General features: G+C 42.4%; 55 protein-coding genes and 1 riboswitch (2 of these 56 cut by a window edge). Of the genes, 29 read left to right on the top strand and 26 right to left on the bottom strand.

The features are described from left to right. The 3 genes from FTT92_RS10645 to mdtD all read right to left on the bottom strand — a co-directional run. Window positions 1–821, bottom strand: the 5' portion of a protein-coding gene (locus FTT92_RS10645) for an MBL fold metallo-hydrolase (RefSeq protein WP_180172091.1). The gene continues 205 nt to the left of window position 1, outside the view; the window shows 821 of its 1,026 coding nt (coding positions 1–821); the start codon lies at window positions 819–821; its stop codon lies off the left edge, out of view. A 59-nt stretch (window positions 822–880) separates the two neighbouring features. After that, window positions 881–1,666 carry a GH25 family lysozyme gene (locus FTT92_RS10640; RefSeq protein ID WP_180172090.1) on the bottom strand — a complete coding sequence of 262 codons (786 nt, stop codon included), beginning with the start codon at window positions 1,664–1,666 and terminating at the stop codon, window positions 881–883. Window positions 1,667–1,743: 77 nt separating this feature from the next. Further along, window positions 1,744–3,135, bottom strand: a complete 1,392-nt coding sequence (gene mdtD, locus FTT92_RS10635; protein WP_180084504.1) for a multidrug transporter subunit MdtD — start codon at window positions 3,133–3,135, stop codon at window positions 1,744–1,746. 200 nt (window positions 3,136–3,335) lie between these two features. On the opposite strand from mdtD, the gene FTT92_RS10630 reads away from it, so the two are divergent. Both FTT92_RS10630 and FTT92_RS10625 read left to right on the top strand, forming a co-directional pair. After that, window positions 3,336–3,473 (top strand): hypothetical protein, encoded by a 138-nt coding sequence (locus FTT92_RS10630; protein ID WP_180008096.1) that lies wholly within the window; start codon window positions 3,336–3,338, stop codon window positions 3,471–3,473. A gap of 155 nt (window positions 3,474–3,628) precedes the next feature. Further along, complete coding sequence (locus FTT92_RS10625) at window positions 3,629–4,594, top strand: hypothetical protein (RefSeq protein WP_078189479.1); 966 nt, start codon at window positions 3,629–3,631, stop codon at window positions 4,592–4,594. A gap of 86 nt (window positions 4,595–4,680) precedes the next feature. On the opposite strand, the gene FTT92_RS10620 is transcribed toward FTT92_RS10625, so the two are convergent. Next, a complete protein-coding gene (locus FTT92_RS10620) occupies window positions 4,681–5,301 on the bottom strand; it encodes a TIGR00730 family Rossman fold protein (protein ID WP_078192607.1) in 621 nt (206 codons plus the stop codon). A 320-nt stretch (window positions 5,302–5,621) separates the two neighbouring features. On the opposite strand from FTT92_RS10620, the gene FTT92_RS10615 reads away from it, so the two are divergent. The 6 genes from FTT92_RS10615 to FTT92_RS10590 all read left to right on the top strand — a co-directional run bounded on the left by FTT92_RS10615 (window position 5,622) and on the right by FTT92_RS10590 (window position 14,172). Further along, window positions 5,622–7,193 carry a TerC family protein gene (locus FTT92_RS10615; protein ID WP_180172089.1) on the top strand — a complete coding sequence of 524 codons (1,572 nt, stop codon included), beginning with the start codon at window positions 5,622–5,624 and terminating at the stop codon, window positions 7,191–7,193. 130 nt (window positions 7,194–7,323) lie between these two features. Next, window positions 7,324–7,791, top strand: a complete 468-nt coding sequence (locus tag FTT92_RS10610) for a YchJ family protein (RefSeq protein ID WP_180133271.1) — start codon at window positions 7,324–7,326, stop codon at window positions 7,789–7,791. A 59-nt stretch (window positions 7,792–7,850) separates the two neighbouring features. Next, the gene (locus FTT92_RS10605; RefSeq protein WP_078189475.1) at window positions 7,851–8,495 is read left to right on the top strand and encodes a trimeric intracellular cation channel family protein; all 645 of its coding nucleotides are present in this window, start codon (window positions 7,851–7,853) and stop codon (window positions 8,493–8,495) included. Window positions 8,496–8,640: 145 nt separating this feature from the next. Beyond that, the gene (locus FTT92_RS10600) at window positions 8,641–9,960 is read left to right on the top strand and encodes an MFS transporter (protein WP_180084507.1); all 1,320 of its coding nucleotides are present in this window, start codon (window positions 8,641–8,643) and stop codon (window positions 9,958–9,960) included. A 163-nt stretch (window positions 9,961–10,123) separates the two neighbouring features. Continuing rightward, window positions 10,124–12,343 carry a DNA topoisomerase IV subunit A gene (gene parC / locus FTT92_RS10595; protein WP_180105627.1) on the top strand — a complete coding sequence of 740 codons (2,220 nt, stop codon included), beginning with the start codon at window positions 10,124–10,126 and terminating at the stop codon, window positions 12,341–12,343. A 149-nt stretch (window positions 12,344–12,492) separates the two neighbouring features. Then, on the top strand, window positions 12,493–14,172 hold the full coding sequence (locus FTT92_RS10590; protein ID WP_180024224.1) for a long-chain-fatty-acid--CoA ligase: 1,680 nt from the start codon (window positions 12,493–12,495) through the stop codon (window positions 14,170–14,172). 57 nt (window positions 14,173–14,229) lie between these two features. Here the strand turns inward: FTT92_RS10590 and FTT92_RS10585 are convergent, their stop codons facing one another. Then, entirely contained in the window at window positions 14,230–14,619 is a 390-nt protein-coding gene (locus tag FTT92_RS10585) for a hypothetical protein (protein ID WP_078189471.1), read from the bottom strand. Between the two features lie 108 nt (window positions 14,620–14,727). Here FTT92_RS10585 and FTT92_RS10580 point away from each other — a divergent pair, with 108 nt between their 5' ends. Together FTT92_RS10580 and ppa are read left to right on the top strand one after the other, a co-directional pair. Then, window positions 14,728–15,126 (top strand): MAPEG family protein, encoded by a 399-nt coding sequence (locus tag FTT92_RS10580; protein ID WP_180116065.1) that lies wholly within the window; start codon window positions 14,728–14,730, stop codon window positions 15,124–15,126. 115 nt (window positions 15,127–15,241) lie between these two features. Next, window positions 15,242–15,778 carry an inorganic diphosphatase gene (gene ppa / locus FTT92_RS10575; protein ID WP_078189469.1) on the top strand — a complete coding sequence of 179 codons (537 nt, stop codon included), beginning with the start codon at window positions 15,242–15,244 and terminating at the stop codon, window positions 15,776–15,778. 103 nt (window positions 15,779–15,881) lie between these two features. On the opposite strand, the gene FTT92_RS10570 is transcribed toward ppa, so the two are convergent. Then, on the bottom strand, window positions 15,882–17,177 hold the full coding sequence (locus FTT92_RS10570) for an OprD family outer membrane porin (RefSeq protein ID WP_078189468.1): 1,296 nt from the start codon (window positions 17,175–17,177) through the stop codon (window positions 15,882–15,884). Between the two features lie 716 nt (window positions 17,178–17,893). Here FTT92_RS10570 and FTT92_RS10565 point away from each other — a divergent pair. Together FTT92_RS10565 and FTT92_RS10560 are read left to right on the top strand one after the other, a co-directional pair. Next, the gene (locus FTT92_RS10565; protein ID WP_180172088.1) at window positions 17,894–18,670 is read left to right on the top strand and encodes a TorF family putative porin; all 777 of its coding nucleotides are present in this window, start codon (window positions 17,894–17,896) and stop codon (window positions 18,668–18,670) included. 395 nt (window positions 18,671–19,065) lie between these two features. Next, a complete protein-coding gene (locus tag FTT92_RS10560; RefSeq protein ID WP_180172087.1) occupies window positions 19,066–19,797 on the top strand; it encodes a TorF family putative porin in 732 nt (243 codons plus the stop codon). Between the two features lie 43 nt (window positions 19,798–19,840). Here FTT92_RS10560 and FTT92_RS10555 read toward each other — a convergent pair whose 3' ends face one another. Together FTT92_RS10555 and FTT92_RS10550 are read right to left on the bottom strand one after the other, a co-directional pair. After that, window positions 19,841–21,331, bottom strand: coding sequence for a YifB family Mg chelatase-like AAA ATPase (locus tag FTT92_RS10555; RefSeq protein WP_180172086.1), 1,491 nt, complete (start codon window positions 21,329–21,331; stop codon window positions 19,841–19,843). A 66-nt stretch (window positions 21,332–21,397) separates the two neighbouring features. Next, window positions 21,398–21,625 carry an accessory factor UbiK family protein gene (locus FTT92_RS10550; RefSeq protein WP_168378234.1) on the bottom strand — a complete coding sequence of 76 codons (228 nt, stop codon included), beginning with the start codon at window positions 21,623–21,625 and terminating at the stop codon, window positions 21,398–21,400. A gap of 278 nt (window positions 21,626–21,903) precedes the next feature. Here FTT92_RS10550 and glnK point away from each other — a divergent pair, with 278 nt between their 5' ends. The 7 genes from glnK (at window position 21,904) to FTT92_RS10515 (ending at window position 28,072) form a co-directional block, all read left to right on the top strand. After that, window positions 21,904–22,242, top strand: a complete 339-nt coding sequence (glnK, locus tag FTT92_RS10545) for a P-II family nitrogen regulator (protein ID WP_067763174.1) — start codon at window positions 21,904–21,906, stop codon at window positions 22,240–22,242. A 61-nt stretch (window positions 22,243–22,303) separates the two neighbouring features. After that, window positions 22,304–23,695: an ammonium transporter gene (locus FTT92_RS10540; RefSeq protein ID WP_180172085.1), complete on the top strand. Its 1,392-nt coding sequence runs from the start codon at window positions 22,304–22,306 to the stop codon at window positions 23,693–23,695. A 138-nt stretch (window positions 23,696–23,833) separates the two neighbouring features. Continuing rightward, window positions 23,834–24,292, top strand: a complete 459-nt coding sequence (gene nrdR, locus FTT92_RS10535) for a transcriptional regulator NrdR (RefSeq protein ID WP_067763170.1) — start codon at window positions 23,834–23,836, stop codon at window positions 24,290–24,292. Window positions 24,293–24,328: 36 nt separating this feature from the next. Continuing rightward, window positions 24,329–25,432, top strand: a complete 1,104-nt coding sequence (gene ribD, locus FTT92_RS10530) for a bifunctional diaminohydroxyphosphoribosylaminopyrimidine deaminase/5-amino-6-(5-phosphoribosylamino)uracil reductase RibD (RefSeq protein WP_180172084.1) — start codon at window positions 24,329–24,331, stop codon at window positions 25,430–25,432. Next, window positions 25,429–26,721 (top strand): DNA adenine methylase, encoded by a 1,293-nt coding sequence (locus FTT92_RS10525; protein ID WP_078189462.1) that lies wholly within the window; start codon window positions 25,429–25,431, stop codon window positions 26,719–26,721. The genes ribD and FTT92_RS10525 overlap by 4 nt, the downstream gene beginning before the upstream one ends. 33 nt (window positions 26,722–26,754) lie before the next feature. Then, window positions 26,755–27,414, top strand: a complete 660-nt coding sequence (locus tag FTT92_RS10520; protein ID WP_180172083.1) for a riboflavin synthase — start codon at window positions 26,755–26,757, stop codon at window positions 27,412–27,414. Window positions 27,415–27,526: 112 nt separating this feature from the next. Further along, window positions 27,527–28,072, top strand: a complete 546-nt coding sequence (locus FTT92_RS10515) for a VTT domain-containing protein (RefSeq protein WP_111884846.1) — start codon at window positions 27,527–27,529, stop codon at window positions 28,070–28,072. Between the two features lie 62 nt (window positions 28,073–28,134). On the opposite strand, the gene FTT92_RS10510 is transcribed toward FTT92_RS10515, so the two are convergent. The 4 genes from FTT92_RS10510 to FTT92_RS10495 all read right to left on the bottom strand — a co-directional run bounded on the left by FTT92_RS10510 (window position 28,135) and on the right by FTT92_RS10495 (window position 31,022). Continuing rightward, entirely contained in the window at window positions 28,135–28,353 is a 219-nt protein-coding gene (locus FTT92_RS10510; protein WP_078192596.1) for a hypothetical protein, read from the bottom strand. 142 nt (window positions 28,354–28,495) lie between these two features. Beyond that, entirely contained in the window at window positions 28,496–29,134 is a 639-nt protein-coding gene (locus FTT92_RS10505; RefSeq protein ID WP_180172082.1) for a hypothetical protein, read from the bottom strand. Window positions 29,135–29,173: 39 nt separating this feature from the next. After that, complete coding sequence (locus FTT92_RS10500; protein WP_078192594.1) at window positions 29,174–29,581, bottom strand: DNA polymerase III subunit chi; 408 nt, start codon at window positions 29,579–29,581, stop codon at window positions 29,174–29,176. Next, window positions 29,574–31,022 carry a leucyl aminopeptidase gene (locus tag FTT92_RS10495; protein WP_180172081.1) on the bottom strand — a complete coding sequence of 483 codons (1,449 nt, stop codon included), beginning with the start codon at window positions 31,020–31,022 and terminating at the stop codon, window positions 29,574–29,576. The genes FTT92_RS10500 and FTT92_RS10495 overlap by 8 nt, the downstream gene beginning before the upstream one ends. 159 nt (window positions 31,023–31,181) lie before the next feature. On the opposite strand from FTT92_RS10495, the gene lptF reads away from it, so the two are divergent. The 4 genes from lptF to FTT92_RS10475 all read left to right on the top strand — a co-directional run bounded on the left by lptF (window position 31,182) and on the right by FTT92_RS10475 (window position 36,217). Further along, on the top strand, window positions 31,182–32,282 hold the full coding sequence (gene lptF, locus FTT92_RS10490; protein ID WP_180039927.1) for an LPS export ABC transporter permease LptF: 1,101 nt from the start codon (window positions 31,182–31,184) through the stop codon (window positions 32,280–32,282). 1 nt (window position 32,283) lies between these two features. Next, window positions 32,284–33,354 carry an LPS export ABC transporter permease LptG gene (gene lptG / locus FTT92_RS10485; protein ID WP_180039929.1) on the top strand — a complete coding sequence of 357 codons (1,071 nt, stop codon included), beginning with the start codon at window positions 32,284–32,286 and terminating at the stop codon, window positions 33,352–33,354. 122 nt (window positions 33,355–33,476) lie between these two features. Further along, window positions 33,477–35,024 (top strand): 2,3-bisphosphoglycerate-independent phosphoglycerate mutase, encoded by a 1,548-nt coding sequence (gene gpmI / locus FTT92_RS10480; protein WP_180172080.1) that lies wholly within the window; start codon window positions 33,477–33,479, stop codon window positions 35,022–35,024. 17 nt (window positions 35,025–35,041) lie between these two features. Beyond that, the gene (locus FTT92_RS10475) at window positions 35,042–36,217 is read left to right on the top strand and encodes a S41 family peptidase (protein ID WP_180172079.1); all 1,176 of its coding nucleotides are present in this window, start codon (window positions 35,042–35,044) and stop codon (window positions 36,215–36,217) included. Window positions 36,218–36,239: 22 nt separating this feature from the next. Here the strand turns inward: FTT92_RS10475 and FTT92_RS10470 are convergent, their stop codons facing one another. The 3 genes from FTT92_RS10470 to FTT92_RS10460 form a co-directional block, all read right to left on the bottom strand. Then, complete coding sequence (locus FTT92_RS10470; protein ID WP_218951576.1) at window positions 36,240–37,616, bottom strand: sigma-54 dependent transcriptional regulator; 1,377 nt, start codon at window positions 37,614–37,616, stop codon at window positions 36,240–36,242. Window positions 37,617–37,686: 70 nt separating this feature from the next. Beyond that, window positions 37,687–39,252, bottom strand: a complete 1,566-nt coding sequence (locus tag FTT92_RS10465; RefSeq protein ID WP_180172077.1) for a PAS domain-containing sensor histidine kinase — start codon at window positions 39,250–39,252, stop codon at window positions 37,687–37,689. Between the two features lie 22 nt (window positions 39,253–39,274). Next, window positions 39,275–39,910, bottom strand: coding sequence for a response regulator (locus tag FTT92_RS10460; protein WP_078189449.1), 636 nt, complete (start codon window positions 39,908–39,910; stop codon window positions 39,275–39,277). A 212-nt stretch (window positions 39,911–40,122) separates the two neighbouring features. Here FTT92_RS10460 and FTT92_RS10455 point away from each other — a divergent pair, with 212 nt between their 5' ends. Then, the gene (locus FTT92_RS10455) at window positions 40,123–41,172 is read left to right on the top strand and encodes a serine hydrolase (protein WP_143221671.1); all 1,050 of its coding nucleotides are present in this window, start codon (window positions 40,123–40,125) and stop codon (window positions 41,170–41,172) included. 123 nt (window positions 41,173–41,295) lie between these two features. Here the strand turns inward: FTT92_RS10455 and thrC are convergent, their stop codons facing one another. The 4 genes from thrC to xerD form a co-directional block, all read right to left on the bottom strand. Further along, window positions 41,296–42,435 (bottom strand): threonine synthase, encoded by a 1,140-nt coding sequence (gene thrC, locus FTT92_RS10450; RefSeq protein WP_078192584.1) that lies wholly within the window; start codon window positions 42,433–42,435, stop codon window positions 41,296–41,298. A gap of 62 nt (window positions 42,436–42,497) precedes the next feature. Next, complete coding sequence (locus FTT92_RS10445; protein WP_078192857.1) at window positions 42,498–43,802, bottom strand: homoserine dehydrogenase; 1,305 nt, start codon at window positions 43,800–43,802, stop codon at window positions 42,498–42,500. Window positions 43,803–43,932: 130 nt separating this feature from the next. Next, complete coding sequence (locus tag FTT92_RS10440) at window positions 43,933–44,745, bottom strand: DsbC family protein (protein WP_078189446.1); 813 nt, start codon at window positions 44,743–44,745, stop codon at window positions 43,933–43,935. Window positions 44,746–44,841: 96 nt separating this feature from the next. Then, window positions 44,842–45,759, bottom strand: a complete 918-nt coding sequence (gene xerD, locus FTT92_RS10435) for a site-specific tyrosine recombinase XerD (RefSeq protein ID WP_078192583.1) — start codon at window positions 45,757–45,759, stop codon at window positions 44,842–44,844. A gap of 172 nt (window positions 45,760–45,931) precedes the next feature. On the opposite strand from xerD, the gene FTT92_RS10430 reads away from it, so the two are divergent. The 5 genes from FTT92_RS10430 (at window position 45,932) to ftsW (ending at window position 51,069) form a co-directional block, all read left to right on the top strand. Then, entirely contained in the window at window positions 45,932–46,195 is a 264-nt protein-coding gene (locus FTT92_RS10430) for a FeoA family protein (RefSeq protein WP_078189444.1), read from the top strand. Further along, window positions 46,192–48,057, top strand: a complete 1,866-nt coding sequence (gene feoB, locus FTT92_RS10425) for a ferrous iron transport protein B (RefSeq protein WP_180049853.1) — start codon at window positions 46,192–46,194, stop codon at window positions 48,055–48,057. The genes FTT92_RS10430 and feoB overlap by 4 nt, the downstream gene beginning before the upstream one ends. A gap of 36 nt (window positions 48,058–48,093) precedes the next feature. Then, window positions 48,094–48,345: a DUF6587 family protein gene (locus FTT92_RS10420; protein ID WP_180172076.1), complete on the top strand. Its 252-nt coding sequence runs from the start codon at window positions 48,094–48,096 to the stop codon at window positions 48,343–48,345. Between the two features lie 159 nt (window positions 48,346–48,504). Next, window positions 48,505–49,851 (top strand): UDP-N-acetylmuramoyl-L-alanine--D-glutamate ligase, encoded by a 1,347-nt coding sequence (gene murD, locus FTT92_RS10415; protein ID WP_180172075.1) that lies wholly within the window; start codon window positions 48,505–48,507, stop codon window positions 49,849–49,851. Window positions 49,852–49,872: 21 nt separating this feature from the next. Continuing rightward, on the top strand, window positions 49,873–51,069 hold the full coding sequence (ftsW, locus tag FTT92_RS10410; protein WP_180062779.1) for a putative lipid II flippase FtsW: 1,197 nt from the start codon (window positions 49,873–49,875) through the stop codon (window positions 51,067–51,069). Here ftsW and FTT92_RS10405 read toward each other — a convergent pair. The 7 genes from FTT92_RS10405 to FTT92_RS10375 form a co-directional block, all read right to left on the bottom strand. Beyond that, window positions 51,058–51,318: a zinc-ribbon domain-containing protein gene (locus FTT92_RS10405; protein WP_078189439.1), complete on the bottom strand. Its 261-nt coding sequence runs from the start codon at window positions 51,316–51,318 to the stop codon at window positions 51,058–51,060. The two genes, ftsW and FTT92_RS10405, sit on opposite strands and share 12 nt — an antisense overlap. Window positions 51,319–51,403: 85 nt before the next feature. Further along, window positions 51,404–52,321: a tRNA glutamyl-Q(34) synthetase GluQRS gene (gene gluQRS / locus FTT92_RS10400; protein ID WP_373684114.1), complete on the bottom strand. Its 918-nt coding sequence runs from the start codon at window positions 52,319–52,321 to the stop codon at window positions 51,404–51,406. 4 nt (window positions 52,322–52,325) lie between these two features. Further along, window positions 52,326–52,853 carry an RNA polymerase-binding protein DksA gene (dksA, locus tag FTT92_RS10395; RefSeq protein ID WP_078189438.1) on the bottom strand — a complete coding sequence of 176 codons (528 nt, stop codon included), beginning with the start codon at window positions 52,851–52,853 and terminating at the stop codon, window positions 52,326–52,328. 209 nt (window positions 52,854–53,062) lie between these two features. Next, complete coding sequence (gene cpdA, locus FTT92_RS10390) at window positions 53,063–53,866, bottom strand: 3',5'-cyclic-AMP phosphodiesterase (protein ID WP_078192576.1); 804 nt, start codon at window positions 53,864–53,866, stop codon at window positions 53,063–53,065. Between the two features lie 10 nt (window positions 53,867–53,876). Next, on the bottom strand, window positions 53,877–54,497 hold the full coding sequence (locus FTT92_RS10385; RefSeq protein WP_180156699.1) for an NUDIX domain-containing protein: 621 nt from the start codon (window positions 54,495–54,497) through the stop codon (window positions 53,877–53,879). Between the two features lie 76 nt (window positions 54,498–54,573). Further along, entirely contained in the window at window positions 54,574–56,469 is a 1,896-nt protein-coding gene (gene thiC / locus FTT92_RS10380) for a phosphomethylpyrimidine synthase ThiC (protein ID WP_078189435.1), read from the bottom strand. Window positions 56,470–56,585: 116 nt separating this feature from the next. Beyond that, window positions 56,586–56,712: riboswitch (TPP riboswitch) on the bottom strand. A gap of 111 nt (window positions 56,713–56,823) precedes the next feature. Continuing rightward, window positions 56,824–57,671: the 3' portion of a hypothetical protein gene (locus FTT92_RS10375; RefSeq protein WP_180172098.1), read on the bottom strand. The gene runs 130 nt beyond the window's last position; only the last 848 of its 978 coding nucleotides appear in the window; its start codon lies beyond the right edge, outside the window — the gene reads right to left on this strand; its stop codon occupies window positions 56,824–56,826.

Raw genomic sequence — 57,671 nt, 5'->3', positions numbered from 1 at the left:
GTCGCTAAGGTTTCTTTGAAATATTGCTGTTGAAACGCTGTCGTTTGCTTGGAAAGCTGAGCGATGCCTAAAAATAAAGTATCGACTTTTAGTTCTTGCAACTGTTTGGGCACAGCACTCGTACTGGCTTTGACTAAACTGTAATGCGGCCCATGTTGGATGAGATAATCATATGATCCACCTTCTTTAAACTGGCTAAAATGTGCAGGGAGTTGTAGTGGCTGCGAAATTTCTTCCCCCAAATCATCATTAACGGCCGTTGGCGGAGTATGCTGTGAAGGGATCGCAGTAATGGTGAATTTACCGATTTGCATCGGCTGCCAAGCTTGAACTTCGTGCAATTGTGATTCAGCGATTGGCATTGCCTGTGCGATATTTAAGGTGCTTTTAGAGCCGACAATCATGGCCTTGGGGAGCTGGTGGGCCAACATTGGAATATCAAGCGCATGATCATAATGTGAATGAGTCACGAAAATAGCACGAGTGCGTTTTAAGTCGTATTGGTCGATATAGCTGTGTAATAAAGGCTGATCACTTTGGATTTGAGTGAATATGGTTCGACTGAGCGATGGCCGACTAAAGAAGCCATCGATGAGGATTTGCTCTTGGCCATCGTCAAACAGTAAAGTCGAAACACCAAAGAATTTTACGTGATAGGGTGCCGCTGAGTGAGCATCTGTAGTGCTTTGTGTGGGAAGTTGATAATGCCACGTTTTAAACGCTGCCAAGGTCCCTGAAGGTTGGATCAAATATGCCAATATCCCGATGGCGAGGATTATAAAGACTGAAAATATAATAAGAAAAATTTTTAAAATACGCATCCTGCGACTCAGTTTTCATGGATTATTTTGTTCGATGTTGTCCTGAGTCGGTGAATAAATCAACGGGGTTTGATCGGGGAAACGCCGTTTTTGTCTAAAAACTCAGTCCATGCCTTGGCATCACCTGAAAATACATTTAAATCGACGGTGGTCGAGATGCCTTGAATTTTTCCTTGATTAGTATGTTGCCAAATCAGCCATTTCGGATTGTTTTTTAGATCGGGTGGGCCTTTATATTCGCGGACCCACAGCGGCGTCTGTTTAAACTCGCCAGCTAAGACAATATTATAAAAAGACTTCGAGGTATAAAAAATCGGTTGTTTGCCATAATGGCGGTGCAAGCGATCATGCATATAAGTGATTTCTTTGAGTAACTGCTCTTTGCTGTAGGTGTTAATGCAGTTGGTGTCATATTCCAAATCAATCACGGGAGGAAGGGCATCGGCTTTTTTCGGCACGGAAGCAATAAAATTTTCCGCCTGAATCTTGCCATCACGGCACAGACGGTAAAAATGATAGGCCCCAACTAAAAAGCCGTTTTCCCGTGCTTGTAACCAGTTATCTTGAAATTTTCGATCTTTAAAATCACCACCCTCTGTGGCTTTAAGATAAACAAATTGGTATTTTTTAGGTGAAATTTTTGACCATTGAATATCTTTTTGATGATGGGAAACATCAAAGCCTTTGACGGGATATTCTTCTGCAGATGCAGGGCGATGCGGCATCACGGCTAAATAACCTAATCCAGCCACCACCATGACGCCGCTGATAGCGCTGAGTGCAATAATCGGGCTGTATTTTTTGAGTGAACTTTTAGAGGTACGTGATTTGGCTTTTTTAGGCATGAAAATGTATCCAAGTATCTATTTTATCATAACCCTTTAAGGGCTGATCTGTCATAGATTTGCCCGATGACACAGGTTTAGACATCCACATGTTTAGGAATCTGCCAAAAAATCGCTGCGGTAATCAGGTTAATACAGCCGAGTAAAATCAAGGTGCTATGGAATGCCGTTTCGATTTGTGCAGGACCATAATAGGCCGTAAACACGTTGACTAAAGTCCCTGCCAAAGCCACACCAATACTCATGGATACCATCATAATCATCGACAAGAAACTGTTGCCACTGCTGGCATCTTGTTGGGGTAAATCTTTGAGGGTTAAGGTATTCATCGAAACGAATTGCAGCGAGTTTAAAATACCAAAAATAAAAAAGTGTAAGGCACGTAACCAAGTGGGGGTTTCAGCCGTAGAGAGTGCAAAACTGCAAATACAGGCGCCGACCAAGAAAGTATTTACCAATAACACTTTGCGATAGCCAAAGCGTTGAATAATTTGACGAATAATCGGTTTTGATGCCAATGAACCGAGTACAGTCGGTATCATCAATAAACCTGTGATAAAGGGCTCAAAGCCAAAAGCCACTTGTAGCATTAAGGGAATCAAAAATGGCATGGCATTGCCGCCAAGGCGGGCAAAGAAGTTGCCGATAATGCCGATGGCATAGATCCGATTTTGAAATAATTTACTGCGAAACAGCGCATTGGCGTGGGTATGTGCATGAACGGCATAGATCAAACTGGCGATGATGCCTGCAGCGACCAAAAGCAGGCTCCACCATAGCGGAAGATGCGGGCTGGCAAAGTTTTCAATGCCTAACGATAAACCCACCATGGCGACGACCAATAAGAAAAAACCCATAAAGTCGAAGCGTTGTACGCTCGGTTCGGTCACATTGGGCATGGCTTTAAAGGTAATAAGAACCCCTAACAGCCCCATTGGAATGTTTATTAAAAAGATCCAATGCCATGTTGCGACTTCCACCATCCAACCGCCAAGGGTAGGGCCAATTAAGGGGCCCATCAAACCGGCAAGGCTCATCAGACTCATAGCCGATAAAAACTGTGTCCGAGGAATCACTTTGAGCATTGCCAAACGCCCAACAGGTAGCAGTAATGCGCCACCTATGCCTTGAATTACCCGATAAACCAGCAGCTCATTCAGGCTATTGGCCATGCCGCAGCCTAGCGATGCTAACGTAAAAATAATAATGGCTGTGAAATACGTATTTCGTACACCAAAGCGATCGGCCAACCAACCACTTAAGGGAATACACGCCGCAACGGACAAGACATAGGCCACGACCACACTATGCATTTGTAGCGGGTCTTCGCCCAAACTTCTTGCCATAGCAGGGATTGCTGTATTGACGATGGTCGTATCCAGGCCTTGCATAAAAAAGCCAATAGAGACCAATAGCACTAGAAGTCTAAATTCGGGTTGTAAAGCCTGATGCGTTGGCGTGCTATTCATAAGTCAATAAAGCTGAGATTTTTAAACAGTTTAAATGAATATTGCCATTCGGATGTAGTAAAAGCTTTGCATAATTGAGCCAAAAAATTGCAAGAAAAATGCAATGAAAGTTTAATCTCTATGCAATCTAATGTTTATAACTTGGTCATATTTTAATAAAAGACGAATGAAAACATGAAACTACAAATTTTGGCACTGATGTGGTTAAACAAGGCGATGTGGGACCTGAAGGTCTGATTTTTATTGCCGCCAAAGATTCGCCCAATGCTCAACCTTTGTTGGTGGTTGGAAATGAAGTGAACGGTAGCACTGCGGTTTATCAGATTAAATTGAAATAATTAAATTTTAAATTGTTGTTTTATCTAAATTTTTATTTTAATGTCGAGAAAAGCACGGCACAAAATTGTATGAACGCCAGATAAACTGTCATAATGCGCTCAAGTCCTTCATTTATTGGAGGGCTTTTTCTTTATGGCAAAGGTGTTTTGTTTTCATGACAATCGAAATTCTGATGGTCATAGGCTTCTGTCTCGCGGCCTATTCTATTGTCGGTAATGATGTGCCACAGACATTGGGAACCTTTATTTCATCCAATGCGCATCGCCCTTGGTGGCTGTTGTGGATCTATGTCAGCAGTATTTTAGCCATTGTATTGGTTTATGGTTGGTACAGTTCTGGTGTGGGGGATGCATCTTATGGTCGTTTAGAAACGATTCCATTTCCCGCAGAAGGGGTCACGTGGCTCTATATTGTGCCACCGATCTTACTGATCATTTTGACTCGCTACGGAATTCCGGTCAGCACCACATTCTTAGTGTTAACGATTTTCTCTCCGAGTAGTCTTGGGTCGATGTTAACTAAGTCGATGATGGGTTATGCGGTAGCTTTTGTTGTCGCGATTATTGTTTATCGTTTTGTGATTAAAGGCATCTCGGTTTATTTCAGTAAAACACGTGATGAAACCCCCTCGAATATTTGGGTGGGACTACAGTGGGTTTCGACTGCATTTCTATGGAGTCAGTGGCTGATTCAGGATTTGGCCAATATTTTTGTCTACGTCCCTCGTCAGGTGCCGCTGGAGTTCCTGATTTTTGCAATTGTGGTGTTTATCGTACTGCTTGGGATCATTTTGTACCAACGTGGCGGGGCGATTCAGGGCATTATCGACACCAAAACGGGTGTGGCTGATATCCGCTCGGCAACCATTATCGACTTTATGTATGCTTTGATTTTATTGGTGTTCAAAGAGTGGAGTAATATTCCAATGAGTACCACTTGGGTATTCTTGGGCTTACTTGCAGGACGTGAATTTGCTATGTCCATGCATTTACATGAAGTGAATAAATATCGAACTTCACGAAATGTCAGCAAAGATGCGATGAAGTTGATGCTTGGTTTACTGATGAGTATTTTCTTAGCGACAACCTTGCCATGGTTCTATCGTGTGGTGTCGGGTTAAGTCGGCACGATCTTGATTTGAAGTAGGACATCGAGTAATAAAAAAGGGGGAATGATTTATTCCCCTTTTTGACATCTAAAATACAGTTAGACCACGAAATTTTTCGGGCAATCTAAATTTTTCAGTGCACTAAAGATCTGCTTCGAAGAATTACATACGATCAGTTTGGCACGATGCTGCGGCGGCAAGAAACCTTCAGCGACCGCATGGTCTAATTGTGCAATTAGTGCATCATAGAAGCCATTGACGTTATAAAGCATCATCGGTTTTTGGTGTTGATTCAACTGTCCCCAAGTGGCGATTTCTAAAATTTCTTCGAATGTACCGAGACCACCGGGCAGAGCAACAAAGGCACTTGCACGTTCTGCCATCATGGCTTTACGCTCATGCATACTGCGCACGACGTGTAATTCAGTCAAATGATTATGTGCAATTTCATAATCCAACATAAACTCAGGAATCACACCCACAGCTTCGCCGCCATGATCGACCACAGCGTCAGCAACTTGACCCATCAGGCCAATACTCGCGCCACCATAGACCAGACCAAAACCATGTTCAGCCAAGCCTTGCGCTAATGCGATGGCTTTTTCTTGATAAATTGGATTGTTACCAGAGCGGGAGCCGCAATATAGTGCGATTAAAGGTTGTGTTGTAGCAGGAGAAGGATTACCACGTTTTTCTGTCATTTTTAATCCGCTATTCATTACGTTTTAATTTTACCTTAGCATGTTATTTTTTATGACACTACATTGGCAGCTAAATATGACAATTTAATGTCATCATTGGGTTTAAATTCTTCCATACTGAGATTGTACTTTGGTAAAAAAGGGTGAATTTTTACCTTAACTTGCTATACTTAAAACTTCATTTCAAGCTAAAGAACCGTCATGGGTAGTGGTTGTTGTCACTCAGCACACATTAAAATATTAGAAAGAACGCTATTAAAAGCGTTTGCGCATGTCCAATGCATTTCATCTTCAAATCAGCATGATCTACGTGTGAATAACATTCAGGAGATACAATTATGATCTTTGAATGGATGTCCGACCCATCTGCATGGGTGGGTTTATTGACACTGGTGGTGCTTGAGATTGTTTTAGGTATCGATAACCTGGTTTTTATTGCGATTCTTGCGGAAAAATTACCGCCAGAACAGCGTAATACTGCACGGATTGTCGGCTTATTGCTTGCACTGTGTATGCGATTGATCTTACTGGCCTCGATTGCATGGGTGGTGACTCTAACCAACCCACTGTTCCATATTTTCGACCATCCATTTTCCGGTCGAGATCTAATTTTACTGTTTGGTGGGGTGTTCTTGCTATTTAAAGGCACCATGGAACTGCGTGAACGTCTTGAAAACAAGCCTATGCTAAAGGAAGAAAATCCTGTGCATGCGACGTTTTGGATGGTGATTGTGCAGATTGTGGTGCTCGATGCCGTGTTCTCGCTCGATAGCGTGATTACCGCTGTCGGGATGGTGAAACACCTTTCTGTCATGATGATTGCGGTCATTATTGCTGTCGGCATTATGCTGTGGGCATCTAAACCACTGATGAACTTCGTGAACCGTCACCCAACGGTGGTGATTCTGTGCCTGTGCTTCTTAATGATGATCGGTTTCTCGCTCTTGGTCGAAGGCTTTGGTTTCCATATTCCAAAAGGTTACTTATACGCGGCCATTGGTTTCTCTGTCATGATTGAGTTCTTGAACCAAACCATGCGTCATAATCAGGAAAAAATGGTGACAACCACAGACTTACGTTATCGCACAGCCTCAGCAGTGATGCGTATGCTCGGTGGGAAAAATGTTGCAGACAATCAAAATGAAAATGAAGATGTGCTTGCAACACGTGCTTTTGCTGATGAAGTCTTTGATGAAGACAACGGGGTTTACCACAGTGTCATGGTACAAGGGGTACTGGGTTTATCTGAGCGTCCAGTAAAGTCCGTGATGACACCTCGTCCTGAACTGGAATGGATTGATTTAGATGAAGAACCTGAGGCGATTCGTGCTCAATTACTCAGTACCACGCATTCACGTTTAATTGTGGCCCATGGTGAGCTTGACAATATTGCGGGTGCGGTACTGACTCATAAAGTCATGAATGACTATATTGAAACGGGCGTACTCGATTTCGAAAAACATCTCCGTGAGCCAGTGGTGGTGCATGAAAATGCTCAAGTTTTGATGGTGATGGAACAGCTACGTCAAGCGCCGTTGCAAATGGCTTTGGTGTTGAACGAATACGGTTCAATTGAAGGGATTGCAACACCGATCGATGTCTTAGAAGCGATTGCAGGTGAGTTCCCCGATGAAGATGAACCAGAGACGGCAGCAGAAAGTCTCGATGATGGTTCATTGTTACTCGATGGCTCAACCGACATTCGTCATGTGTCTTTATTGTTGGGTCGTGATTTGGTGGATGATGCTGAACAGTATTCGACATTGTCCGGATATATCTTATTTCATTTGGGCCGTTTACCAGCCAATGGTGAAAAATTCAAAGCGGATGAACACATCTTTGAAGTGGTCACAATGGATGGTCATAAGATTGAAAAAGTGCATATCATTCCCATGCCAACTGAAGATTAAACTGATGCCAAGAGAACATTCAGCTTAATCTATATAGATCAGTATGGATTCGCATACTGCTGATGAAAATTGTGTGGAAAGATCCGTTAAAATAGCCTGCATTGTCAGGCTATTTTTTATGGAAACAAACATGTCACAAGTCCAGTGTCCATGTGGCAAAGGTGAGTATGCTAGCTGTTGTCAGCCCTTACATGCGGGGCGTGAAAATGCGCAAACTGCAGAGCAATTGATGCGTTCACGTTATAGTGCATTTGCACAACATGAGATTGATTATATTGTACAAACAACTGCAATTGGACAGCAGCAAGCCTTGGATGTGAGTGCCATTGCAGCGTGGAGTCAGGCCAATCAATGGTTAAAGCTCGAGGTAGTTCAAGCCCAAGAAAAGCTCGATAAAAACCATGCTCAAGTTGAATTTAAAGCGCATTATCACGATGGGCAGCAAGCGCAGGTACATCATGAAATTTCACACTTTGTGAAGTTCGAGCAGCGCTGGTATTTCCTTGATCCGACCACAGAGATGAAAATCACCATGAAGCAACCCTGTATTTGTGGTTCTGGACGAAAATTTAAACAATGTTGTGCGCAATTTTTATAACATTTGAGCAGATTTAGCTTAGAATAGCGCGCATCTCAACCCTCAGTGGAAGAAGGGCGATGTTACTTACCGTTATTTATATTATCGCAATTACGGCAGAAGCAATGACAGGTGCATTGTCTGCGGGTCGGCGGAGTATGGACTGGTTTGGGGTAACATTGATTGCCTGTGTCACGGCACTGGGGGGCGGTTCGGTTCGTGATGTGCTGCTTGGGCACTATCCACTGACATGGGTTAAGCATCCAGAATATCTCATGCTGACCTGCTTTGCTGCATTTGTCACTATCCTGATTGCAAAGTGGATGCGTCATCTTCGTAATATCTTCTTGGTTCTCGATGCCCTTGGTCTCATAGGTTTTACCATTATTGGCTGTCAAATTGCTTTAGAAATGGGCCATGGTTTTGTCGTCTCTGCAGTAGCAGGAGTGCTAACAGGTGTTTCTGGCGGTATTCTACGAGATATTCTATGTAACGATGTGCCGCTGGTGTTCCGTCGGGAACTTTATGCCAGTATTTCTTTTGTGTCCGTGATTTGTTATTGGCTCTGCATTGAGATTGGCTTATCGCTAGAATTGACCGTCATTGCGACGCTCATTTTCGGTTTCACCTTACGTCTGATCGCCATTTACTTTGGCTTAGAAATGCCTAAATTTATTTATAAAGATGATGATGATCAGTCAGTATCTTCAAAAGATTTGTCGTAACCGCGTTGCCATAACATCACATTAAAAATGCTAAAAAGACGGATCAATGGTCGGTCTTTTGCATGGATCTATACTAAAAAACGCAAAATCATACATCCTGTTGGGAAAGCAGTGTTCATCCTTCCACCAGTTCAGAGATCTTGTTATGGACTTAGTCTCACGTATACAACGCTTACCCATCGGTAAGTTTCACTACACTTTACTTTGGGTTATTGGCCTTGGCTGGATGTTTGATGCCATGGATACGGGACTCATTTCCTTCATCTTAGCGAAAATGGCTGAAGATTGGGCCATGACGCCAAATGATAAAAGTTGGGTGGTCTCGATTGGTTTTGTTGGGATGGCGATTGGCGCGGTGTTTTCTGGTGGACTAGCAGACCGCTTCGGTCGAAAAACAATCTTTGCATGGACATTGGTAATTTATAGCTTAGCTACCGCTGCATGTGCATTTGCACCTAATCTAACTTGGTTGTTGGTATTTCGTTTTATTGTCGGCCTAGGTTTAGGTGGACAACTCCCAGTCGCGGTGACTTTGGTCAGTGAATATATTCCGGCTCATGTACGTGGACGTTTTATTGTCTTACTAGAAAGTTTTTGGGGGCTGGGCTGGTTGGTTGCTGCATTGGTATCACGCTTTATTATTCCGGATTTTGGTTGGCATGCAGCGTTCCTGATTGGCGGTATTCCTGCGTTATATGCGATCGTGATTTGGAAAATGGTGCCTGAATCTGTACCTTATTTAATTAACCGTGGACGTTTTGATGAAGCACATGCATTGGTGAAAAAGATTGAAGCCAAATGTGGTGTAGAAGTTGTTGAAATCTTTGAAGTCAAACCAGTTGCAGAAAAGCACAATATCAGTTTTTCACAGTTGTGGTCAGGGATTTTTGCACGTCGTACTTTAATGCTGTGGCTCATTTGGTTCGGTATCGTCTTTTCTTATTACGGTATTTTTACATGGTTACCAAGCTTATTGGTCAAAGAAGGCTACACCATTGTTCAATCCTTTGAATATGTTTTGGTCATGATTTTGGCACAATTACCGGGTTATATTGCAGCTGCATGGTTGGTCGAAAAATTAGGTCGTAAAGCTACGTTGGCGGGCTTCATTGGGATGTGTGCCATTTCGGCATATTTCTTCGGTCAGTCTGGCAGTGTGACAGAGATCGTGATCTGGGGCTGTTTAATGTCCTTCTTTAATCTCGGTGCTTGGGGCGTACTTTATACCTATACACCAGAACAATATCCGGCCAATATTCGTGCCTTTGGTTCGGGCTGGGCCGGTGCCATTGGTCGGATCGGGGGCATTGCCGCGCCTTTTGCTGTGACACATATGATGGATATGGATCATGGTTTTAGCTATGTCTTTATGATGTTTACAGCAGTCTTAATTGCAGTTGCTGTGGTGATTTTGGTTTTAGGTGAGGAAACCAAAGGCAAAACTTTAGAATCCATCGGTCTATAAAGACTGTTGAATTTTTAGTTGATCATGGTGAATAAAATGGATATTTTTACGCCATAAGACACAATTTGTCGCAGAGTGTTAGATCATCCCCTTGTATAGGGGACACCTGCGACATAGCATAAGAACCCAATAAAGAACGAACAATTTAGGATTACAGGTTGTTATGACAAGCCTTGCGCATCATGCGACAGAAAACCGTTCCGTAGCAGAATTTACCGAACAAGCATATCTCAACTACGCCATGTACGTGATTATGGATCGTGCATTGCCACATATTAGTGATGGTCTAAAACCCGTTCAGCGTCGTATCGTCTATGCGATGAGCGAACTCGGGTTAAAGCCAACGGGTAAGCCAAAAAAATCTGCACGTACGGTTGGTGATGTACTGGGTAAATACCATCCTCATGGTGACTTAGCTTGTTATGAAGCCATGGTCCTCATGGCGCAGCCGTTTAGTTATCGCTATCCATTTATTGAAGGTCAGGGAAACTGGGGTTCACCAGATGATCCGAAATCCTTCGCAGCGATGCGTTATACCGAAGCAAAACTGTCTGCGTATAGTGATTTATTATTGTCTGAGTTAGGACAAGGGACCTGTGATTGGCAGGATAACTTTGATGGTTCGATGAAAGAGCCAGTGAATTTACCTGCACGTGTTCCGAATATTTTACTCAACGGCACAACGGGTATTGCTGTGGGTATGGCAACCGATATTCCACCGCATAACTTACGTGAAGTGGTGAAGGGTACCATCGCCTTAATTCGCAATCCAAACTTAACCGATGAGAAAGTCGCAGAATATATTCCTGCACCTGATTTGCCGACACGTGCGGAAATTATTACCTCTCCAGAAGAATTACTTAAAATTCAAACCACGGGTCGCGGTAGTTATCGAACTCGCGCGGTGTACAGCATTGAGAAAAATGAAATCGTGATTACGGAGTTACCGTATCAGGTTTCAGGTTCGAAAGTGATCACGCAGATTGCAGATCAAATGCAGGCGAAGAAGTTGCCATTGGTCACGGACTTACGTGATGAGTCAGATCATAAAAACCCAACACGTTTAGTGATCGTCCTGCGCTCGAATCGTATTGATGCTGAATCGGTGATGAGTCATCTATTTGCAACCACCGATCTAGAGTCGAGCTATCGTGTCAATATGAACATGATTGGCGCTGACGGTCGTCCGCAAGTGAAATCGATCCGCCGTATTTTGTTGGAATGGATCGAAATCCGTAAAAATACCGTAACACGTCGTTTGACTTATCATCTGAATAAAATTGAAAAACGATTACATATACTTGCAGGCTTGATCATTGCCTATCTGAATATTGATGAAGTGATTCGAATTATTCGTGAAGAAGATCAGCCTAAACCGGTGTTGATGACGCATTTTAATATCGATGAAATTCAAGCCGAAGCGATTTTAGAACTTAAGTTACGTCATTTGGCAAAACTTGAAGAAATGGAAATGCGCCGTGAACAAGAAGAATTGGAAGCCAAAGCAGCCATTATTCGTGAACAATTGGCGAACCCTGAATCATTAAAAGCATTGATCATTAATGAACTTAAAGAAGATGCGAAGAAATTTGGTGATGACCGCCGTTCTCCAATTGTGAAACGTGCAGAAGCCCATGCGATTAATGAACAGGATATGCTTCCTGCAGATCCTGTAACTGTCGTTTTGTCTGAAGCGGGTTGGATTCGCTCGGCGAAAGGTCATGAAGTCGATGCTGAGAACTTAAATTTCCGTGCAGGTGACCAATATCTCAGCCATGCGCAAGGTAAATCGAATCAACGTGTGTATGTATTAGATGATGCCGGTCGTAGCTATGCTTTGGGCATCAATACCTTGCCATCTGCGCGTGGTTTAGGTGAGCCTCTGAGTTCTAAACTTGCACCTGCAAGTGGTGTCGGCTTTAAACAAGTGTTTATTGCTGAAGATGAAACAGAAGTCTTGGCGATGAGTAGTAAAGGCTATGGCTTTAAAACCCAAGCCAAAAACCTCGATACCAATGCAAAAGCAGGTAAAGCCTTCCTTACCTTATCTGAAGGCGCGGCGGTCATGAATTTAACGGCGATTGAGAATGCAACACATCTTGCACTCCTCAGTTCTGCGGGGCGTTTGCTGTTGGTTGAACTTGATGAATTACCAGTATTGAATAAGGGTAAAGGTAATAAATTGATACAACTTGAGGCAAAAGATCAAATTGTATCCATGACAACTTTGAATTTAGATGAAATAATTCAAGTGCTTGCAGGAAATCAACAATTAAAGCTTAAAGGCGACGATCTGCAAAAATATGTGGGTAAACGTGCATCGAAAGGCGTGTTGTTACCACGTGGATATCAAAAAGCAAATAAACTGTTCATTCAAAGATAATACTAGCATCCATGGAACGAAATACGTTATATATGCTGTTATTCGTGAAATGGATGCAATATTAAGCACAAACAAGTTAAATAATGACCGCTTAATATTGAAAAAAAACAGTTGGATTATTAAGGATTACGACAGGAGAATTGGGCGTTATGGAAAAGATTTGGTTCGCTGAATACCAAAAGACAGGGATTCCAGAAACTGTAGAATTACCCGCAGAAAATACCTCATTGGTCGATATTTTTGAGCGTAATTTTCAGAAGTTTGGCTCAAGAGATGCCTTTATCTTCATGGATAAAGTCTTAACTTTTAAAGAACTTGATGAAGCAAGCCGTAAATTTGCAACTTATTTGCAAAGCTTAGGTTTGGCTAAAGGTTCACGCGTTGCAGTTATGATGCCGAACGTTCTTCAATATCCTGTTGTCGCATTGGGTGTATTCCGCGCTGGCCTGGTATTGGTCAACGTGAATCCACTGTATACCTCTCGTGAACTTGAGCATCAATTGAATGACTCTGGTTCAGAGGCATTGGTTATCATTGAAAACTTTGCATCTGTTTACCAAGCGATTATTGGTAAAACCCCAGTAAAACATGTGATCGTGGCATCTGTGGGTGACATGCTCGGTACACTGAAAGGCACATTGGTTAACTTTGTATTACGTTCAGTACGTAAACAAATTCCAGCTTGGAACATTCCAGGTCATATTCGCTTTAATGCAGCAATGTCTAAAGTGAGTGCAAACAATTACAAACGTCCAAACTTAACTCTAAGTGATACTGCAGTACTTCAATATACTGGTGGTACAACTGGCGTATCTAAAGGCGCAGAATTGACACATCGTAACCTTGTGTCAAACATGTTGCAGTGTGATGGTATTTTTCAAAGTAAATTTGGTCAGCAAGATGGTCAGCCAGATGATCGTATCTTCTGTGCATTACCGCTGTATCACATCTTTGCATTTATGGTGTGTGCACTTTACGGCATGTACAAAGGTCAGGCGAACGTATTGATTCCTAACCCGCGTGACCTACCTGCGGTAATGAAAGAATTACGTAAATACCAACCTTCATTCTTTCCAGCAGTGAACACTTTGTTTAATGCTTTGGTGAACAATGAAGAGTTCAAGCAACTTGACCACAGCAAGCTAAAAATGGCGATGGGTGGTGGTATGGCAGTACTTCCTTCGACTGCAGAAGCATGGAAGAAAGTTACCGGTACCAATATCATCGAAGGTTATGGTTTATCAGAAACTTCACCTGTTGCAACCGCAAACCCTCCAGCATCAATGGAATTTAGCGGTACGATTGGTATTCCATTGCCACTGACTGAAGTTGCTATTCTAGATGATGATGGCAATGAAGTTGCTCAAGGGGAGCAAGGTGAAATTTCGATTCGTGGTCCTCAAGTCATGAAAGGCTATTGGAACCGTCCAGATGAAACTGCCAAAGTAATGACGGCGGACGGTTTCTTCCGTACAGGTGACATTGGTGTCATGGATCCACGCGGTTATGTGAAGATTGTAGACCGTAAAAAAGACATGATTTTGGTGTCTGGCTTCAACGTTTATCCTTCTGAAATTGAAGAAGTTGTTGCAAAACATCCAAAAGTACTAGAAGTTGCTGCAATTGGTGTTCCTGATGAAAAATCAGGTGAAGTACCTAAATTATTCGTTGTGAAAAAAGATCCATCTTTAACGACTGAAGAAGTTTTGGCATTCGCAAAAGAAAACTTAACTGGCTATAAACGCCCACGTTATGTTGAATTTATGGATGAATTACCAAAATCGAATGTTGGTAAGATTCTACGTAAAGATTTGCGTAAAACAGCATAATATGATGCATAAAAAAAGCGCCTTCGGGCGCTTTTTTATCGCTTTTAATTTAGATCATTAAAGCTTGCCTTTATTCATCGACCAGCGATCAAAGTAGCGACGTCCTACACCAAAAACACCTAAGAAGATAAACATCGCGCCGAACTGACGACTAAAGCCAGATTGGTTATAGCTGCCATAAGTTAAAATATTGTCGACTAAACAATATAGTGCAATGACAATGACCCAATGCCAAAGGGGAAGTTGCTTGATGGAAACTGCATAGAATGCAATCCACATGATGACAAAGCTGAAAACAGTCGACCATACATTTAAGTTGGCGCAGATCACAGCAAGTAAAAATGCAGTCACAGGAATGACGATTTTTAGAACACGATCGACGCGAAGCTGATGGCGTTTTTGCTCTTCAAGAACTTCAAATAATTGATCTTGATCAGAAGTACTCATAGAGGATCCTTTCATCTGCCGATTATAAAAACACTATATTTAACAAAAATTATTCACGAAATGCCATGGTATTATAACAGCTATAAAAATCTTCCTGAGAAAAAACACATGCACAGCATCAGTGGGATCATCTATCTCATTTTGGCCGCTTGTTTACTGCCATATGTATTTACCTTTATTGCGAAGCGAGCTGCAGGTTTTAAGTCGAGTGATAATCAAAATCCACGTGAAGTTTTAGCGCGCTCTACAGGGGTGGCGAGCCGCGCACATGCAGTGCAGCAAAATAGTTTTGAAAGTTTACCATTATTTATTGCAGCTATTTTAATGGCTGAATACATGGTGATTCATCAGCAATACATCATGACCTTTGGGATTGCCTATCTCGTTTTACGCGTCATTTATGGGTTATGTTATTTAGCCAATTGGGCAACTTTACGTTCGATCATTTGGACCTTGTCGATGTTGTGCCCAATTTGCCTGATGTTATTGGTCATTAAATTAAGCTAAATGTTCTGCTTGATGATTAAATTATCAGCATGATCGCTAAAATCACAAAAAAAGCGATAAAACCGTTATAATTGTGCCGGATTAAAAGATTTAACTTTGTTTAAAGAGTGATGCTATGAGCTACAGCAATATCCCAGCGGGTAAAGATGCACCAAACGACATCTATGTCATTATTGAAATTCCTGCAAATGCAGCACCAATCAAATACGAAATCGATAAAGATTCTGATGCGTTATTTGTAGACCGTTTCATGGGTACTGCAATGTTCTACCCAGCGAACTATGGTTATGTTCCAAATACATTATCTTTGGATGGTGACCCACTAGACGTACTTGTGGTAACTCCACATCCAGTAGAGCCAGGTTCTGTAATTCGTTGCCGTCCTGTTGGTAAATTGAACATGGAAGATGACGGTGGTGTTGACGCAAAACTTGTTGCTGTTCCACACGACAAATTGACTCCGCTCTATAAAGATGTTCAAGAATATACAGATCTTCCTGCATTATTGATCAATCAAATTGAACATTTCTTCCAACACTACAAAGACTTAGAGCCTGGTAAGTGGGTTAAGTTAAGTGGTTGGGAAGGTGCTGATGTTGCGAAACAAGAAGTACTTAGCTCAATTGAAGCTTACAAAGCTGCGAACAAATAATATTGTTTTAAGCTGAGCATCGTTTTTATATAAAATCGATGCTCATAAAAAAAACCTGCACAGTGTGCAGGTTTTTTTTCGCTATCTTAGAGTAGCTGCAAAATTAAAATAATTTCACAGGGATGTCTAAGAATACGCGTAATTCATTGGTGTCAGCCATATATACGTCATTGTATGCTTGGTCTGCACGGTAGTGTGAATAACGTAAACGAAGGCTGGCATCTTTAGCGAAACCTGATTGAACAGTATATTTCACTTGGTTAAAGAATTCGCTTTCTTTAGCATCGTCTGATGTCTCTACACCATTTTTAATAGTTTTGATATCCCAACCGTATACATAAGCAGTCGTCCAATTTAAACCTGGCACGCCGTAATCAGCAAAGTTTAAGTTGTATTGAACTTGTGCCGATTTCTCATGGTTACCAATAAAGTCAGAAAGGTAAGAGTTGGCTACATAAATAGATTGCGCACCGTCAGCATTGCTACCATAGTCATAACCTGTATTACCAGTGTTTTGTTGGTAAGCCAGCATGACTGAGTGAGCGCCTTGATTTAATGTACCTGCCAATGACCATAGATTGTTGCTTCGGCCATCTACATTTGTATCACCAAGTGATGAAGAATAGGTTGAAGCTGCTTTGTCCCATTCTGTGTGATAACCACTAAAGTCTAAATTTAAAGAGCGTTTTTCAGCTAACGGAATAGTGTAATTAGCATTAATGTAATGACGATCCAACGCATTTTTGCTATCTAAGCCATAGTAAGATGCATTAAGTTGGTCGTTAAACTTATATTTTGCACCCCAAACCACAGCACGATCTAGATCGTTACCGTCAGAATTAATTTGGTCTGAATATTGGTTTTTAGTGAATTTACCAGCAATAACTTCTAGATTTTCAATTTCATGACTTGTCGCTAAAACGCCTGTGAAGTATTCAGGTACCATACGTGCTGTATTAGATGCAAGCACTGGAATATCAAGAACTTGGGTACCGTATTCAACAGTAGTATTTGATACTCGAGCTTTAACACTTGCGCCACCACGTGCCCAGTGATCATACGCTGAGCCGTCGTTATGTTGTGGAATCATGCCATTACCAGCATGTTTATTTTCACCGATTTTAAATGAACCATCGCCTACAACATTGGCACCAAAGCCAACAACACCTTGAGTGAAGCCTGACTCTAATTTCACAATTGCTGATTGCGCAAAAGAACTTGTATCGTCACCGCGATTTACATCTTGTTTATCGCGTTTGATGTAACCTGTACGGAACAATACAGAGCCTTCGGCATCTTCCACAAAGCCTTTAGATTCGCTTTGTTCGCTAGCAAAAGCAGTAGAAATAAGAGCAGCGTTTACTAATACTGCAAGTGTTAGTTGTTGAGCTTTAAGCATTGGGAGAGAGCCTCATGCAAATTTGGTTAATATGTAGTGCGATTGTATATTTTTTCTTAAAAAAATCACTATTTTTAATGCGCTTATTACACTAAAGTTAGAAAACATTCAGATCATCGGTCAATCTGTAATAAGCAAATGTTTCGTATGTTATTGTTGTTTAACAAATAGTTTATTTAAATTGAATATATATTAAGCTAAAGAGAAGTTTATTCATTGCTTATCATAAAAAAATATAAAAAATGGTAAAAACTTTCATTTAACTTGCTGATTTATCATCATTCTTCGCGACAAATTGTGCTGAATCTAAATTCGTATTTTGATCAAAAAGTATAACAATGGCTGAGGTGCATGGCATCACTGTTCAGGCACAGTAAGCACTGTTGGCGTATTTTTAGTAAATAGAGAATGACTTTTAGCGAAGTCGTCAGAAATGTTTTCCTTAAAATCTAGCTCAATAAAAGATGATATTAATCGTGATAAATACATATAAATGAATGCATTAAATCATTGTTAAAGACTGGAACGCTATAAAAGATATTTTATGAATCAAAAGCTTAGTTTTTACTGTTTTATATAATCTTAGCTTTGTTTTTTAAATGATTTAATTGATCAAAATAAGAAAAAAGGGGCTATACAGTGCAGTAAAATCGATTAAAATCGGCGCTAAATTTTACTCAACCCAATCCACAATCGATCCGATGTGGGGACTAAACATGATTCAATTTTATAAAAAAGCAATTTTAAGTATTTTAGTGACCCTAGGTACAGTCCCTGCATTTGCAGAACAAACTGAACAAGCCACAACTGTACAAGGGAATTGGTCTGGAAGTTTGGGCGTGGTAAACAAATATGTGTACCGTGCGAGTGAAGAAAATGATCAAGCGGCATTACAAGCCGGACTTGAATATGCACACAACAGTGGGCTGTTCGCGGGCTATTGGGGTTCTACACTCAACTATGATCCTACGGACGACAGTCAGTCGCATGGTTTTGAACATGATTTCTATGCCGGATATGGACGTGAACTGAATGAAGATTGGAGCTATAAGTCACAAGTGATGGCCTATGTCTATCAAGGTGGAGGTTCTGTTTATAACGACGACCGATCTGAAAAGCGTCGCACGACAGGCGTCGAATTTATTCAGGACATAAGCTATAAAGATTTAACTGCAAGCATGGCTGTATTGTTGTCTGATGTTAATTATGGCAACGCAGGCGATGTATATCTGAATGCTGCTTATAGCTATGCATTACCTTATGATGTTTCATTAAATTCATCGCTTGGTGTTTCTATTTTTAATGACAGTCGTGATGATAGCCTATTAACAACCACAGAAGATGTGGTGTTCACTGAAGCACGTCTGGGCTTAAGTAAACCGATTGCAGATACTGGATTTGAAATTGCTGCTGACTATGTATGGGGCGGTAAAGATCGTGAAGGTGAGCAATTAGACGATAACGTTGTGGTTGGATTGACCTATTCTTTCTAACATTAACGAGTTGACTGTATTTGGTCATATTCTTGAAAGTGCATAATGGTGATTGTGCACTTTTTTTATGCATTTTTGAGATCGGTGTTGAAAAAATATACTCAAAAAGCGCATTTTTAAAATCCTGTTACAACTATCAACCCGAAGATTTAAATAATCTAAATAGATGAAAATCTGCATTCTAAAATAAATTAAAGAGAAAAAAGACCAAATAGGATAATTAAAAAATAATAAATAAAAACAGTAATATATTGGTTTTTCATAAACCAAAATGGTGACTTTTATAAAAAAAATATGCGCTTATTTTTAAACATGGCACAGCGCTTGCTAATACCTCATTGAGTTCAACGAAATAACCAAAAAATACGTCGTCGCACGATGTGGGGGAACAAACCATGAAATTTGCACTTAAAGCTTTATCAATCGCTGTACTAGGAGTAGCATCGACGTTTACTTTTGCTGAAGCACCTGCTTCTGAGCATTCTGTATCCGGAAATATCGGCGTACTGTCTAGCTATAATTTACGTGGTATTACCAATGTGCCTGAAAATAGCGGCGCAACTATTCAAGGTGGTTTGGACTATAGCCATGCGTCAGGCTTCTATGCAGGTTACTGGGGTTCAACCTTAGATTATGCACTTGGTGAAGAAGGTCGTGATTCTTTTGAACATGACTTTTATGCAGGTTATAACGGCAAAATTACTGAAGATTTAGGTTATACCGTCGGTGGTACGTATTATTACTACTATGAATCGGATGTTGATTCAGATGGTTTCGAAACACTTTTAGGATTGAACTACAAAGACTTTAGCGTATCTGCGCAAACCTTAACGCAAAATACGACTTGGGGTAACAAGGGCGATACGTATATCTTAGGTAGCTATAGCTATGCATTGCCAAAAGATTTCACGCTAAATACTTCATTGGGCCTATATGCATATGGTGATGATGACGAATTTGTAGAAACCACTGAAGACTTTGGCTTCCGTCATTTTACAGCAGGTTTAAGCCATCCATTGGGTGACACTGGTGCGAGCGTAAATATGGATTATATCGTGGGTGGTTATGACCGTCTGGATGAAAAACAAAAGAATAAAGTCGTATTTGGCTTGAAATACGAATTCTAATTTTAAAAAGTATTAAAAATGGCGACCTAGGGTCGCCATTTTTTTAAGCATTGAGTTGGCTTCGATAGGACAGCGCTTCAGAAATGTGTTGAGCTTGAATGTGTTCACTTTGAGCCAAGTCGGCAATAGTTCTGGCAACACGTAACACCCGATGATAGGCACGCGCAGATAAATTCATTCTCTGCTGGGCTAACTGTAAAATATTCTGTGCAGTAGCATCCAAAACTGCTTGTTGCTCCAATTGCGTCGGCGTCAATGCCATATTGGATTTTTGCTGGCGATCTATTTGTAACGCATAAGCTTGAATGACACGATGCCTAACCTCACTTGAGCTTTCAACCTCATGCGAACTTTGTAATTCATGTGCTGCCAGTGGCGGGACATCTATATGTAAATCAATACGATCTAATAATGGACCTGAAATACGGTTTTGATAGCGTTTAATACTTTCAGCACTACATTGACAGCGGCTGTCTTGGTTAAAGGCATAGCCACATGGGCAAGGATTCATCGCCGCAATTAGTTGAAAATTTGCAGGGAAGGTGATTTGACGAGAAGCCCGTGAAATCACAATTTCTTTGGATTCGAGTGGTTGCCGTAACACCTCCAAAACCTTTCGATCAAATTCAGGCAGCTCATCTAAAAATAAAACTCCTAAATGTGCCAAGGTGATTTCACCCGGTTTAGGATTTGATCCTCCACCGACGAGGGCAATCGCAGATGCGGTATGGTGTGGCGCACGAAATGGACGCTGCCCAAAATGATGATTTGCACCTGCAATAGAATAAATACTCGCGACTTGCAAATTTTCTTGCATATCTAAGGGGGGCAGAATACTGGGTAAACGCGAGGCGAGTAGCGTTTTGCCTGTGCCTGGTGGGCCCCGAAATAGTAGAGAATGACCGCCAGCCGCTGCAATTTCTAAAGCACGACGTGGTCTGAGTTGACCTTTCACATCAGATAAATCAAAAGGGTAACTGTGTTGATTGGCTGACGATGTTGAAGGGTGGCTACTGATTAAGGCTGAACGACTTAAATGTTCACATACATCCTTAAGATGCTGTGCAGGAAAGACTTGGAACTCCGGCAGTTGTGCCGCTTCATCGGCATTGAGTGCCGGTAGAATCAGATGATGCCCGATATGCTGACAGGCAATGGCTATGCTTAAGATGCCACTGACAGGTCGTAAATAGCCATCAAGTGCCAATTCTCCAATAAATTCAAAGCCATCTGCTGCATTTTCAGGAAGTTGTCCTGACGCGATCAGAATCCCTAAAGCAATGGCGAGATCTAAACGTGAACCATCTTTGGGTAAATCTGCGGGTGCAAGATTAATGGTCAGACGTTTGGTTGGGAACTGAAAGCCACTATTAATAATCGCAGAGCGGACACGGTCTTTACTTTCACGGACAGCGGCCTCAGGTAGGCCCACAATGGTCAATGAAGGCAGACCTTGGCTGACATGGACTTCAACTTCAATTTGGGGTGCATTTAAGCCGAGCAAACCCCGAGTATAGATTTTGGCAAAAGACATATTATTGTTCCGTTATGGTGCATTATTTTTAATCGTTATGCGTCTTTTGTTGCACTAAAAAGGTGCTTATTTTTTGTTCTGAATTTTTTGTTCGAGTTCTTCGACGTGTTTCAACAATTCATTTAAACGTAAATTGGCATTATTCAGTGCAGTACGTTGGCGTTCGATTTCTTCTTTAGATACGAGATCCATTTTGCTCACAGCTTCGTTAAGTAAGCTGCGAAGATTATGTTCGATGTCTTTTTTCGGCTGATCGATTTGTTCTAATATCGCTTGTAATAAGGTTTCAATCATTGTTGTGACCATCCTCAGTGAATTGGTGGCAGCAGTTTAACATCGCCACATTCATGACCATAGTGCTTTCATTTAAATATGCGTTTAATCGATCAGTAAAATCGTAATTCTTCTAGTAAAAACGTCTATTTTTATAAGCATACGCAAGATTATCCGTATAAAATAGGTTATAAAGAAATCTCATGCTGGGCTGACTATTTTCCCCCGACTGTAGTCATATTGGCATGAAAATTGAACATAAAACCTTACAGGTGAAATAAGCCGAAGGAAAACAAAACATGAAGCTCGTAACTGCAATTGTAAAACCTTTTAAATTAGATGACGTGCGTGAAGCACTCTCTGAAAATGGTGTTCAAGGGATCACTGTCACTGAAGTTAAAGGCTTCGGTCGCCAGAAAGGTCACACTGAACTTTATCGTGGTGCTGAATATGTGGTTGATTTCTTACCAAAAGTAAAAATCGAAATCGCAATCAGTGATGAAATGGTCGATACCGTAATTGAATCAATTACTCGTGTTGCAAGCACAGGAAAAATTGGCGACGGTAAAATTTTTGTAAGCAATCTGGAACAAGTCATCCGTATCCGTACTGGTGAAACAGGTGCAGATGCCGTTTAAAAAATTGGCATGAAGTTTGCTGAGTAGCTAATAACTCAGAAAATCAGGTCGGGGGATACGAATGAAAAAGATGCTAATTGCACTCGGCTTGTCCAGTGCACTTTTAGGTGGTTCTGTTGCGTGGGCTGAAGAAAGCGCAACAGCACCTACAGAAGAAGTCACAGTAGTTGATACTGCAAATACAACAACGCTAAATACAACAGAAGCTGCAGTTCCAGTTGAAGCAGCGCCAGTACCTGCAGAAGAAGAGCCTAAGCTCGATACAGGTGATACAGCATGGATTTTAGTGTCCACTGCACTTGTTTTACTCATGACAATTCCCGGTTTAGCATTATTTTACGGCGGTATGGTCCGTAAGAAAAATGTACTCAGCACCATGGCACACAGTTTTGTTGCGGCAGGTGTTGTGAGCTTAACGTGGGTGATTGTGGGTTATACCTTAGCATTTGGTGAAGGTAATGCCTTTATCGGTAGCTTAGACAAATTTATGTTGTCGGGCATCACCACAGAAGCCTTGTCCGGTACGATTCCAGAGATTCTTTTTGTTATTTTCCAAATGACATTTGCCATCATTACCGTTGCCATTATTAGCGGTTCGATTGCTGAACGTATGAAATTCGGAGCTTTTGTTGCTTTCATCGCAATTTGGAGTGTCGTGGTTTATGCACCAATTACCCACTGGGTATGGGGCGGTGGTTGGTTAGGTAACGACGGTGCGCTTGATTTTGCGGGTGGTACGGTTGTTCACATCAACTCGGGTGTTGCGGGTCTCGTTGCAGCGTACATGCTTGGTAAACGTATGGGGCTTGGCCGTGAATCTATGGCACCACATAATCTAACGTTAACCGTCATCGGTGCAAGCCTTGTATGGGTAGGTTGGTTCGGTTTCAACGGTGGTTCTGCATTGGGTGCAAATGGTTCAGCTGGTTATGCATTGGTGGTAACACAAGTTGCAGCAGCGGCAGCAGCAGTGGCATGGTTAATTACTGAAAAAGTGGTTCGTGGTAAAGCGTCTGTCTTGGGCGGTGCTTCTGGTGCGGTAGCTGGTCTTGTGGTGATTACACCTGCGGCAGGTTTCGTAACAGTTGGTGGTGCTTTAGCGATGGGTCTGATCGGTGGTGTGGTTTGCTTCTGGGGGATTACTGCGCTGAAACGTGCGTTGAAAGCGGATGACTCTTTGGATGCGTTTGGTCTACATGGTGTCGGTGGTATCGTGGGTGCGATCCTTACAGCATTCTTTGCCAGCGAATTCATCATGGGTGATAAAGCACCGAGCGACTTAATGCATCAATTATGGGTTCAAGTCGAAGGCGTACTAGCGACTATTGCTTACTCAGCAGTGATGACATTCATTATCTTGAAAGTGATTGATCTAGTGATTGGCATCCGTGTTGAAGCTGATGACGAACGTATGGGTCTAGACTTAAGTCAACATGGTGAACGTGTAGAATAATAAGATCACAGTAAATCAATATATTGTGTAAAACAGCCCGAAAGGGCTGTTTTTTTTCCATATCTAGCGTAAAGCTCTACAAATTTCAAAATTTTTGCTACACTCTAAATCCATTCGGATTTGTTCAATTTAACCGCTATGCATTGTCCATTTTGCAACGCTGAAGACAGTAAAGTGATTGACTCACGTCTTGCTGCTGAAGGCTGTCAGATACGCCGCCGCCGTGAATGTATTAGTTGCGGTGAACGTTTTACAACTTTTGAAAGCTATGAAGTGGTGATGCCGCGTGTCATCAAGTCTGATTCAAAGAGTGAACCTTTTGATGAAGCCAAGCTCCGCCGCTCGCTCATGCATGCCTTGCAAAAGCGTCCAGTAACGCAAGAGCAAATTGAAACGGTACTCAGTGATATTCAATTACAAATTCGCCGTTTGGGTGAACGTGACGTGAAATCACGCACCATTGGTGAAATTGTTATGCAGTCTTTGTTTGCTTTAGATCATGTGGCTTATGTACGTTTTGCTTCTGTGTATCAAGACTTTCAAGATGTAGAAGCTTTTCGTCGTCAAATTGAGCAAATGCAGCAGCGTGAGCACTAATGCACATCTGCTTCCATTTTTATCATGAGTGATTACATGTCTGAGTTAGATCAAGTGACTTTGCAGCAGCATCAACAGTGGATGCGGCGTGCAATTGCATTGGCACAGCAGGGGCAATACAGCACTCGTCCCAATCCCAATGTGGGCTGTGTGATTGTCAAAGACGGTCAATTGGTTGGTGAAGGCTTTCATCCCAAAGCGGGTCAGCCGCATGCAGAAGTCTTTGCAATGCGTGATGCAGGTGAGGCCGCTCGTGGCGCAACCGCTTATGTGACTTTGGAGCCTTGTGCACACTATGGACGTACGCCACCTTGTGCCAAAGGCTTGGTAGAAGCAGGTGTCGCTCAAGTCGTTGTGGCATGTCCCGATCCCAACCCATTGGTTGCGGGTAAAGGTGTACAAATCCTACGTGATGCTGGCATTGAAGTGATTACGGGTATTTGTCAAGCAGAAGCGCATCAATTGAACTTGGGCTTTTTAAAAGCCATGGCGACGGGTATGCCTTATGTCCGCCTCAAAGTTGCATCGAGCCTGGATGGGCGTACTGCCATGGCCTCGGGTGAGTCTAAGTGGATAACCGGTTCGATGGCGCGACAAGATGTACAGCATTGGCGTGCGATATCAGGTGCTGTGATTACTGGGATTGAAACAGTATTAGCCGATGATTGCTTACTCAACGTACGTCAGCTCGATGATGCTGTTGATATGCGTAGCGTGGTTCAGCCGAAACGTATCGTGCTAGATCGCCAAGGCCGCTTGCCATTAACTGCAAAAATATTGCAACAACCTGAAACCGTGATGGTCATGGGGCCATATCGTCAGGAACTTGCTGACTTGGGCGTGGTACAATTTGAAATTCAGCCTTTGGCCGATCTGTTAGCAGCATGCGTTCAACAGTTCCAAATTTATGATGTCCTTGTGGAAGCCGGTGCGACACTTTCGACCGCTTTCTTACAAGAACATTTGATCGATGAAATGATCAGTTATGTTGCACCGACCTTGTTGGGTCAGTCAGCACGTGCGATGTTTAATGCGGAATTTGACCGCATGGCAGAGCAGCTTCGATTTAAGCTGAAAGATGTCACTCAATTGGGTGATGACATTCGCTTAAGGTTAATCCCTTCTCAAGAGACGCTATGAATTCAGAGTCTACGGTTTATCACAAACGTCGTCATGCGGCTCGTACCACAGACGAATATCTTTTCCATCAATTGGTTCCTTATTTGGGAAACAAACGCCGTCTATTACATCTGATTTTAGAAGCACTTGAGCAAACGGGAACCTTAAAACGCGAAGATGGTCGTGCGCCGATATTTGCTGACTTTTTTGCAGGCTCGGGTGTAGTGTCACGGTTGGCACGTCAAAACGGCTATCGTGTTATTGCCAATGACTGGGAACCCTACAGCCATGCCTTGAACAGCGCGATTCTCTCTTGTGTTGAAGCACCAGCGTTTAAAGAGTTGGGTGGCTATCAGAAAGCCATCGATTATCTGAACCGTTTGCCAGAAGTGAAAGGTTGGGTGACCCATAACTTGTGTCCACGTAATGATGAAATCTACGATCCGGCACGTGACCGCTTATTCTTTAAACGCCGTAATGGTATGCGTATCGATGCGATTCGTCAGCAAATTGCAACTTGGCAAGCTCAAGGCGCGATTGATGATGTGGAAATGAGTGCTTTATTAGCGCCGTTATTGTATTCAGCAAGTTTTGTCAGTAATACCAGCGGTGTATTTAAAAGCTTCCATCATGGTTGGGGCGGTAAAACCCAAGCGGCATTAGATCGTATCGGTTCTTTGTTATGGCTGACTCCAAGTCGTTTTTGTGAAATTGGTGATCCGAAAAAACCCGCCGCTGAAATGTGGTGTGTTGACGCACAGCATTTGGCTAACCAAATGAGTGGCTTTGAAGTGGATGTGGCTTATCTCGATCCACCGTATAACCAGCACGCTTACAGCAGTAACTACCATGTGTTGAATGCTTTAACGTTATGGGATCAGGTGGATTTACCAACACCAGACACCAAGGGTTTTAAGAGCGGAATCGATCGTGCATGGCGTAAAGAACGTCCAAGTCCGTATAATTCTTCGAAGCATGCGAAAGAAGCTTATGAAAAATTATTAGAAACCATCAATGCACGTTACATCCTGACGAGCTATTCAACCGATGGTAATATCAGCGCCACAGATTTATTACAAGCCAATTTAAAACGTGGCCGAGTAAGCTTATTGACGCAAGATGTACCACGTTACCGCGTGAGTAAGCAGCGTCAGTCTGAACGTGCACGCGTACTAGAGTTTATTGTCATCACGGATACGCATGCCAAATCAGGTCCACCGATCCGTCAGTTGTTGAGTCAATTGCACCATTTTGCAGAATTAGGTGGTGTCGATACCTCTGGCGTGAGCACGCAACTTGATTTGTGGTAAAAATCATCGCCCCATATTTTTCAGGGATTGAACATGTTTACAGGCATTATTGAAAGTCTAGGTAAAGTTGAAAGCATTCAAAACGTGGGTGGCGATGTCCGCTTGCGTATCCAGACAGATTTAGACATGTCGGATGTGCATTTGGGGGACTCGATTGCCACCAATGGCATTTGCTTAACCGTGATTGACTTTGGCAGCAATTGGTATGCAGCTGATGTATCACGTGAAAGTTTAAATCGGACCACTTTGGAACACTGGAAAGCAGGGCAGGCAGTAAATGTGGAAAAAGCCATGTTGCCGACCACGCGTTTTGGTGGACATATTGTCAGTGGTCATGTCGATGCAGTGGGTGAAATCACTCAAGTTCGTTCAGATGCACGTTCAATTTATTTTGAAGTTACCGCACCGAAAGAAATTGCACGCTATTTAGCAGAAAAAGGCTCTGTGACCGTGGACGGTATTAGCCTGACGATTAACCATTTACGTGGCAATGTGCTGAGCTTAAATTTAATTCCGCATACGGCGGAACGAACCAATATTGGCACATGGAAGGCTGGGGCTAAAGTGAACTTAGAAGTGGATGTTTTAGCACGTTATATTGAGCGTTTATTGCTCGCTGATAAAGCCGCTGAGACCACAGCGCAATCGAAAATTAGCTTAGATTTTCTCGCTGAAAATGGCTTCTTGAAATAAGTTGATACCGAAGAAAACCAAACAGTCTGATTGAAAAATTAGACTGTTTTTTTATTTTTGGTGATAATGCGTCGCGGAATGACATATATGATGAATAATCAGACAGGTGATAATGATTGATTTCTTACTGAATCTGGAACAGTGGTTACCCATGTTATTGGAAAATTATGGTGTGTGGATTTATGCCATTTTATTTCTGGTGATATTTTCAGAAACGGGTTCAGTATTTATGTTCTTCCTGCCGGGAGACAGCCTATTGCTTGCCATCGGCGCATTATGCTCAACGACGGAAGTGGTGCATTTACACACCATGGGGCTGATGTTATTTGTCGCATCAGTCTTGGGCTACTGCGTCAATTACTACACGGGCAGCGTGCTAGGCATTAAGTACTTTAATAAGCACACACGTTACTTTAAGCCCGAATATATGGTCAAAACCAATAAATATTTTATGAAACATGGTGGTAAAACGATTTTAGTCGCACGCTTTGTACCCTTTGTACGTTCTTTTGCGCCTTTTGCTGCTGGATCTGCACGCATGAACCTTGGCACATTTATGTTCTATAACGTGCTAGGTGGTTTCATCTGGATTGGATTATTACTCGGTATCGGTTATTTCCTAGGACATACCGTTTCTGCAGTTGCAGATTTGGTCTAAGCCAAACTTAGACCTAAAAAAAGCCCACAGTTGTGGGCTTTTTTTATGGAGTAGATGACCACTTAGTGTTTTGTAACGGTCACTACATCAAGGGTTTGAAAAATCGAGCTGTGGGGCGGTTGCTGAATGCTAAAACCACCTTTTTCTGATTCACGGCTGAGATAAACCGAAATACTGTGAAAGTCTGAATGACTCAGCCAAAGATCTTTGGCACGGATGTCCCATTGTTCTCCAGCAGATAGAGAGGATATTTTCTGGGTAATCTGGTGAATGATGTCCATATTGAATTCCCATCTGGATGCATGATTATATTTTTAGGATGCCTGAAGCATTGTATTTTGAGGGACAATGCTTCAGTCATATGAACATCATGTTGCAAATACATGTCAGTTTAATGACAGTGACCAGATTTCGATGCACGGCTTAAGATGCTTGGGACGATGTAGATTCTGTCGAAAAATTAGAGTTTTCTAAGATATAGTCAATTTCTTCTTGTGCGGCTGCTTTCAATTTTGCACGGAAATCACTGACGGCCATTTCGATTTGCGTTTCTGCTTCAAGTTCCAAACGCACGCGTACACTTTCGAGTTCTGACAACATCTGTCCTTCGCTGACCGATAAGCTTTGGCTTAATCCCGCTAAACCCGTTTCAGGATTTTTATGATAGCGAGCGGCATAGTGTTGTACTTCACGATCAAGATTATGCTGCATCATGGTGAGCGCTTGCGTTTGTGCAGCAAAGCGTAACTCTTCGTCACGTTTCAGTTGTTCTGCATAGGCTTGTTCAGCTTCACGTTTTTCTTCTAAGGCTTTTTCTAAAGCCAATTGTTTACGAATACGAGCATCTTCAATCAGCTGTGCTTTCAAATCTGCATAGGCAGACTCAATTTTGTCAAAAGACACTTGCTGCTGCTGTTGGTCATTGACCAGCCATTGTTGAATGTCTGTATTGGGATTGAGTACATCGCAAACGCGACCAAGGTCATCAATAAAGGTCTGACGAATAGCTTCAGGTACTTTTAACCAGCGCTGTTTAAAGTCTGGACCGACATTCAATGCCATGGTGCATCTCCTTGCAAATAGGGTAAAACCAATATCACGTTAAAGTTTATGGGTCTGCGGTTGAACGCCCAAACGTCGATATTGTTTATATTTTTCACGCCCGATAATTTTAGCGGGTTCGTTATTTTCAATAATTTCGATAATGTGACTAAAACTTGCGAACTGTTCAAGTGCTTGATCGTTAAAATTAAACACAATCCAGTCGGCTTGCTCAGGCAATTGGGCAGAAATACAGACCGTTGCCTCGGGTTGATCGATACCATGGGGAATGAAACCTGTGTGATCGAAACTCCACAGGCGTTCATCAAGTTGTTGCTGTAAGTCTGGGTCAGCACAATGTAGCCAAATACGTACAGGCTGACGCAGGATCTTACGGCATAAACGACAAGTGCTTTCGACTTGTCGTTCAGGACTTTTTTCAAATAAATAAAAGCTAACTTTAGCCATTCGCTTGAGCACGATTCGCTAAGAATTGCATTAATAATGGTACAGGACGACCTGTTGCGCCTTTATTTGCACCAGAGTTCCATGCAGTCCCAGCAATGTCTAAATGCGCCCAACGGTATTCACGCGTAAAGCGTTGAAGGAAACATGCAGCGGTCACAGAGCCTGCTTTTGGACCACCAATGTTGGCAATATCTGCAAATGGAGAATCAAGTTGTTCTTGATAATCTTCAATCACTGGCATGCGCCATACGCGGTCAAAGCTATGTTGACCCGCAGCAGTCAATTCAGCCGCAAGTTCATCATCCGGAGTGAACATACCGGTAAGGACTGAACCTAATGCCACAACACATGCACCAGTGAGGGTTGCAATATCAATCACCAGTGCAGGGTTAAAGCGTTTTACATAGGTCAAGGTATCGCACAGCACCAAACGACCTTCGGCATCGGTATTTAAAATTTCAACGGTTTGACCGCTCATGGTCGTCACGATATCACCCGGGCGAGTGGCATGACCAGACGGCATGTTTTCTGCAGCAGCAATCGCGCCGACCACATGAATCGGTAATTTCGCTTCACACAGCGCACGGATGGTACCCAAAACTGATGCAGAACCGCACATGTCGAATTTCATTTCGTCCATGCCCGCACCTGGTTTAAGTGAGATACCACCAGTATCAAAAGTCACGCCTTTACCAACAAGCACTACAGGGGCTTCTTCACGATTTGAAAGGTATTCGATGGTAATAATACGGCCTGGACGGTCAGAACCTTTGCTCACAGCAAGGAAAGCACCCATACCGAGATCAGCCATTTGCTGTTCATCGAGTACAGTCACTTTGAGTTGATCTGGGAATTCAGCTGCAAGTGCATGAGCTTGTTCGGCTAAATATTCAGGAAAACAGATATTGCCCGGACGGTTACCTAAGTCACGAGTAAAACTTTGACCTGATTGCACTGCAGAAATTAATTCAAGCTGTGCAGTGGTTAATGGACTTTCAGTAGCGATTAAATGGATCTGCTCCAAAACAAATTCATTTTTTTTAGACTTGAATTCATCAAATGCATAAGCCGCTTGGGTCAGGCTAAGTGCAAATAAATAATGTTGTTCTTGTGGTAGAGCAGAGATATCGACACTGATCTGTTTGAATTTTTTTTGTGACGCTTTAATAATGGTTTGTGCAATTTTTGCAAATTTATTGACCTGTAATTCAGCAACTTTGCCGAGGCCTAAAAGTGCGCTATTGCGACAAGCGGCAATGTTCGCCACCAAAGGCAGGCTTTCATTGAGTGCCGCTTTAAATTGAGTCGCGTCAATTAAATTATCTAAATCATTGATTTGATATGAAGTAGCTGCATTTTTAACGTGCTCAGAATCTACTAATATCAATAAATATTGGCTGGACGCATTCGCTTGGAATGACGTATTAATAGAAAGTTTCATGTGCGGTATTTATGCCTTTTTAAATTTATAAACCATTAAACCATTGAAACATTTATATGAATAGAGTTTCAATGAGCAACAAGGGTATAGGTTTTATATTTTCTACATTCGGGTAAACTAACGCTAGTTTTTATTGGCCCTATTTTTGGAAGAATTAATTTGATTATTCGGCGTTATCTGGTCAAGCAAGTGGTGTCGACATCACTGGTTGTGATTGCCTTATTGACCTTGATCATGATGGGTGGTCGTTTGATCAAGTACTTTGGTGTGGCGGCGCAGGGTCGTTTAGATGCAAGTATTTTATTTAGCATCATTGGCTACCGTTTGCCTGAGTTTTTAACCTTAATTCTTCCGCTCGGTTTCTTTATTGGTCTGATGTTGGTCTTTGGTCGTCTGTATGTCGATCATGAAATGGCTGTGCTCAATGGTAGTGGTGTCAGTCGAAATCAATTGTCACGTTTATTGGTGCCGATGACTGTGGTCTTTATGGCTGTTCAAGCATTTTTGATGCTGTGGGCGTCGCCTTGGGGCATCCGTCAGTTTGAAGCATTAACGACTTCGCAAGCGGTACGAACAGGCTTTGACTTGGTTCGACCAAAAGAGTTTATTTCCTCTGGGCCCTATACCATTTATGCAGGGGACTTGTCAGAAGACCGTAAAAACTTAAAAGATATTTTCTTTTATCAGCGTGCAGAAAAAGAGGGTAAGCCTGATGTCATTATTTTGGCAAAAGAAGCGACCCGCGTCGAAGTGCCCAATGATAATGCCAATGTTGTTGATTTAGTTGAAGGTCGCCGTTACGAAATCTATCCGGGACAACCACGCTATTCTCAAGCTGAATTCCAAAATTATCGTTTACGTTTAGAAAATGATAAAGAAGCAAAATTTGAAAGTACCGAAGTAGAAGCTTTGCCAACCTCGAAGTTATGGGATAACCGTCATGATCCTGTGGTTGCCAGTGAACTTGGTTGGCGAATTTTTGTGCCGTTCGCTATTTTGGTGGCGTTATTGCTTGCCACCGCTTTGTCTGAGGTAAGTCCTCGTCAAGGGCGTTACCTAAAACTGTTCCCAGCCTTACTTATTTTTGCCAGTTTAATCGTGGCTTTAATGGCGATCAAAACGCGGATCAGTAAAGATGAAATGGGCATCTGGGCTTATCCACTGGTCTTAGTGATTTACGGTATTGCAGCAGCATTGTTCTCGCGTAAACAAAAATTAGCGCCCAAAATTAAGAAACAAATTCAGCGAGTGAGGTCTTAAAATGTTGGCACGTCGTATAGTTGCAAAACATGTGACCAAAACTACTGCTTTAGCCATGCTTGGTGCGACCGCGGTATTGGCTGGCTTACAAGTGCTTTTTACTTATTTAGGTGAATTGGGCTCGCTGAAAGAAGGTTATAACGCATGGAATGCTTTGCAGTATGTGTTATGGAGTTCACCGAATTATTTATATGAAATTTTACCGATTTCAGCCTTGATTGGCGCGGTATTGGGTTTAGGGACTCTAGCTTCAAACAGTGAATTGATTGTGATGCGTTCGGTCGGCATCAGCCTTTGGCGGATTGTGGGCTGGGTGATTCGTTCAGCACTCATTTTGGTGGTTTTATCCTTTGCATTAAGCGAATGGGTCATTCCCTATACAAATGAACAAGCCAAAAGCGTCAAAAGTCACCGCACTGCGGCTGAACTGGGCGAAGTCAAAGGCTATTGGTCACGTGAAGGCCAACGCTTTATTTATATTGACTATGCCAATTCACAAGGTCAAATTAAAGATGTTCAGGTTGTTGATTTTGATGAAAAATATCGTTTGCGAGGCACTTTGGATGCGGAGCAAGGGAATTTTGTCAAAAATGGCTCTTGGTCGCTACAAAATTCAACACAAGTCGATCTCTTAGCGACGGGTGATGCCGTGGCGAAGCAAAATGCTGAACAGCCGCTTTCATTGGCGTTGCAACCTAAATATGTGCATATGGTTACCATTGACCCTGAAGACCTATCACCGAGTCAATTGGTGAGCTTTATGAGCTATATGCATGAATATAGCCAAGTCCCGAAAACTTACCAATTGGCGTTTTGGCAAAAGTTTGGTTCGCCCTTTGCTTTAATTGCCTTGGTGGTAATTGCGTGTTCATTTATTTTTGGACCTTTACGTCAACAGTCGATGGGTTTCCGCTTGGTGATTGCCTTATTTGCTGGACTGGGCTTTTACTACTTACAAGATTTCTTGGGTTATGCAAGTTTGGTGTACGCGCCATCGCCTGCATGGTTCGTCTTTATACCAATTATTTTGATGTTTGTAGCGGGTGGCTATCTGCTGCACCGTGCACGTTAAGTACATGCAAGATTGAGTAAAACAATGTTGATGACCTAGATAAACCATGGTTGTCACATAGAGTCTTCACCGAAAATTCGGTAAGATAGTATGATTAATTTATAAACGAAAGAGTGTTCATTATGACGGATGCAACTGCTGGCAAAATCCCACACGTATTGGTAATTATGGATGGTGTGGGTCATCGCGAAGCGGTCGAGGACAATGCCTTTTTAGCAGCAAAACGACCAAACTTGACTGCAATGCAAGAAAAGCATCCGCATGGATTGATTTCAGGCTCTGGCGAAGACGTTGGTTTACCTGATGGTCAAATGGGTAACTCTGAAGTGGGCCACATGAACCTTGGTGCAGGACGTGTGCTGTATCAAGACTTTACTCGTATTACCAAAGATATTCGTACCGGTGCGTTCTTTGAACATGACGTTTTAGTCGATGCGGTTGAAAAAGCCAAAGCTGCAAATCGTGCTGTACATATCATGGGCTTGTTGTCTGAAGGTGGTGTGCATTCACATGAAGATCACATTGTGGCGATGGCTGAATTGGCATTAAAACGCGGTGCAAAAGTGTATCTTCATGCATTCCTTGATGGTCGTGATACGCCGCCAAAAAGCGCACAACCTTCGCTTGAAAAGTTAGATGCGCTGTTTGCTCAGTATCCGGGTCAAGGTCGTATTGCCACCATGATTGGTCGCTACTTTGCAATGGATCGTGACAACCGTTGGGATCGTGTTGAGCAAGCCTATCGTCTTTTAACTGAAGGTGAAGCAGTGCGTACAGCAGCGACTGCTGTTGAAGGTCTAGAGCAGGCTTATGCTGCTGAAGAATCAGATGAATTTGTGAAAGCGACGCGTATTGGTGATTTAGCACCGATCCAAGATGGTGATAGCGTTGTCTTCATGAACTTCCGTGCTGACCGTGCGCGTGAAATTACCAAAGCTTTTGTTGAAAAAGATTTTGCAGGTTTTGAACGTAAAGCGGTTCCCGCTTTATCAAAATTTGTCATGTTGACACGTTACCAAGCAACAATTGATGCACCTGTGGCTTATATGCCAGAAGCGTTGCATAACTCGATTGGTGAATACCTGTCTAATTTGGGTAAAACACAACTGCGTATTGCTGAAACTGAAAAATATGCACACGTGACTTTCTTCTTCAGTGGTGGTCGTGAAGATGAATATCCGGGTGAAAAACGTATTTTGATTCCATCACCAAACGTTGCGACTTATGATTTAAAACCAGAAATGAGTGCTTATGAAGTCACTGATGAGTTGGTTGCCGCAATTAATTCAGGTGAGTACGACTTACTGGTGGTGAACTATGCCAATGGTGATATGGTTGGTCATACTGGTGTGTTTGATGCAGCAGTCAAAGCAGTTGAGGCCGTAGACACGTGCTTAGGCCGTGTATATGAAGCTGTGATGGCAAATAAAGGTCACATGCTCGTGACCGCCGATCATGGTAACGTAGAGCAAATGCAGGATTACCAAAGTGGTCAGGTGCATACTCAACATACCACTGAACTTGTGCCATTTATCTATGTTGGGCCGACCAATGCAACAATTGCAGAAGGTGGTGTTTTGGCTGACGTAGCACCGACAATGTTAACGCTTATGCACATTCCTGTACCAACAGAAATGCAAGGTCGTAACTTGATTACTCTTGAAGCTTAAAATGTAAGGAAGCATGAATGACTAAAGCACACTGGATGTCAGTTGTAAGCCTTACAGCCTTGCTGCTGTGTTCTAGTCATTCGACATGGGGAGCCGACAAAGCAAAGTCGGCTTTCGATGAGTTTGATGGCAGCTATGAACAAAGTTATGCCGAAGTACCTGTCGAATCAATCCAACAATTTGTTCAAATCTATGGCATTGTCAAAGAAAATTATGTCGTTGAAAAAAATGACGATACATTATTCCAACAAGCCACCAAAGGTATGGTCAGTGGTTTAGACCGCTATTCACGATATCTTTCACCTGAAGACTATAAGCAACTTTTGCAATATACCGAAGGGGATATTGCGAGTGTCGATTTCAATTTGCGCTTTGATGCAGGTCTACAGCAATGGGTCATCACCAATTTAAAGCCTGATGCAGATTCTGCAAAGCTAGGTCTGAAAAATGGCGCGGCGGTGTTTAAAATTGATGATCAAGAAGTCAAAAAACTCAATCAAGATCAAGTGCGACACCTGCTTACTGGCAGTATAGGCTCGACGCTGAATCTACAGCTGATAACTGCAAGTCAACCGGTCAATTTGGTCAGAAACACTAAAGTTGAAACAGATATAGAATCTAAATTATTAAATAATCAGGTTTTAGTTTTACACGTTAAAGTTTTTCAACAAGATACAGCCAATGAAATAAAGCGTTTAATTGAAAGTCATGGCTCACGTGTCAAAGCTGTATTGTTTGATTTAAGAAATAACCCCGGGGGGTTGCTGTCCGCAGCAGTGGAGTCTGCCGATTTATTTTTGAATCAGGGCATTATTGTGTCGACTCGAAGTCGATCTGAAGGTGATCAACAGTTTCAGGCTTTACCGAGTTTTGAATTTCAAAATATGAAAGTTGGTATTTTAATCAACAATCGTTCTGCTTCTGCCGCAGAGGTCTTTACCGCAGCATTAAAAGAGCATAAACGTGCATGGGTAGCGGGTGAGAAAAGTTATGGTAAAGGTGTGGTTCAAAAACTATTTCCATTGAGTAATGGTGCGGCTTTACAAATGACTGTGTCGCAATATCTGACACCGAATGGCAAAATGATTGAAGGAATTGGGGTGCAGCCAGACTATAACTATCCGCTGCAACATGATGCACGTGAAGATCACTATGTCGATCATGTTGCAGAGTTATTGCTGAATCAAAAATAAACAGCAATACGCTGGAAAACTTTTACTCTTCGTCTTCGGTATCTAAACCGAATTTTTTCAAACGATAGCGTAATGAACGGAATGACATACCTAATTTTTTGGCGGCAAGGGTTCTGTTCCAGTGAGTCAAATTCAACGCATTCATGAGCACTTCTTTTTCGATATTTTCTAAAAAAAGCTCTAAACCTTCTTCAGGCAGTTTACGAGGAACGACACTTTGTTCATTGCTGTTTGCACCTAGCTGAGCAGATTCATTCATAGCTGGAGATGAATTGAACTGAGCACTCGGCTGTCTTAATGGAGCACTTTGCAGATGTTGAAGGTCAATTTGATCATCATCGCAGAGGGTCATAGCACGTTCGATAATATTGCGGAGTTCACGAACATTACCTGGATAATATTGGCTAAGTAGGAAACTCTTCGCACGTTCAGTCAGAGGCTTAGTAGCAATTTCCCATTCATGGCTAATTTTTTGAATAAAATGTTGTGCCAATAAGAGGATGTCGTCGCCACGTTCACGTAAGGCAGGCAATACTAAATCCATCACATGGATACGGAAGAATAAATCTTGGCGGAATCGACCTTGTTGGACGAGAGCTTCTAAGTCCTGATGACTAGCACTGATCACACGGAAATCAACATCAATTTCACAGTCTGAACCTACGGGGCGAATACGTTTTTCCTGTACCGCACGTAGCAGTTTAACTTGCATGGCTAAAGGTAATTCGGCAATTTCGTCCAGAAATAAGCTACCGCCATGTGCAGATTGAATCAGACCTTGCTTGTCTTGGGTGGCACCACTAAAGCTGCCTTTTTTATGGCCAAAAAGTTCACTTTCCATTAACTCTGTGGGAATTGCCCCACAGTTAATAGCAATAAAGGGCCCTTCATTACGGTTGCTTAAACGGTGAACCAGATTGGCCACGACCTCTTTACCCGTACCAGATTCACCCGTAATAAAAACAGGTGCTTGTGAACGTGCAATTTTCTTTAGAGTTCGACGCAATTGCTGGATTGGAATCGATTCACCAATCAACATTTTATGTTCTAAAGCATCTTGCGAAGTAATGTCTTCGGCCAATGGCTTATTCAGGGCTTTTTGTAGCAGTTGTTCAAGATGTTTTGGATTGATCGGTTTGCTGACAAAATCGAATGCTCCCGCCTTTAATGCGGCAATGGCAATGTCCATGTTGCCATAGGCTGTTAGCACAGCAACGGGCAGGGCAGGACAGTGTTCATTCATCCAATCTAAGAGCTGTAGACCATTACCATCGGGTAAGTTGAGATCGGTTAGGCAGGCATCGTAGCTATAGGTAGACAAGGCTTTTTTAGCTTCGTCGAGGCGATGTGCAACATGCGTTTTAACCCCCATCCTTGATAAAGACATTTGCATCAGCATACATAAGTCTTCTTCGTCATCAACTAACAATACCAGTGGTTGTGAATCCACAGTTTTCCCCTAAAAACAATTAAATAACAGCTTGTAAGCACTCAATCCTAAAGCAAGCTCCCTGTTTTTGTTCTACATAGGAAAGCTGTGCTTGATTCGCTTCACAGAAGCTATGAGCAAGATATAATCCTAAACCAGTTCCAGTAATTTCGGTACTAAAAAATGGTTGAAATAACTGTGCGCGGTTTTGTAAAGCAACCCCATTGCCGAAATCTCGGACATCGATCTGGACTTTTTTCTGATCTATACGCGCCACCACTTCGATATACGACATGTCCGGATTGTTATGGCGAATCGCATTACGAATTAGGTTGATTAAAATTTGTCTGAACTGTGCCTCATCAAAATCGATTAAGGTTTTGGTTTGTACATTGAGTCGAATGTTCTGTTGAATGTCTGCCAGATCTTCGTGCAGGAACAACGGTAAAAATTGTTCTAGATTCAGACGAGTCGGATGGGTTTCCTTATTGCGCACCATATTTAGGGTGTCTTGAATAATTCGGTCAATCCGCACTGCTTGACGTGAAATCATATGATTCAACATGTGCTGTTGTTCGGTATCACTTTGCGGATATAAATCATTGGCATGAACAATCGCCGCTAAGGGATTGCGAATTTCGTGAGCAATACTGGCGGAGAGTTGACCTAAAGCGGCTAATTTTAATTGTTGCACTTGCTGATTGAGTTTTTGTGCATCTTGTAAAATCAGCAAGGTCAACATTTGATGCGGCACAACGAGTTTTTGTACGAGTACCTGAATGTGGTATTGGCTTTGTTGCGATTCAAATTGAAATTTTTCCCCGCTTTTTAAATCTTCAAACTTGAGTAATTCAAATAAGTCGGGCTGCGTGGTATACAGTGGATATTGGTCATGATGATAAGAATTTGGCATACCGAGTAAATGGCAAGCAGCAGGATTACTCAGCACCACATGACAGTTTTCATCCAACACCAAATAGCCCGTATCAATCTGTTCTAAAATATAGCGGTTAATGTTTTGTAGCCGATGGAGCTCTAAAGACTGTGAAAAATTCAGATTTTCCAATAACTGAAAACGTTTCACGGCAATTTGTGCACTGCCATACACCACACAAAATAAAAAAGCCAAAATCGCACTGTTGGTTAAATTTTTGAGTGAGGTAAATTCAAGAATTGAACCTAAAAACAGTTGATACACCACGCAAATCACAGCGATGAGGGTAATGACCAAAGCTTTTTGGGCATCTAATAACAGGGATGCTGCAAAAATCGTAATCACAAACAGCAAACTCAAATGTAAATTAGGTCCATCGATGGCTAAGGTCAGTAAGCTCAGCGAAATGACATCTACAATGAATAACAGTAGTAACTGGTTTGGGATCCGGACTTTGAAACGTCCAAGTGACATGAATTGAATGCTGGTAAACAGCAAATAAATCGTCAATACATATAGGTATAAACGTGGGTATTCATAATCTGAAGTGAATTGAGTGTAGGTCAGTAAAAAGACCAGTAACAGACAGGCACTGATGATAAAGCGATAAGCACTGTACCAAAGACCCAAATGATACTGGTTCAATTCACTATGAATTGAACGCTGTGTCATAAGTAACAGGATGTACGTTGTGTTAAGGTTTGATTAACCCGTAGCGAATCGCCAAGTGAGTTAGTTTGACATCACTATCAATATTCAGTTTTTCAAAAATGCGGTAACGGTAGGTATTCACTGTTTTAACACTAACGAATAATTTATCGGAAATTTCTTGTGCACTAATACAATTGACCACCATCATGGCAACTTGCATTTCACGCTCAGACAGGGCGTCAAAAGGCGATTGTTGTGTATCAGACAAATATGAGCTGGCCAGTTGTTCTGCAATGTCTGCACTGAAATATTTGCCGCCTTGCATCACTTTATTAATCGCACGGACCATTTCAGTAACTGGTGCACCTTTGGTGATATAGCCTTTGGCACCTGCTTTTAACAATAAAGACGGATAGGGTTCTTCAGCAAGTCCACTGACTGCGAGGACTTTTGTATCTGGCGCTGTTTGGAGTAGGCGACGTGTGGTTTCTACCCCCCCGATCCCCGGCATATTGACATCCAATAAAACGACATTTGGATGGTGTTGGCGAACAAGTGTAATCGCATCTTCACCAGATTCGGCTTGTCCAATGACTTGGACATCTGCATGGTCTTCGAGCATACGGCAAATACCAGTACGGACTAATTCATGGTCATCTACCACCAAAACTGTGATCACCTACACTCTCCCTCAGGTCAAAATCTGTTTTTTTTGTTACATAAAGCAAAATAAGCTTGCAATGAAACGACAAAATTAGCAATCCTATTCTTATATGAAATGAAAAACTTCATACACAATGTGTGAGCAAAAAATGTTCGTAGTTGTGACCAATGTACGGCATATTGCTGGTCTTGCGCAAATGTTTAGTATCCTGAGTTGAGTGAGCAATGGTGAAAAAATTAAATAAATCCTTCATGCACGTTTTGGGCATGTCAATTTTATTCAGTATGAGCAGTTTCAGTTCTGCTGAAATTGTGATGAATAGTGCTGCAAATCAGCAGTCAAATATTAGCTGGTCATCTGAAGATGCAAACCAGTTACTCAACGGTGACGTGTCTTATAGCGCTGAAGAGCCATCTCCTCAAGGGTCAACTAAAGTGACTACTTCTGTACGTAGTACAGGCGGTGTGGTACAGACAGCACCATCGAAAACGGTCCGTATTATTGATACCAATCAATACGCAGGACAGCCCTCTGTAAATGCGCGTGCAGCACTGGTTATGGATGGTCAAACTGGTGAAGTGCTATATAGCAAAAATAGCAATACAGCTTTACCGATTGCATCAATTACCAAACTCATGACAGCAGTAGTGATTTCAGATGCCCGATTAAACATGTCTGAAAAGATTACCTTACAACAGTCTGATTTCTCATGTTCAGGTTGTAAAAGCTCAAGTTCAACACTTCGTGCTGGCGACAGTATGAACCGCGCAGAAGCATTGCTGTTTGCTTTAATGAAGTCTGAAAATCCAGCGGCTTCGGCATTAGCACGTACTTATCCAGGTGGTCGTTCTGCATTTATTGCAGCGATGAATGCGAAAGCACGCTCATTAGGGATGAACTCGACTCATTATGTGGAATCGACTGGCTTGCACCCAGGCAATGTCGCTTCGGCACGTGACTTAGGTATTTTGGTGAATACCGCTTCGCAGTATGGTTTGATTCGTCAATTTTCAACCACACCAAGTTATGACTTTAATTTGGGCTACCGCGTATTGAAATCAAACAATACTAATGCTTTAGTGCGTAATGGTGGTTGGAATATTAATATTTCAAAAACTGGATTTATTAATGAAGCAGGGCGCTGTGTTGTGATGCATACCACACTGAATAACCGTCCAGCGGTGGTGGTGTTATTGGGTGCGGATTCTTCAGTTGCACGAACCAATGATGCGACTCGTTTAATGAATTGGGCGAGCCAGTTACCAAAACGTATTTAATAAGATTTCAGATTTTTCATTCTTTCAGTATTTGGATTTACTCAACGTTTAAATGCTGAAGTGAATGCAAGATATAAAAAAGCCCTGCAAGAGCAGGGCTTTTTTATTTAGTCAGTATATGAATTACATATTTGACAGAATTGAATCGCGAACTTGATCCATAGTTGCATCAATCGACAACATCACTGCATCTTGGCATTGCTTGATGGCAGTGTCAGGATCTTTTAAACCGTTACCTGTCACAGTACATACGATCACAGAACCTTCAGCAATTTTACCTGCTTTGATGTCACGAATCGCGCCACCGATAGACGCTGCAGAAGCAGGTTCTACGAATACACCTTCGTACATAGACAGTAGACGCTGTGCTTCTAAGATTTCAGCATCTTGGAGTTCATCGAACCAGCCTTCTGAATCGCGGACTACTGCTTTAGCATGGTTCCAGCTTTGTGGGTTACCGATACGGATTGCAGTTGCTACTGTTTCAGGGTTTTCTACAGGTGCGCCGCGTAGGAATGGTGCCGCGCCAGCAGCTTGGTAACCCACCATTGTTGGTAGACCCGCAGGTTTTGGACCTGTGAATTGATCAGTTTCAGGATCATAAACGACTTGTACAAATTCTTCTTTAGGCTGATTCGCCACAGCTTCGGTATAACCCATCCAGTGTGCTGTGATGTTACCCGCATTACCTACAGGTAGGCAGTGGTAATCTGGCGCACGACCTAATTCGTCAACGATTTCGTAAGCAATGGTTTTTTGACCTTGCAGACGGTATGGGTTGATTGAGTTTACAATCGTAACTGGTGCTTGATCTGCAACTTCTTTTACAAGACGCATACCGTCATCGAAGTTACCGTGAATTTGCATTGTTACCGCGCCATACATCATCGCTTGTGCCATTTTACCCATGGCAATTTTGCCTTCTGGGATGAGCACAAATGCTTTAATGCCTGCACGTGCAGCATAAGCAGCCGCTGCAGCAGATGTATTACCTGTAGATGCACAGATAATTGCTTTAGAGCCTTCTTCAACTGCTTTTGTTACAGCCATGGTCATACCACGGTCTTTAAATGAACCAGTCGGGTTTAAGCCCTCGTACTTCACATAAATTTCAACATTTTTGCCAATAATGCGTGGAATGTTCTCAAGCTTAATCAGTGGCGTATTACCTTCGCCCAAAGAAATTGCGCGAGTAGTTGCAGATACGGGTAAACGGTCGCGATAGCGGTCAACTAAACCAGTATAACGATTGGCATTAGACATGATGATGTTCCAATTGTGTGTAGAGCTTGGCGAGAGGAACTGAAATATTCCCCTCGACCCGATTAATTATCAAGCGATTCTAAACGAATTCGTACAATTTCGCCATGAATGACAGGCAATGCTTGAATTTGTTGAAGGGCTTCATCCATTTTAGATTCTTTGACTGGATCAGTCAGAATCACGATAGGAATAAGGTCTTTTAAGCGCGGCTGTTGCATGATCGCATCGATGCTAATTCCTGCACGGCTTAAAATAGTCGTGACATCAGCAAGAACGCCAGTTTGATCTTCGGCATTAATACGGATGTAATATCCAGTGGTCATTTCTTCACGTGGAAGAATTGGTAAATCGGTCAGTGCTTCAAAAGCAAGCTGTGGAATTGTACCTGCGCCATCTTCGGTATATGAGATGTCACGGACAATATCGACAACGTCGGCAACCACTGCTGATGCTGTCGGACCTGCACCTGCACCTGCGCCATAGTAAAGCGTTGGACCAACGGCATTGGCTTGAACCAACACAGCATTTTTAACGCCATTTACATTGGCAATCAGTTGGTCTTCAGGGATCAGCGTTGGATGCACACGAAGTTCAATACCCGTTGCAGCACGACGTGCAATACCTAAATGTTTAATACGGAAACCGAGGTCTTCTGCATATTTGACATCTTGCGCAGTAACTTTGCTGATGCCTTCAGTGAAGACTTTGTCAAATTGGAGTGGGATACCAAAAGCAATAGAAGCCAGCAATGTTAACTTGTGCGCCGCATCGATCCCTTCGACGTCAAATGTTGGATCTGCTTCGGCATAACCGAGTTCTTGCGCTTCTTTGAGAACGTCTGCAAAGGCACGACCTTTTTCACGCATTTCAGTCAGGATAAAGTTACCAGTACCGTTAATGATACCTGCAAGCCAGTCAATTTTATTGGCTGCCAAACCTTCACGGAGGACTTTAATAATTGGGATACCGCCTGCGACAGCTGCTTCATAAGCAATCTGAACGTGATGATCATCGGCCAATTTAAATAATTCATTACCGTGTTCAGCTAATAACGCCTTGTTGGCGGTCACTACTTGTTTGCCATGAACGATTGCTTCACGAATCACTTCATACGCAGGGTGAATGCCGCCCATAACTTCAACCACAACGTCTACATCGGGTTGACGGACGATATCCAATAAATCAGCACTTTGCTTCACTGAAGCAGGCAGTTCTAAATCAGGACGAGGGCGACGCGTACCCACATGGGTAATTTCAATTTCACGACCGGTGCGACGTTTAATCTCAGCAGCATTTTCTTTTAGTAGTTTAAGGGCACCACCACCCACAGTACCAAGACCGAGGATTGCCAGACGAACTGGTTTCACGTCACACTCCATTTATTTCATCATTGCTTTAAGTGAGTTTAGATCATAGCTAAAAAAACGTTTGGACTCTAGGGTAGAAATCACTTTATTCCTACCCATAAAAAACATTCATTTAGCCTATAAAAATTAGTTATTTAAGCGCACTTTCAAGTTCGGAAGCCGACATGTAAGCACCGATGTGTTTGCCTTCTGCGTTATAGATCGCTGGCGTACCATTCACACCAATATTTAGACCCATTTCATACATGCTGCGCACTGGGTTTTTACATGATGCTGGCTCGATTTGCTCACCGGCAATGGCTTTATCAAATGCGGCACGACGGTCTTTGCTACACCAGATAGTTTCCATCATTGGCATGTGTTGTTCACCACGTGGCCAAGCGATATAACGGACTTCAATGCCACGGGCATTAATATCATCCATTTGTTCATGTAATTTATGGCAATAAGGACAGCTAACATCGGTAAACACATAAACCACGTGTTTGGTTTTACCTTTGGCTTTATAGATCAGTAGGTCTTCAGTTTTTAATTGATCAAATAATTTTTTGTTGGCTTCTGCTTGTAGGGTATCGCCTACATTAAAGAGTTGCTTTTCACCTAAACGAACTACGTCGCCTTGGAAAATGTATTTACCATCAGCTGTAGCATAGACCGCAGGCATGCCTTCAAAGCTTACCCAAAACAAATTAGGAACTTCAGTCGCTTTCACCCCAGTGACTTTGGCATTGATATTGGCTTTTTGCAGATTGGATTGCAAAGTATCAATTAAACGCTGCTGAGCATTACGTTCAGATAAATTCGAAGCTTCACCAGTTGCAGGCGTACTTGCCGTTAATGTCGCATCTTTCTTTTCGTCATTATTTGAATTAGAACAAGCCACTAACGCCATACTGGCAACAAGTGTCGATGCGAGAAAAATTTTTGAACGGGTAAATAACATAAACAACCCTTTTCTTTTAGCTTTATCAAACAGGTGAGTAAGCATAGCAAAAAATATCGGGCACAATAGAACTTCTTGGTCTGATATTTCCTGCCGTTAAGCTCTCGGATGATAGTCTGCATGTAATTTTTGCATACGAATCTGCGCGACATGGGTATAAATTTGCGTGGTAGACAAGTCACTGTGGCCGAGCAGCATCTGCACGACACGTAAGTCGGCACCGTGGTTGAGCAAATGCGTGGCAAAGGCGTGGCGTAAGGTATGTGGTGATAATTCGGCTTGAATGCCTGCAATGAGCGCATAGCGTTTAATCGCGTACCAAAAGTTTTGGCGACTCATCATTCCACCGAGTTGAGTGAGAAATAAAGCATCGGTTGCGCTTTTGTATAAGACGGGACGTGCTTCAGCTAAATACTTCTCGATCCATTCCACCGCCATTTGACCTAAAGGAACTAAGCGTTCTTTATTGCCTTTACCGGTAATTCGTAAATAGCCTTGTTTAAGATTGATCAGTTCTAATCTTAAATTTAATAACTCAGAGACACGTAAACCACAGGCATACAGCACTTCGAGCATGGCACGATCACGTAGACCCAATGCGGTGTTGAGGTCTGGGGCATTAATCAGGGCTTCAACATCTGCTTCAGATAAATCCTTTGGTAGGGCACGACCCAATTTGGGTGTTTTATGGATTGCAACAGGATTGTCACTGCGTATTTTTTGTTCACGCAAGAACTTGAAAAATGAACGCAGTGCAGAAAGTGAGCGGGCGATCGAGCGAGGGCTTTTTCCTTGTTTCGTCAGGCTAAGCAAGACATCTGAAATGTCGTCACTGCTCCAATCAGTCATGACATGCGTATGACACTCACTGCATTGAATTAAATCAGATAAATATGCATTTCGGGTATGTGGACTGACGGTTTGAGCTATTAAATCATCACGATATCCGTGTAAAAAACTGAGTGATTCTGGAATTTGGACTGGGGTAGGAATACGTGGTTTTTTATTTAACATGTGCCGCTCATTTTCGAAATTAAACCAAGAAATCACAATGGTTTAATGCAATGTAATTTAAAAAAATAGTCGTGTCGATGCTAGATTGTTAAATGAGAATTGAAATCGAATCCGATTTGTTAATTATTCTCATTTGTTTGTATAATGTTCAAAATTTTTTAGGGTTAGTTGCGTGCGATTATCTGATTTGAAAGTGAAACAAAGCGCAGTCATTCATAAGGTACATCGTAACCAGAATGGCAACAATGCTCCGGCTGATTTAGTCGCTAGCCGTTTAGAGACTTTGGGTTTTGTTCCCGGAACAAAAGTACAGGTGATTACCAAAGGTATTTTTGGTGGTGACCCGATTTTAATTCAAGTTGGGTTTACTCGCTTCGCACTGCGAAAAGTAGAAGCTGAAAAAGTGGAAATAGCAATGGAAGGGGCATCAGCATGAGTGATGCGTTACGTATTGCCCTCGTTGGTAATCCAAACTGTGGTAAAACTTCATTATTCAATCATTTAACGGGCACACGTCAGAAAGTTGCAAACTATGCTGGGGTAACGGTTGAGCGAAAGGTGGGTCAATTTACTTTGCCATCGGGTAAATCTGTTCGAGTTTTGGATTTGCCGGGGACGTATAGCCTAGAAGCGACGAGTCCTGATGAAGCCATTACGCGTGATGTCGTGCAAGGTAAAATTGCAGAAGAAGGGCATCAAGATGTCTTTTTATGTGTAGTTGATGCGACAAACTTAAAATTGCACCTCGGTTTGGTCATGGAAATGATCGATTTGGGTCGTCCAATTTTACTTGTCCTCAACATGATGGATGAAGCACGTCGTCGTGGCATGCAAATCAATACCCAAAAGCTGTCTCAGCGTTTGGGCGTTCCTGTTGTAGAAACCGTTGCTGTACGTAATGCAGGTATTGAAAACTTAATGGGCGCTTTGGATGCCGAAGGCTTCAGAAAACCAGATGCGTCATTAAGTGATACCAATCTTTCTGGGACTAACCACGAAAAAATTGAACAAATTTTAAAAGACGTGGTGGTGTTTGTTGATCATGAAGATAAACGCTCAGACTTTCTCGATAAAATTTTTCTACATCCAGTCTTTGGTTTAATTACCTTAGCGGTGATGATGTTTATTATCTTCCAAGCGGTGTTTGCGTGGGCTGCGCCGTTTATGGATGGTATTGAAACCTTCTTCGGTTGGTTCGGTGAATTGGTCGGTGAACACATTTCACATCCACTCCTGAACAGCTTGGTGGTTGATGGGATCATTGCGGGTGCAGGCGGTGTAGTGGTGTTCTTGCCGCAGATTTTAATTTTATTCTTCTTTATTTTGGTTTTAGAAGAATCGGGTTATTTACCACGTGCAGCATTCTTACTAGATAAGCTGATGTTTAAAGCAGGTTTGAGTGGACGTGCTTTTATTCCTTTGCTGTCGAGCTTTGCCTGTGCTGTACCGGGCATTATGGCAACTCGGAGTATTCAAGACCCCCGAGATCGTCTGGTAACGATTTTAGTTGCGCCATTGATGACTTGTTCGGCACGTTTACCGGTTTATGCCTTGCTGATCTCAGCATTTATTCCACAGCAAATGGTCTGGGGCGTCTTTAACTTACAAGGCTTGGTGTTATTTGCATTATATGCAGCAGGGATTGTGAGTGCCTTAATTGTGGCAACAGTGCTGAAATTCTTCCAAAAAGATAAATCACAGCATGCCTTATTGATGGAACTTCCAAGCTACCGTTTCCCAGATATTAAGAGTGTTTGGATTGGTTTACTGGACCGTGCCAAGATCTTCTTGAAACGTGTCGGTGGCATCATCTTCGCTTTATCGATTTTGTTATGGTTCTTGTGTACTTTCCCGCAACCGCCAGAAGGCGCAACCTTACCGGATATTGATTATTCATTGGCAGGTATGCTTGGGCATGTGCTACAACCGATTTTTGCACCATTAGGGTTTAACTGGCAGATCTGTATTGCCTTAATTCCAGCGATGGCGGCACGTGAAGTCGTTGTGGCGGCATTGGGTACGGTGTATGCCTTGTCTGCAACAGATGAAGATGCCATGTCTCAAGGTCTGGCAAATTTAATTAGTAGCGATGGGTCATTGGGTTGGTCATTGGCAACCGGTCTATCATTATTGGTATGGTTTATTTATGCGCCACATTGCTTGGCGACACTGGCGACAGTTAAACGTGAAACTGGCTCCTTGAAAACGGTGAGTTTCATGACTATCTATTTATTTGGTTTGGCTTATCTAATGGCATTCATCACGTATCAAATTGCAACACGCTATTTTGGATCGTGAATCTTGAATGGCAAAAGCTGAACAAAGGAGAGAGACATGCTTGAATCAATAATTATTGCGGTATTGGTGATTTGGAGTGCTGTCGTGGTGTTTAAGAAGGTATTTCCAAAAACATCGAACTCAGTCTTCACAACTTTATCTGGGCACTGTGCAAACCGTGGTTGGAACAGTTTAGCCAAATGGTTAAAGCCAAAAATGGCCGCAGGCTGTGCAGGCGGTTGTGGATGTTCAGCTTCGGATAATCCATCTGCAAAAAAAGCTGAAATACAAGCGGTGAAATGGAAATAAGCTCACCGTCAATTGCTTGAAGAAACCGCCCAAGATGGGCGGTTTTTTTACGAGCGGACACAAAAAAACTGCGAGAAAGTGAAAACATAAAAAGCATTCAAAACAGCAAAGTGCTAACATTTTGTCAGATTTAAAAACCGACCAAAAAATGGGGCGAAAATGTTAATACAGCGTGGTGGATTGAAGGTTGTTGCCGGATTAGGGATTTCTGGTGTTTCCGCAGTGAATTTCTTACATAGCCATGGCTACCGCGTTGCAGTCACCGATTCACGAGCAGTTCCACCGGGTCATGATCAAATTCCAAGTGATGTACAAACCAGTTTCGGTCAGTTGGATCAAGATTTATTACTGCAAGCAGAAGAAATTATTATCAGCCCGGGGCTAGATCCAAAATTACCGCAAATTCAGGCGGCCATTGCAGCCAACATTCCTGTGGTTTCAGAAATTCAAATTTTACGTCGTGCGACAGATAAGCCGATTGTCGCAATTACAGGTTCGAATGCGAAAAGTACCGTAACAACTTTATTTGGTCTTATGGCAGCAGATGCAGGCAAAAAAGTGGCAGTGGGTGGTAACTTGGGTCGTCCAGCTTTGGATCTCACCAAAGATGATCCAGAGCTTTATGTTTTAGAGCTTTCAAGTTTTCAATTAGAAACCACGTCGAACTTGGCAGCAGAAGTGGCTGTGGTGTTGAACATGAGTGAAGACCATTTGGACCGTCATGGCGATATGATGGGCTATCACACTGCGAAGCATCGTATTTTCCAAGCGGTGAAAAAAGTGGTGTATAACCGTGATGATTCATTAACACGTCCATTGGTTCCAGATGCTACTCCAATGCAAAGCTTTGGCTTAAATGCACCGGATATGAATCAGTTTGGTATTTTACGCGATACTGATGGCACAATTTGGTTGGCACGTGGTCGTGAGCGTTTACTGAAAAGTGCAGATATGTATATTCAAGGGACCCATAATGTGGCAAACGCCTTGGCATGTTTGGCTTTGGGTGAAGCGATTGGTTTGCCACTAGAGGGTATGTTGGAAACTTTGAAAACCTTTAAAGGTTTAGAGCACCGCTGTGAATTTGTCAAAGAAATGCATGGTGTTCGTTATTATAATGACTCTAAAGGCACCAATATTGGTGCGACTTTAGCTGCGATTGATGGTCTAGGTGCTGCGATTGAAGCCAAAGGCGGTAAAGTGGCGATTATTTTAGGTGGTCAAGGCAAAGGGCAGGACTTTACTGCGCTGCGTGATTCACTTTCAAAATATGCCAAAGTTGCGGTATTGATTGGTGAAGATCGTCCAATTATTGAAAAAGCGGTTGAAGGGACAACCACGCTGATTCATGCTGAAAGTTTGAAACAAGCGGTTGAGCTGTGCCAACAAAATGCGGTAGCCAATGATGTGGTGTTATTGTCTCCAGCGTGCGCAAGTTTTGATATGTTTAAAGGCTACAGTGAGCGTGGACACCAATTTGTTGATTGTGTGAATGCACTCGTTTAAAAGAACGATAAGGAAAGTTGTATGGCTGGGTTAGCTCAGGCGACCATAAATAGAATAAATGAAGTTGTAGAGCGTTGGATTCCTCGGTTACCTGCCGAGGTCAACGTGCGCAATGTTTTAATGTTCTGTGTTTTGGCATTGTTGTGTATTGGTTCGATCATGGTGGCATCTGCATCGATGCCTTATGCAGAACGCATGCATGAAAATGCCTTCCATTACATTTCACGACACGGGATTTCGATTGCCGCTGCCGCCGCCGCCGCCTATATCGCCTATAAAGTGCCGTTAAATGTCTGGTTTAACAACACCTTCTTTTTATGGATTATCACGATTATCTTACTGGCTGCTGTATTGGCTGTCGGGACAGAGGTCAATGGTTCTAAACGTTGGATTCGTATTGCTGGTTTCACCTTACAGGCTTCGGAAGTTGCCAAAGTCATGATGGCGATATTTACCGCGGACTATGTGGTACGGCGTGCCGAAGAAGTCCGTAATAACATCAAGGGCTTGGTGCGTTTGGCAGTGATTATGGCTGCAACTGTCGGTTTGGTCATGGCAGAGCCCGATTTAGGGGCGACGGTGGTGATTGCCTTAACCATGCTAGGGGTATTCTTCCTCGCAGGAGCACCGTTGATTCAGTTCGCAATTGCCTTTGGTGCGATCATCATGGCCTTTGTGTTCTTGATTTTATTTGAACCTTACCGTTTAGAACGTTTGATGTCCTTCTCAAATCCATGGAATGATCCATTAGGCGCAGGCTACCAGTTATCGAATGCATTAATGGCTTTTGGTCGCGGTGAATGGTTTGGTGTCGGCTTGGGTCATAGTATTCAAAAAATGTCGTATTTACCTGAGGCTCATACCGACTTCATGTTGGCGGTTTTGGGCGAAGAATTTGGCTTCTTTGGGATTTTGACCGTATTGACGCTGTCATTTGTGATGTTGGTCTGCTGTATTCGCATTGGTCATCGTGCTTTACGTCATCAATACTTACGTGCAGGCTACTTGGCTTATGGCATTAGTATTATCTTCTTGCTGCAAATTTTGGTGAATGCCGGCATGAACATGGGCATGCTTCCTACCAAAGGTTTGACCTTACCGTTTATTAGTTATGGAGGGTCTTCTTTGATTATCTGTGCGGTTATGGTGAGTCTGATCTTAAAGATCGATGCGACGACCAAAGAAGTGAACCCAAGTAAAGAAGAATCAAGCTTCTAAATTGGTATCTCGTTGCGGATCGGGAGATGCATGGTGCAGTACACTGGCCGGCATCTCCGTTCCACAATGGAGACATTTGACCAAGCTCGCCTTGGCTTTAGATAGTGGAATCAATGGAATAAAAAATAAAGAAAAATAATTACGTTGCTGTTTCAACTCATACTGAGTTCTGCTGCGGCAGACAGGGCAAGTAAATTGGCTCTTTTCAATGACTTTGGTTTTCGGACCAACTCCAAAAATAAAAAACATTAGGCTCTCCAATGGTCGATTGATCACTTTATTAAAGCATAATTCAATTGAATATCGAGTGATTGGCTCAGATAGGGATGTGGGTTTATTGATAGATTTGAGGCAATGCTGTGCCATGGGGAATTTGTTGAATATCCCACTGCGCAATCGCCTGTTGTAGCATAATACGTGGCGTATCCAAGTCGACTGGCGGTTGGTGTAGGGCTTGCAATGCTTGTTGTAATAAAGGTGCCGCTTGGCTTAAATCAAGAGCTTGAGCCATATTCTGTTTTGACAGTTTTTGTCCCTGATCATTCATTGCCAATGGCAAGTGCATGTATTTAAGGCGCGTATAACCCAAAACCTGTCCGAGCCAAATTTGACGTTCGGTATTGTCCAAAAGATCAGCCCCACGTACAACATGGGTCATCCCTTGTAGGTAGTCATCAACCACGACAGCAAGTTGATAATTGATAATGCCATCACGGCGTTTTAAGACGAAGTCGCCCAAATCTTGTTGCAGATTCGAGCAATGCATCCCTTGTAAGCGGTCGGTAAAACAAATGTTCTGTGCATCGACTTTGATTCGAATGGCCTGATCCTGAAGGAGAAGGCCCAGATTGCGACATGTGCCTTGATAGATATGATTCGAACCAAGCATTTTTCGGGTGCATTGACAAGCATAGATCAAGTCTTGGGCATGCAAATGCGCAATGACTTCCTCATAGATTTCTAGGCGGTCTTTTTGGAAAATGATCTCGGCATCTGGTTCGAATTGAAATGCATCAATACAACGTAAGATATGTTCTTCGCTACCGGGAAATATGCGTGGAATGTCGGTATCTTCGATACGAACCAACCATTGCCCCTGATGGGCACGGGCATCGCAGTAGCTTGCGACTGCTGTAATTAAAGAGCCAAAATGCAAAGGGCCGGTTGGCGATGGCGCAAACCGACCCACGTAATGCTCTGCAGCTTTCCCTCCCTTATCTAAAGGGAGGGCTAGAGAGGAATTACTCAACACAGAATTAACCGTTATTTTGCTTCTCTTTGATCTCCGCAAGTGTTTTGCAGTCGATACATAAAGTTGCTGTTGGACGCGCTTCTAGGCGACGTAAGCCAATTTCGATACCACACGTTTCACAGAAGCCGTAGTCATCATTTTTGATCGCTTCAATTGATTGTTCAATTTTACGGATCAGTTTACGTTCACGGTCACGTGTACGAAGTTCAATCGCAAATTCTTCTTCTTGCGTTGCACGGTCGTTCACATCTGGAAGCGCAGTATTTTCGTCTTGCATGGTATTCAAAGTACGGTCTACTTCAGACATTAACTCAGCTTTCCACGCCAATAGGATGTGACGGAAATGCTCAAGTTGCCCTTCAGACATGTATTCTTCATTCTTTTTAGGCTGATAAGGTTCAATACCAAATAAGCTTGCAGTAGAACCACCTTCAGTCGCCTTTGGCTTTGATTTGCGCACGCGTTTGGTAGACTTTTCGTCTACTACATCAGTTTGTTCGTCTAAGACTTGATTTTGGTTGTCATTCGCCATGTAGGGCATTCCTCATCATATGCATATATCTATACGCAAAAAATATGGTGATATGCAAGTTTTTTATCCACCCAACACAGAGTTTCCTTCTGTGGGGGTCGTCATCATATAGACTTTTTCTGCTTATTGATAGTCTTTGATGTTTGGATTCTAACTATCACTTTTCCTTTAGAAGCCATAAAGTAAAGCAAAAAAATCAAATTGAAAAGTTAATAACCTGAAATTTCAACATTAATTTGAGGTTGTTTTAATTTGACCCGAACAACTTCAGTTTTAAATTCACCATTATCATTCAGATAGAGTGCACGATACCCTGGTAAAGCCTCATCTAAGGCAAAATTTTCACTATGCGGTTTGAACTGAACACTGGTCGAAGGCGTCGATAAAAACTGAATATTGCGCCATTGATTAGACGAGTCTTGATGTACGTGTCCGCATAGTACAATTTTGACATTGTCATGGCGTGAAAGCACATCTATGAGATGTTCAGCGTTCTTTAGTTTATGCTGATCTATCCAATGCGATTGCATGGCAAAAGGGTGGTGGTGGCATGCCACAATGATGTGTTGCTGTGGGTGCGCTGTGAGTAACTGATCTAATTGTTCCAACTGCTGTTGTGATACCCAACCATCCACTTTTCCTTTAACCGCACTGTTCAGTAAAATCAGACACCAATTGCCTAATGCGATGCAGTGAGCACGATCTTCCTGTTGATGAAATGGGAAGCAAGACGCTTCGTCATGGTTCCCCGGAATCTGATAAAACGGAAACGGCTGCTGTTGCATATATTCGAGATAACGCGCATAGGTACGCTCTACCGGCACTTGTGCAAGATCGCCAGTATGGACAAGCGTATCGATGTGATGATGGTTCAACTGAATTTGTTGAATCACATCGTGAAAACTCTGCTCTGGATTCATGCGGACAAATTCAAGATCTTCCTGATCCATTAAATGTGTGTCCGAGATCTGGATCAGTGTCCAGTCGTATTGTGGTGTATCCCTTAAAGTCATGTCCTTCCCCTTAGACATTCCTTGTAGTATGTATTTGTTGTTGTAACCATTGCAAGGCCATAATGACAGGTGCGTTTTTTAGCCGACCATTGGTTAATAATTCAGGAATATCAGTATAGTTTAAGATATGCAATTGAATATTTTCTCCTTCATCAGGCATGCCAAAGACTCCGCCATGTTCAGGAAGTTCAGCTTCAGCACTATAAAGGTGGAATAATTCCGCACAGGCACCCGCAGAGGGATAAAAACTAAATAAATGCTGTAGTGCATCTAATTCACAACCTGATTCTTCCAAACTTTCACGGCGGATGCAGCTTTCAGCAGATTCATCACCATCGAGCACGCCGGCAATAATCTCTAGTTGCCATGGCGAAGTTTCATCATCAATCGCCCCAATGCGGAATTGTTCAATTAAGGCAAATTTTTGTTGTTGATGACTATAGATCAGCACACCTGCTGCTTCAGGACGATGAATCAATTCACGCTGAATGGTTGGAATCATGCTGTCTTGATGGAATAAGCGGTGTCGAAGCTGAACTTTTTCAACTTGAATAAAGCCTTTATAAAGATGTTCACGCCCTTCAATGCTGTAATCTTTTTTGTTATATGTGGCCTGTTTAATAATATTCATAAGCGCTAATTAGGATGAAATCTTCCATTTCATCCTAACCGAGATTTTGTTGAATACAAAAGATTTTTTTTAAGCTTTACACTTTGTGGTACAACTTTTGACCATGTTCATGATAGGCCGCTTTCATGCTTTGTAAACCTGTCTCAATTTCAGGATTAGATTCTGAAGAAAGCTGCATATCTTGCTGATTTTTTGCATAATCTCTCACATTTTGTGTGATTTTCATCGAGCAAAATTTAGGTCCACACATTGAACAAAAATGGGCCGATTTATGTGCTTCTTTCGGCATCGTTTCATCATGCATGCTGCGTGCTGTATCAGGGTCTAAGCTCAGATTAAATTGGTCTTCCCAGCGGAATTCAAAGCGTGCTTTGGATAATGCATTATCACGAGCCTGCGCACCAGGATGACCTTTGGCAAGGTCTGCGGCATGGGCTGCAATTTTGTAGGTGATAATGCCATCTTTGACGTCTTTTTTATCTGGTAGACCAAGGTGCTCTTTCGGGGTCACATAACACAGCATCGCGGTGCCGTACCAACCAATCATTGCTGCACCTATCGCAGAGGTAATGTGGTCATAGCCCGGGGCAATATCGGTTGTGAGTGGTCCAAGGGTATAGAAAGGCGCTTCTTTGCAAACCTCGAGTTGTAGATCCATATTTTCTTTGATCATGTGCATTGGTACATGGCCTGGGCCTTCAATCATGACTTGTACATCATGCTCCCATGCCCGGTGAGTCAATTCACCTAAGGTGCGTAATTCACTAAATTGGGCTTCATCGTTGGCATCTTGAATACATCCCGGACGTAAACCATCACCTAAACTGAATGACACATCATAGGCTTTCATGATTTCGCAGATTTCATCAAAATGCGTATACAGGAAGTTTTCTTCATGATGCGCTAAGCACCACTGCGCCATGATGGATCCGCCACGTGACACAATACCAGTTAAACGGTTGGCGGTGAGTGGAACATAACGAAGCAACACGCCTGCGTGAATCGTAAAGTAATCGACACCTTGCTCGGCTTGTTCAATCAGTGTGTCTTTGAAAATTTCCCAGGTTAAGTCCTCTGCGACACCATCAACTTTTTCTAAAGCTTGGTAAATCGGCACTGTGCCAATCGGTACAGGGGAGTTGCGAATAATCCATTCGCGGGTTTCATGGATATTTTTACCTGTCGATAAATCCATGATGGTGTCAGCACCCCAACGAGTTGCCCAAGTCATTTTTGCCACTTCTTCATCGATGCTTGAACCAAGTGCTGAGTTACCAATGTTGGCATTGATTTTCACCAAGAAGTTACGACCAATAATCATCGGTTCACATTCAGGGTGGTTAATGTTGGCAGGGATAATGGCACGACCTTCAGCCACTTCTTGACGTACAAATTCTGGGGTGATTTCAGTTAAATTGCGTGCGCCAAAATTTTGACCGGCATGTTGGCGCATATCAACACCTTCACGCTGGCGCTGATTTTCACGAATCGCAATGTATTCCATTTCAGGAGTGATGATGCCTTGTTTGGCATAGTGCATTTGAGAGACATTGTGTCCACGACGAGCGCGACGCGGTTTTGAAATATGCGCAAAACGAATCTCTGCAGTGCGGATGTCTCGAAGACGCTCTTGTCCAAATTTTGAAGTTAAGGTATCGAGTATTTCCGTATCATTTCGAGACTCAATCCAAGATTCACGGACATTAGGTAGACCTTGATTCAGGTCAATTTGAATATTGGGGTCGGTATAAGCACCAGAGGTGTCATAGACCATAATCGGTAGATTTTTTTCTCCACCCAGACCTGTAGGCGTATCTGTAAGACTGATTTCACGCATTGGTACGCGAATATCTGGACGTGAGCCTTGGATATAGACTTTTTTTGACGCGGGGAGAATACGAGTGAGATCTTTAGCATCTTGTTCATGCTGAGCAGCGCGATCTGAAGCGGTGAGATTCGTTAATTGGTTCATTGCAATGATCCTTATGAATGACATCAACGAATCAAGCACGACCAAAAACGTGGCAGTTTATCTGATGGATTCACCTGAAAATAAAGGCGTAAAACCAAGAGATAAGAAGGGCTTAAGTTTTTAGATGGCTTGATTCCTACGCAGGTATTAACCTGATCAGGTTCAACGGTACTCATCCTTAAATTTAGCGAACTAAATTTAGATGATCTCAGCAGGAAATTACCTGCGCTCCGTCAAGCTTTGTGCGGATATTAGCATGAAGGCTGTTTTAAAACAGTGTTATTTTTCATCGATTTTGCAGTGCAGAATTTTGGGCAGGCTCGTGTGCAATTGAGCTAGAGTTAGCTAAAAGGACTATTTATTCACACAAATAGCATCACTAAAACAGTCTTTCTTATAATGCGGATCAGGATTACGGACACCAATTAAATTCAACAACTGAGCTTCAGAACGTTGATTAGATGCAGCAGTATTTTGATCTAATAATTTTAAAAATAAACGCGCCTGATCTGCCAATTTGGAGTTTTTTAATTGAGCCAAGCGTTCAATTTCTTCTAAAGAACTGGCTTGAATACTGAGGCGGTCTGAAAAATCATTAGAAACGGGACTATGTGCCGAACCAATAAATAACAACTGGCTATATTGATATAGCAATTGTTGTGCATCTTTTTTGTAGGGGCTATCTGGATATTGTTTCAGATAGTCTTCCCAAAAAATAGCACGTGTTGCAATCTCTTGCGGCTCAATGGCTAAACTTTGTTGCAGCAAGGCGGGTTGTGCATTTTGTTCAGCCAGTTTTTCAATAAAGACCTGCTCAGGTTCTTCCATATAAGGCGCAAAAATTTTGGCTAAATATTCAGGACTTCGGCGATAGCGTAATTGTCCTTCACCTGCATCGAACAATTCTACATAGGCTTGGCCTTTATGTTTCAGTAAGTATTGATCTCGGGCAGTGAGCTGCTCATAATGATTTTGTTGAATTGTGGGATGCTGAGCCATATCAAAGGCAAATTGTTCGAACGCCATTTGCTGTTGAGCTGTACGTTCAACATGTAAAAAGTTGCGATACATTTGATTGGACAAACGCAGTAATTTTTTTTGTTCGTCCGCTTTTAACAGCGGTAAGCAGACTTTGAGATCTTGGTTGATTTGTTCTAAAGCGAAAGTTGTTCGTTGATCGTCTATGTCCAGCATGTTTTTTT

The sequence above is a fragment of the Acinetobacter sp. YH12023 genome, assembly GCF_013420135.1.
GTDB classification, from domain to species: Bacteria; Pseudomonadota; Gammaproteobacteria; order Pseudomonadales; family Moraxellaceae; genus Acinetobacter; species Acinetobacter amyesii.
This window is presented reverse-complemented; position numbering and strand designations above follow the sequence as displayed.

Excerpts from the sequence above, each read along its gene's own strand:
- glnK (WP_067763174.1), top strand. The coding sequence starts at position 21,904 with ATGAAGCTCGTAACTGCAATTGTAAAACCTTTTAAATTAGATGACGTG.
- FTT92_RS10440 (WP_078189446.1), bottom strand. The coding sequence starts at position 44,745 with ATGTTATTTACCCGTTCAAAAATTTTTCTCGCATCGACACTTGTTGCC.
- lptG (WP_180039929.1), top strand. The coding sequence starts at position 32,284 with ATGTTGGCACGTCGTATAGTTGCAAAACATGTGACCAAAACTACTGCT.
- FTT92_RS10600 (WP_180084507.1), top strand. The coding sequence starts at position 8,641 with ATGGACTTAGTCTCACGTATACAACGCTTACCCATCGGTAAGTTTCAC.
- thrC (WP_078192584.1), bottom strand. The coding sequence starts at position 42,435 with ATGTCTAATGCCAATCGTTATACTGGTTTAGTTGACCGCTATCGCGAC.
- parC (WP_180105627.1), top strand. The coding sequence starts at position 10,124 with ATGACAAGCCTTGCGCATCATGCGACAGAAAACCGTTCCGTAGCAGAA.
- FTT92_RS10560 (WP_180172087.1), top strand. The coding sequence starts at position 19,066 with ATGAAATTTGCACTTAAAGCTTTATCAATCGCTGTACTAGGAGTAGCA.
- FTT92_RS10610 (WP_180133271.1), top strand. The coding sequence starts at position 7,324 with ATGTCACAAGTCCAGTGTCCATGTGGCAAAGGTGAGTATGCTAGCTGT.
- mdtD (WP_180084504.1), bottom strand. The coding sequence starts at position 3,135 with ATGAATAGCACGCCAACGCATCAGGCTTTACAACCCGAATTTAGACTT.
- FTT92_RS10555 (WP_180172086.1), bottom strand. The coding sequence starts at position 21,331 with ATGTCTTTTGCCAAAATCTATACTCGGGGTTTGCTCGGCTTAAATGCA.
- FTT92_RS10540 (WP_180172085.1), top strand. The coding sequence starts at position 22,304 with ATGAAAAAGATGCTAATTGCACTCGGCTTGTCCAGTGCACTTTTAGGT.
- FTT92_RS10515 (WP_111884846.1), top strand. The coding sequence starts at position 27,527 with ATGATTGATTTCTTACTGAATCTGGAACAGTGGTTACCCATGTTATTG.
- FTT92_RS10615 (WP_180172089.1), top strand. The coding sequence starts at position 5,622 with ATGATCTTTGAATGGATGTCCGACCCATCTGCATGGGTGGGTTTATTG.
- feoB (WP_180049853.1), top strand. The coding sequence starts at position 46,192 with ATGAGTGATGCGTTACGTATTGCCCTCGTTGGTAATCCAAACTGTGGT.
- FTT92_RS10590 (WP_180024224.1), top strand. The coding sequence starts at position 12,493 with ATGGAAAAGATTTGGTTCGCTGAATACCAAAAGACAGGGATTCCAGAA.
- dksA (WP_078189438.1), bottom strand. The coding sequence starts at position 52,853 with ATGGCGAATGACAACCAAAATCAAGTCTTAGACGAACAAACTGATGTA.
- FTT92_RS10510 (WP_078192596.1), bottom strand. The coding sequence starts at position 28,353 with ATGGACATCATTCACCAGATTACCCAGAAAATATCCTCTCTATCTGCT.
- cpdA (WP_078192576.1), bottom strand. The coding sequence starts at position 53,866 with ATGACTTTAAGGGATACACCACAATACGACTGGACACTGATCCAGATC.
- xerD (WP_078192583.1), bottom strand. The coding sequence starts at position 45,759 with ATGTTAAATAAAAAACCACGTATTCCTACCCCAGTCCAAATTCCAGAA.
- FTT92_RS10495 (WP_180172081.1), bottom strand. The coding sequence starts at position 31,022 with ATGAAACTTTCTATTAATACGTCATTCCAAGCGAATGCGTCCAGCCAA.
- FTT92_RS10620 (WP_078192607.1), bottom strand. The coding sequence starts at position 5,301 with ATGAATAGCGGATTAAAAATGACAGAAAAACGTGGTAATCCTTCTCCT.
- FTT92_RS10580 (WP_180116065.1), top strand. The coding sequence starts at position 14,728 with ATGCACAGCATCAGTGGGATCATCTATCTCATTTTGGCCGCTTGTTTA.
- FTT92_RS10405 (WP_078189439.1), bottom strand. The coding sequence starts at position 51,318 with ATGTTTTTTATTTTTGGAGTTGGTCCGAAAACCAAAGTCATTGAAAAG.
- ftsW (WP_180062779.1), top strand. The coding sequence starts at position 49,873 with ATGGCTGGGTTAGCTCAGGCGACCATAAATAGAATAAATGAAGTTGTA.
- thiC (WP_078189435.1), bottom strand. The coding sequence starts at position 56,469 with ATGAACCAATTAACGAATCTCACCGCTTCAGATCGCGCTGCTCAGCAT.
- FTT92_RS10550 (WP_168378234.1), bottom strand. The coding sequence starts at position 21,625 with ATGATTGAAACCTTATTACAAGCGATATTAGAACAAATCGATCAGCCG.
- FTT92_RS10565 (WP_180172088.1), top strand. The coding sequence starts at position 17,894 with ATGATTCAATTTTATAAAAAAGCAATTTTAAGTATTTTAGTGACCCTA.
- FTT92_RS10420 (WP_180172076.1), top strand. The coding sequence starts at position 48,094 with ATGCTTGAATCAATAATTATTGCGGTATTGGTGATTTGGAGTGCTGTC.
- FTT92_RS10385 (WP_180156699.1), bottom strand. The coding sequence starts at position 54,497 with ATGAATATTATTAAACAGGCCACATATAACAAAAAAGATTACAGCATT.
- murD (WP_180172075.1), top strand. The coding sequence starts at position 48,505 with ATGTTAATACAGCGTGGTGGATTGAAGGTTGTTGCCGGATTAGGGATT.
- FTT92_RS10520 (WP_180172083.1), top strand. The coding sequence starts at position 26,755 with ATGTTTACAGGCATTATTGAAAGTCTAGGTAAAGTTGAAAGCATTCAA.
- FTT92_RS10570 (WP_078189468.1), bottom strand. The coding sequence starts at position 17,177 with ATGCTTAAAGCTCAACAACTAACACTTGCAGTATTAGTAAACGCTGCT.
- ribD (WP_180172084.1), top strand. The coding sequence starts at position 24,329 with ATGTCTGAGTTAGATCAAGTGACTTTGCAGCAGCATCAACAGTGGATG.
- FTT92_RS10625 (WP_078189479.1), top strand. The coding sequence starts at position 3,629 with ATGACAATCGAAATTCTGATGGTCATAGGCTTCTGTCTCGCGGCCTAT.
- ppa (WP_078189469.1), top strand. The coding sequence starts at position 15,242 with ATGAGCTACAGCAATATCCCAGCGGGTAAAGATGCACCAAACGACATC.
- FTT92_RS10525 (WP_078189462.1), top strand. The coding sequence starts at position 25,429 with ATGAATTCAGAGTCTACGGTTTATCACAAACGTCGTCATGCGGCTCGT.
- FTT92_RS10475 (WP_180172079.1), top strand. The coding sequence starts at position 35,042 with ATGACTAAAGCACACTGGATGTCAGTTGTAAGCCTTACAGCCTTGCTG.
- nrdR (WP_067763170.1), top strand. The coding sequence starts at position 23,834 with ATGCATTGTCCATTTTGCAACGCTGAAGACAGTAAAGTGATTGACTCA.
- gpmI (WP_180172080.1), top strand. The coding sequence starts at position 33,477 with ATGACGGATGCAACTGCTGGCAAAATCCCACACGTATTGGTAATTATG.
- FTT92_RS10605 (WP_078189475.1), top strand. The coding sequence starts at position 7,851 with ATGTTACTTACCGTTATTTATATTATCGCAATTACGGCAGAAGCAATG.
- FTT92_RS10500 (WP_078192594.1), bottom strand. The coding sequence starts at position 29,581 with ATGGCTAAAGTTAGCTTTTATTTATTTGAAAAAAGTCCTGAACGACAA.
- FTT92_RS10505 (WP_180172082.1), bottom strand. The coding sequence starts at position 29,134 with ATGGCATTGAATGTCGGTCCAGACTTTAAACAGCGCTGGTTAAAAGTA.
- FTT92_RS10470 (WP_218951576.1), bottom strand. The coding sequence starts at position 37,616 with ATGCTGATGCAAATGTCTTTATCAAGGATGGGGGTTAAAACGCATGTT.
- FTT92_RS10465 (WP_180172077.1), bottom strand. The coding sequence starts at position 39,252 with ATGACACAGCGTTCAATTCATAGTGAATTGAACCAGTATCATTTGGGT.
- FTT92_RS10585 (WP_078189471.1), bottom strand. The coding sequence starts at position 14,619 with ATGAGTACTTCTGATCAAGATCAATTATTTGAAGTTCTTGAAGAGCAA.
- FTT92_RS10640 (WP_180172090.1), bottom strand. The coding sequence starts at position 1,666 with ATGCCTAAAAAAGCCAAATCACGTACCTCTAAAAGTTCACTCAAAAAA.